The sequence below is a fragment of the Hydrogenophilus thiooxidans genome, from assembly GCF_019049855.1.
Lineage (GTDB): Bacteria > Pseudomonadota > Gammaproteobacteria > Burkholderiales > Rhodocyclaceae > Hydrogenophilus > Hydrogenophilus thiooxidans.
This window is the reverse complement of sequence record NZ_JAHLSY010000005.1, coordinates 53,299-109,744: the sequence shown is the minus strand read 5'-3', so window position 1 is coordinate 109,744 and position 56,446 is coordinate 53,299. Positions and strand designations below refer to the sequence as shown.

Annotated in this window: 57 protein-coding genes, 1 tRNA gene and 1 pseudogene (2 of these 59 running past the window's edge); 32 read left to right on the top strand and 27 right to left on the bottom strand. The window is 60.3% G+C overall.

Annotated features, from left to right (window positions below; translation table 11 throughout):
• From KUL93_RS11790 to KUL93_RS04010, 16 genes and pseudogenes are all read right to left on the bottom strand, one after another.
• Nucleotides 1-103: pseudogene (locus KUL93_RS11790) on the bottom strand (hypothetical protein); its annotated part reaches 155 nt to the left of the window's first position; the annotation flags it as partial.
• Between the two features lie 326 nt (nt 104-429).
• Nucleotides 430-1,491, bottom strand: a complete 1,062-nt coding sequence (locus KUL93_RS04080) for an alpha-hydroxy acid oxidase (protein WP_170141247.1) — start codon at nt 1,489-1,491, stop codon at nt 430-432.
• On the bottom strand, nt 1,488-1,928 hold the full coding sequence (locus tag KUL93_RS11685; RefSeq protein ID WP_346731640.1) for a Fe2+-dependent dioxygenase: 441 nt from the start codon (nt 1,926-1,928) through the stop codon (nt 1,488-1,490). Before KUL93_RS11685 ends, KUL93_RS04080 begins: the two co-directional genes overlap by 4 nt.
• A gap of 289 nt (nt 1,929-2,217) precedes the next feature.
• On the bottom strand, nt 2,218-4,467 hold the full coding sequence (locus tag KUL93_RS04070; protein ID WP_217125821.1) for a TonB-dependent receptor: 2,250 nt from the start codon (nt 4,465-4,467) through the stop codon (nt 2,218-2,220).
• Between the two features lie 68 nt (nt 4,468-4,535).
• On the bottom strand, nt 4,536-4,949 hold the full coding sequence (locus KUL93_RS04065) for an ExbD/TolR family protein (protein ID WP_217125820.1): 414 nt from the start codon (nt 4,947-4,949) through the stop codon (nt 4,536-4,538).
• A gap of 62 nt (nt 4,950-5,011) precedes the next feature.
• Entirely contained in the window at nt 5,012-5,707 is a 696-nt protein-coding gene (locus tag KUL93_RS04060; RefSeq protein ID WP_119336037.1) for a MotA/TolQ/ExbB proton channel family protein, read from the bottom strand.
• A gap of 23 nt (nt 5,708-5,730) precedes the next feature.
• Nucleotides 5,731-6,594: an energy transducer TonB gene (locus tag KUL93_RS04055; RefSeq protein WP_217125819.1), complete on the bottom strand. Its 864-nt coding sequence runs from the start codon at nt 6,592-6,594 to the stop codon at nt 5,731-5,733.
• Between the two features lie 765 nt (nt 6,595-7,359).
• Complete coding sequence (locus KUL93_RS04050; RefSeq protein WP_217125818.1) at nt 7,360-7,749, bottom strand: MerR family transcriptional regulator; 390 nt, start codon at nt 7,747-7,749, stop codon at nt 7,360-7,362.
• Complete coding sequence (locus tag KUL93_RS04045) at nt 7,730-8,062, bottom strand: integration host factor subunit alpha (protein WP_217125817.1); 333 nt, start codon at nt 8,060-8,062, stop codon at nt 7,730-7,732. Before KUL93_RS04045 ends, KUL93_RS04050 begins: the two co-directional genes overlap by 20 nt.
• A 31-nt stretch (nt 8,063-8,093) precedes the next feature.
• The gene (gene pheT, locus KUL93_RS04040; RefSeq protein ID WP_217125816.1) at nt 8,094-10,565 is read right to left on the bottom strand and encodes a phenylalanine--tRNA ligase subunit beta; all 2,472 of its coding nucleotides are present in this window, start codon (nt 10,563-10,565) and stop codon (nt 8,094-8,096) included.
• A 10-nt stretch (nt 10,566-10,575) separates the two neighbouring features.
• Nucleotides 10,576-11,592, bottom strand: a complete 1,017-nt coding sequence (pheS, locus tag KUL93_RS04035) for a phenylalanine--tRNA ligase subunit alpha (RefSeq protein WP_217125815.1) — start codon at nt 11,590-11,592, stop codon at nt 10,576-10,578.
• 102 nt (nt 11,593-11,694) lie between these two features.
• On the bottom strand, nt 11,695-12,054 hold the full coding sequence (gene rplT / locus KUL93_RS04030; protein WP_119334580.1) for a 50S ribosomal protein L20: 360 nt from the start codon (nt 12,052-12,054) through the stop codon (nt 11,695-11,697).
• A 12-nt stretch (nt 12,055-12,066) separates the two neighbouring features.
• The gene (rpmI, locus tag KUL93_RS04025) at nt 12,067-12,264 is read right to left on the bottom strand and encodes a 50S ribosomal protein L35 (RefSeq protein ID WP_119334579.1); all 198 of its coding nucleotides are present in this window, start codon (nt 12,262-12,264) and stop codon (nt 12,067-12,069) included.
• Nucleotides 12,265-12,372: 108 nt separating this feature from the next.
• Nucleotides 12,373-12,900, bottom strand: coding sequence for a translation initiation factor IF-3 (gene infC / locus KUL93_RS04020; protein ID WP_119334578.1), 528 nt, complete (start codon nt 12,898-12,900; stop codon nt 12,373-12,375).
• 24 nt (nt 12,901-12,924) lie between these two features.
• The gene (gene thrS, locus KUL93_RS04015) at nt 12,925-14,844 is read right to left on the bottom strand and encodes a threonine--tRNA ligase (RefSeq protein ID WP_346731639.1); all 1,920 of its coding nucleotides are present in this window, start codon (nt 14,842-14,844) and stop codon (nt 12,925-12,927) included.
• Between the two features lie 51 nt (nt 14,845-14,895).
• Nucleotides 14,896-14,972: transfer RNA gene (locus KUL93_RS04010), tRNA-Val, on the bottom strand.
• Nucleotides 14,973-15,110: 138 nt separating this feature from the next.
• Here KUL93_RS04010 and acnA point away from each other — a divergent pair.
• Together acnA and KUL93_RS04000 are read left to right on the top strand one after the other, a co-directional pair.
• Nucleotides 15,111-17,873, top strand: coding sequence for an aconitate hydratase AcnA (acnA, locus tag KUL93_RS04005; RefSeq protein WP_217125813.1), 2,763 nt, complete (start codon nt 15,111-15,113; stop codon nt 17,871-17,873).
• Nucleotides 17,874-17,876: 3 nt separating this feature from the next.
• Nucleotides 17,877-18,236 (top strand): VanZ family protein, encoded by a 360-nt coding sequence (locus KUL93_RS04000; protein ID WP_217125812.1) that lies wholly within the window; start codon nt 17,877-17,879, stop codon nt 18,234-18,236.
• Here the strand turns inward: KUL93_RS04000 and KUL93_RS03995 are convergent.
• From KUL93_RS03995 to trmB, 3 genes are read right to left on the bottom strand one after another with little or no spacing between them, the layout of a single operon-like run.
• Nucleotides 18,211-18,648, bottom strand: a complete 438-nt coding sequence (locus KUL93_RS03995) for a YkgJ family cysteine cluster protein (RefSeq protein WP_217125811.1) — start codon at nt 18,646-18,648, stop codon at nt 18,211-18,213. The two genes, KUL93_RS04000 and KUL93_RS03995, sit on opposite strands and share 26 nt — an antisense overlap.
• The gene (locus KUL93_RS03990; RefSeq protein WP_217125810.1) at nt 18,645-19,019 is read right to left on the bottom strand and encodes a YkgJ family cysteine cluster protein; all 375 of its coding nucleotides are present in this window, start codon (nt 19,017-19,019) and stop codon (nt 18,645-18,647) included. Before KUL93_RS03990 ends, KUL93_RS03995 begins: the two co-directional genes overlap by 4 nt.
• Nucleotides 19,016-19,744, bottom strand: a complete 729-nt coding sequence (gene trmB, locus KUL93_RS03985; RefSeq protein WP_217125809.1) for a tRNA (guanine(46)-N(7))-methyltransferase TrmB — start codon at nt 19,742-19,744, stop codon at nt 19,016-19,018. The genes KUL93_RS03990 and trmB overlap by 4 nt, the downstream gene beginning before the upstream one ends.
• 104 nt (nt 19,745-19,848) lie before the next feature.
• Between trmB and rpmE the strand changes: the two genes are divergently transcribed.
• The 3 genes from rpmE (at nt 19,849) to pgi (ending at nt 23,559) form a co-directional block, all read left to right on the top strand.
• A complete protein-coding gene (rpmE, locus tag KUL93_RS03980) occupies nt 19,849-20,061 on the top strand; it encodes a 50S ribosomal protein L31 (protein WP_217125808.1) in 213 nt (70 codons plus the stop codon).
• A gap of 65 nt (nt 20,062-20,126) precedes the next feature.
• Nucleotides 20,127-21,842: a hypothetical protein gene (locus tag KUL93_RS03975; protein ID WP_217125807.1), complete on the top strand. Its 1,716-nt coding sequence runs from the start codon at nt 20,127-20,129 to the stop codon at nt 21,840-21,842.
• A gap of 22 nt (nt 21,843-21,864) precedes the next feature.
• Nucleotides 21,865-23,559 carry a glucose-6-phosphate isomerase gene (gene pgi / locus KUL93_RS03970; protein ID WP_217125806.1) on the top strand — a complete coding sequence of 565 codons (1,695 nt, stop codon included), beginning with the start codon at nt 21,865-21,867 and terminating at the stop codon, nt 23,557-23,559.
• Here pgi and orn read toward each other — a convergent pair.
• Nucleotides 23,523-24,086 carry an oligoribonuclease gene (orn, locus tag KUL93_RS03965; RefSeq protein ID WP_217125805.1) on the bottom strand — a complete coding sequence of 188 codons (564 nt, stop codon included), beginning with the start codon at nt 24,084-24,086 and terminating at the stop codon, nt 23,523-23,525. The two genes, pgi and orn, sit on opposite strands and share 37 nt — an antisense overlap.
• Before the next feature lie 172 nt (nt 24,087-24,258).
• Here orn and KUL93_RS03960 point away from each other — a divergent pair, with 172 nt between their 5' ends.
• Together KUL93_RS03960 and rsgA are read left to right on the top strand one after the other, a co-directional pair.
• Nucleotides 24,259-24,597 (top strand): cytochrome c, encoded by a 339-nt coding sequence (locus tag KUL93_RS03960; RefSeq protein ID WP_217125804.1) that lies wholly within the window; start codon nt 24,259-24,261, stop codon nt 24,595-24,597.
• 14 nt (nt 24,598-24,611) lie between these two features.
• Entirely contained in the window at nt 24,612-25,508 is an 897-nt protein-coding gene (rsgA, locus tag KUL93_RS03955) for a ribosome small subunit-dependent GTPase A (protein WP_217125803.1), read from the top strand.
• Here the strand turns inward: rsgA and KUL93_RS03950 are convergent.
• On the bottom strand, nt 25,483-26,664 hold the full coding sequence (locus KUL93_RS03950) for an acetyl-CoA C-acyltransferase family protein (RefSeq protein WP_217125802.1): 1,182 nt from the start codon (nt 26,662-26,664) through the stop codon (nt 25,483-25,485). The two genes, rsgA and KUL93_RS03950, sit on opposite strands and share 26 nt — an antisense overlap.
• Nucleotides 26,665-26,702: 38 nt before the next feature.
• On the bottom strand, nt 26,703-27,554 hold the full coding sequence (locus KUL93_RS03945; RefSeq protein WP_217125801.1) for an IclR family transcriptional regulator: 852 nt from the start codon (nt 27,552-27,554) through the stop codon (nt 26,703-26,705).
• A gap of 109 nt (nt 27,555-27,663) precedes the next feature.
• Here KUL93_RS03945 and KUL93_RS03940 point away from each other — a divergent pair, with 109 nt between their 5' ends.
• The 8 genes from KUL93_RS03940 to KUL93_RS03905 all read left to right on the top strand — a co-directional run bounded on the left by KUL93_RS03940 (nt 27,664) and on the right by KUL93_RS03905 (nt 35,098).
• Complete coding sequence (locus KUL93_RS03940; protein ID WP_217125800.1) at nt 27,664-28,629, top strand: MBL fold metallo-hydrolase; 966 nt, start codon at nt 27,664-27,666, stop codon at nt 28,627-28,629.
• 72 nt (nt 28,630-28,701) lie between these two features.
• Entirely contained in the window at nt 28,702-30,387 is a 1,686-nt protein-coding gene (locus KUL93_RS03935) for an FAD-dependent oxidoreductase (RefSeq protein WP_217125799.1), read from the top strand.
• Nucleotides 30,388-30,416: 29 nt separating this feature from the next.
• Nucleotides 30,417-30,641 carry a DUF2783 domain-containing protein gene (locus KUL93_RS03930; RefSeq protein ID WP_217125798.1) on the top strand — a complete coding sequence of 75 codons (225 nt, stop codon included), beginning with the start codon at nt 30,417-30,419 and terminating at the stop codon, nt 30,639-30,641.
• 28 nt (nt 30,642-30,669) lie between these two features.
• Nucleotides 30,670-31,224: a VOC family protein gene (locus tag KUL93_RS03925; RefSeq protein WP_217125797.1), complete on the top strand. Its 555-nt coding sequence runs from the start codon at nt 30,670-30,672 to the stop codon at nt 31,222-31,224.
• A gap of 14 nt (nt 31,225-31,238) precedes the next feature.
• Nucleotides 31,239-32,255 carry a fumarylacetoacetate hydrolase family protein gene (locus tag KUL93_RS03920; RefSeq protein WP_217125796.1) on the top strand — a complete coding sequence of 339 codons (1,017 nt, stop codon included), beginning with the start codon at nt 31,239-31,241 and terminating at the stop codon, nt 32,253-32,255.
• The gene (gene maiA / locus KUL93_RS03915; protein ID WP_217125795.1) at nt 32,255-32,917 is read left to right on the top strand and encodes a maleylacetoacetate isomerase; all 663 of its coding nucleotides are present in this window, start codon (nt 32,255-32,257) and stop codon (nt 32,915-32,917) included. Before KUL93_RS03920 ends, maiA begins: the two co-directional genes overlap by 1 nt.
• A 155-nt stretch (nt 32,918-33,072) precedes the next feature.
• Entirely contained in the window at nt 33,073-34,611 is a 1,539-nt protein-coding gene (locus KUL93_RS03910; RefSeq protein ID WP_217125794.1) for a PhnD/SsuA/transferrin family substrate-binding protein, read from the top strand.
• Nucleotides 34,601-35,098, top strand: coding sequence for a GGDEF domain-containing protein (locus tag KUL93_RS03905; RefSeq protein WP_217125793.1), 498 nt, complete (start codon nt 34,601-34,603; stop codon nt 35,096-35,098). The genes KUL93_RS03910 and KUL93_RS03905 overlap by 11 nt, the downstream gene beginning before the upstream one ends.
• Here KUL93_RS03905 and KUL93_RS03900 read toward each other — a convergent pair.
• The 4 genes from KUL93_RS03900 to paaN form a co-directional block, all read right to left on the bottom strand.
• Nucleotides 35,007-35,930 carry a cobalamin-binding protein gene (locus KUL93_RS03900; protein WP_217125792.1) on the bottom strand — a complete coding sequence of 308 codons (924 nt, stop codon included), beginning with the start codon at nt 35,928-35,930 and terminating at the stop codon, nt 35,007-35,009. The two genes, KUL93_RS03905 and KUL93_RS03900, sit on opposite strands and share 92 nt — an antisense overlap.
• The gene (locus KUL93_RS03895; protein WP_217125791.1) at nt 35,887-36,405 is read right to left on the bottom strand and encodes a c-type cytochrome; all 519 of its coding nucleotides are present in this window, start codon (nt 36,403-36,405) and stop codon (nt 35,887-35,889) included. The genes KUL93_RS03900 and KUL93_RS03895 overlap by 44 nt, the downstream gene beginning before the upstream one ends.
• A 125-nt stretch (nt 36,406-36,530) precedes the next feature.
• Nucleotides 36,531-37,139, bottom strand: a complete 609-nt coding sequence (gene paaY, locus KUL93_RS03890) for a phenylacetic acid degradation protein PaaY (RefSeq protein ID WP_217125790.1) — start codon at nt 37,137-37,139, stop codon at nt 36,531-36,533.
• A 4-nt stretch (nt 37,140-37,143) separates the two neighbouring features.
• Nucleotides 37,144-38,820 (bottom strand): phenylacetic acid degradation protein PaaN, encoded by a 1,677-nt coding sequence (gene paaN, locus KUL93_RS03885; protein ID WP_217125789.1) that lies wholly within the window; start codon nt 38,818-38,820, stop codon nt 37,144-37,146.
• A 165-nt stretch (nt 38,821-38,985) separates the two neighbouring features.
• Between paaN and paaG the strand changes: the two genes are divergently transcribed.
• The 16 genes from paaG (at nt 38,986) to KUL93_RS03805 (ending at nt 54,741) form a co-directional block, all read left to right on the top strand.
• Nucleotides 38,986-39,792, top strand: a complete 807-nt coding sequence (gene paaG / locus KUL93_RS03880) for a 2-(1,2-epoxy-1,2-dihydrophenyl)acetyl-CoA isomerase PaaG (protein ID WP_217125788.1) — start codon at nt 38,986-38,988, stop codon at nt 39,790-39,792.
• 24 nt (nt 39,793-39,816) lie between these two features.
• Nucleotides 39,817-41,385: a 3-hydroxyacyl-CoA dehydrogenase gene (locus KUL93_RS03875; protein WP_217125787.1), complete on the top strand. Its 1,569-nt coding sequence runs from the start codon at nt 39,817-39,819 to the stop codon at nt 41,383-41,385.
• Nucleotides 41,386-41,391: 6 nt separating this feature from the next.
• Nucleotides 41,392-41,877: a hydroxyphenylacetyl-CoA thioesterase PaaI gene (gene paaI, locus KUL93_RS03870; protein WP_217125786.1), complete on the top strand. Its 486-nt coding sequence runs from the start codon at nt 41,392-41,394 to the stop codon at nt 41,875-41,877.
• 13 nt (nt 41,878-41,890) lie between these two features.
• A complete protein-coding gene (paaK, locus tag KUL93_RS03865; RefSeq protein WP_217125785.1) occupies nt 41,891-43,213 on the top strand; it encodes a phenylacetate--CoA ligase PaaK in 1,323 nt (440 codons plus the stop codon).
• 70 nt (nt 43,214-43,283) lie between these two features.
• Nucleotides 43,284-44,300, top strand: a complete 1,017-nt coding sequence (gene paaA / locus KUL93_RS03860; protein ID WP_217125784.1) for a 1,2-phenylacetyl-CoA epoxidase subunit PaaA — start codon at nt 43,284-43,286, stop codon at nt 44,298-44,300.
• Nucleotides 44,301-44,323: 23 nt separating this feature from the next.
• Nucleotides 44,324-44,635 (top strand): 1,2-phenylacetyl-CoA epoxidase subunit PaaB, encoded by a 312-nt coding sequence (paaB, locus tag KUL93_RS03855; RefSeq protein WP_119334552.1) that lies wholly within the window; start codon nt 44,324-44,326, stop codon nt 44,633-44,635.
• Between the two features lie 10 nt (nt 44,636-44,645).
• Nucleotides 44,646-45,479: a 1,2-phenylacetyl-CoA epoxidase subunit PaaC gene (gene paaC / locus KUL93_RS03850; RefSeq protein WP_217125783.1), complete on the top strand. Its 834-nt coding sequence runs from the start codon at nt 44,646-44,648 to the stop codon at nt 45,477-45,479.
• Nucleotides 45,473-45,982: a 1,2-phenylacetyl-CoA epoxidase subunit PaaD gene (gene paaD / locus KUL93_RS03845; RefSeq protein ID WP_217125782.1), complete on the top strand. Its 510-nt coding sequence runs from the start codon at nt 45,473-45,475 to the stop codon at nt 45,980-45,982. Before paaC ends, paaD begins: the two co-directional genes overlap by 7 nt.
• A 7-nt stretch (nt 45,983-45,989) precedes the next feature.
• A complete protein-coding gene (gene paaE, locus KUL93_RS03840) occupies nt 45,990-47,057 on the top strand; it encodes a 1,2-phenylacetyl-CoA epoxidase subunit PaaE (RefSeq protein ID WP_217125781.1) in 1,068 nt (355 codons plus the stop codon).
• A gap of 22 nt (nt 47,058-47,079) precedes the next feature.
• A complete protein-coding gene (locus KUL93_RS03835; RefSeq protein ID WP_217125780.1) occupies nt 47,080-47,835 on the top strand; it encodes a TetR/AcrR family transcriptional regulator in 756 nt (251 codons plus the stop codon).
• A complete protein-coding gene (gene pcaF / locus KUL93_RS03830) occupies nt 47,832-49,043 on the top strand; it encodes a 3-oxoadipyl-CoA thiolase (RefSeq protein ID WP_217125779.1) in 1,212 nt (403 codons plus the stop codon). Before KUL93_RS03835 ends, pcaF begins: the two co-directional genes overlap by 4 nt.
• Before the next feature lie 99 nt (nt 49,044-49,142).
• The gene (locus KUL93_RS03825; RefSeq protein WP_217125778.1) at nt 49,143-50,297 is read left to right on the top strand and encodes an ABC transporter substrate-binding protein; all 1,155 of its coding nucleotides are present in this window, start codon (nt 49,143-49,145) and stop codon (nt 50,295-50,297) included.
• Between the two features lie 99 nt (nt 50,298-50,396).
• On the top strand, nt 50,397-51,428 hold the full coding sequence (locus KUL93_RS03820) for a branched-chain amino acid ABC transporter permease (protein WP_217125777.1): 1,032 nt from the start codon (nt 50,397-50,399) through the stop codon (nt 51,426-51,428).
• Complete coding sequence (locus KUL93_RS03815; RefSeq protein WP_217125776.1) at nt 51,428-53,281, top strand: branched-chain amino acid ABC transporter ATP-binding protein/permease; 1,854 nt, start codon at nt 51,428-51,430, stop codon at nt 53,279-53,281. The genes KUL93_RS03820 and KUL93_RS03815 overlap by 1 nt, the downstream gene beginning before the upstream one ends.
• A gap of 10 nt (nt 53,282-53,291) precedes the next feature.
• The gene (locus tag KUL93_RS03810; RefSeq protein WP_217125775.1) at nt 53,292-54,047 is read left to right on the top strand and encodes an ABC transporter ATP-binding protein; all 756 of its coding nucleotides are present in this window, start codon (nt 53,292-53,294) and stop codon (nt 54,045-54,047) included.
• Nucleotides 54,048-54,057: 10 nt separating this feature from the next.
• Entirely contained in the window at nt 54,058-54,741 is a 684-nt protein-coding gene (locus tag KUL93_RS03805) for a hemerythrin domain-containing protein (RefSeq protein ID WP_217125774.1), read from the top strand.
• Here KUL93_RS03805 and KUL93_RS03800 read toward each other — a convergent pair.
• On the bottom strand, nt 54,678-55,379 hold the full coding sequence (locus KUL93_RS03800; RefSeq protein ID WP_217125773.1) for an NUDIX hydrolase: 702 nt from the start codon (nt 55,377-55,379) through the stop codon (nt 54,678-54,680). The two genes, KUL93_RS03805 and KUL93_RS03800, sit on opposite strands and share 64 nt — an antisense overlap.
• A gap of 213 nt (nt 55,380-55,592) precedes the next feature.
• On the opposite strand from KUL93_RS03800, the gene KUL93_RS03795 reads away from it, so the two are divergent.
• Nucleotides 55,593-56,446, top strand: partial view of a hypothetical protein gene (locus tag KUL93_RS03795; protein WP_217125772.1) — the 5' portion only. The gene runs 172 nt beyond the window's last position; 854 of the gene's 1,026 nt are visible here — the first part of the coding sequence; it begins with the start codon at nt 55,593-55,595; its stop codon lies beyond the right edge, outside the window.

The following is a 56,446-nucleotide window of genomic DNA, read 5'->3' as shown; positions in this document are numbered from 1 at the left end:
CTTGGCTAACCAGGCCGTGGGTGTGGGTTACTTGTCTCCGGGCATGATGCAGCAGCCGATCGAGAATGGCCGTGGCCACCACTTGATCGGCAAAGCTCTCGTCCCAGTCGGCAAACCATTAGGGTCGAGTTTGCAGGGACGAACCCCGCTTCACCGTCGCGGAGGTGGCCCACCGCGCCACAGCGCACGACGCACGGTTCGCTGCAAGCATCCCACCTCTTCGGCAATCTCACGGAGATAAGACCCCTTTTGTCGCGTTTCGCGTATCATGAGGCAGTCCGCTCGGTTGAGTATGACGCACTCCTTGCGTCTTGACACAACACACGGTGCCCCAGCTTTGTAGGGAGGACGTCTCAAGCCGGTGTTTTTCTGTCATTTACAAGCTGAGCTGACACAAATCAATTTCATTATCCTCGCAATCTAATCAAGTCAAATTAAATGCTCTTTGGGCCACCTAATATCGATATTTAGTTTGAAATCAGAAATAGTGGAAAAACCGCAGACAGCCATAATAGCAGAAAGCTCATCTCGCCAGCGGGAAAAGAGATGGGCAACACCTTGGGCACCGCCTTCAGCAAGCGCTGCAACAACAGGCCGTCCAATCAAAACCGCATCTGCACCCAACGCCAGTGCAACCGCAACATCGTGAGCACTGCGAATACCGCTATCCACCAAAACTTTCACACGATTAGCCACAGATGCGACAATCTCTTTCAGTACATATGCAGTTGGAATCACTCGATCGATGACACGTCCACCATGATTCGACACAATAATTGCATCACACAATGATTCATCGCAGAGACGAGAGGCATCTTCAGGATTGAGAACCCCTTTTATGACAATGGGCAGCGAACATTTTTCACGCAACCACTTGAGATCATTCCATGAAAATGCCTGTTTCAGAACATCAGTAAGAGACCCCCGAGGCGGAACACCGGAAAGATTAGGCTGCGGGCAGTTTGCCGGAACGGAAAAACCAGCATCAATAGCCGCTTTAGGTGTCCACTTGACCGGTGCATCGACAGTAACGACCAGAGCCTCATAGCCAGCTCGCTGAACTCGCGAGATCAAAGACAGCCACTCTGCGTGAGATCCATAAGGGTAAAACTGAAACCAAAGAGGGCCTCTAAGTTCTTCGCGTAAAAAATGACTAGAAATAAGTTCTAGCGGAGTGGTTGCATGACAAGAGAGTATAAAACCGAATTGCTGTGCAGCAGAAGCCAATGCAACCCCAAGGTCACCATGTTCATGGACCATGCCAAGATATGCCATTGGAGCAACCAAAAAAGGGGATGGCCACTTTTTTTCAAAAAAATCGATCTCCAGTGAGACCGATCTTGGCGATGACATCACTCGAGGTACAATCTGAAACCTTTTCCATGACAGCTCATTTTCTCTCAAAGTAACAGAATCGTCCGCACCAGAAAAAAAATATTCATAAATTCCTGATGAAAGAATATCTTTTAAATTTTGATACGTTGTGCTCATAGAGTATCTCCCCATAGGCGGAGAAGATTATGATAAATTCCTGTGAGTGCAACCGTTTGCTCGCACTCACCCATAGCACTTCTGAGACTCAAAATATTCTTATCCAGCTCAAACAAGATCTTGCGCTGCTCAACATTTCTTACCATGCTTTCAATCCAAAAAAAGCTTGCCAACCTCACCCCTCTAACAACAGGTGAAACAGAATGAAGAGATCCACCTGGGTAAAGAATGGCATCGCCAGCCGGTAGCTTTAATCGATTTATACCAGAAACGTCATGAACAATAAGTTCACCGCCATCATACTCGTCAGGATCAGACAAAAACAAAGTACACGAAATATCTCCCCTAACCCAAAAACTATCATCATGGGAATACAAGATTGCCCCATCGATATGTGGGCCATATGTGGGTGCCTCAGGGCGATATCTATTGAACATTGGATTGAAGATTTTTTTAGGCAAAGCAGCTGCAAAAAAATTGGATTTCTCTTTAACGCATCAAGAACTATTTTCCGCAAACGTTTTGCCTGTTCGCTCCCAGACTGAAGTTGTTCATTGTTCTTCACCAATTGAGCCTGGGTGCCAGCAGTTTTTTTGCCTTCGATCCAGGGCGTGCCGGGCGACTCGAGGATAGTGCGCATCGACTGGAGTTCGTCCTTGCTAATCACTTCTTTCAGGTGAATAATCATCTGGCATTCCTCATTACGCCCGACACAACATCTACGGATCAGAAAACGGAATTGATGCTCAAATATACCCTACGCGGCTCCCCAGGGCTGTAAAATCCACGGTATAGGGCATCGGCGTAGAGCTCATCAGTCAAGTTCGTCACTGTCAACTTGAGCGCCATATTCGGATGAAGTTGATATTCAACCATCGCATCCCAAGTGGTGAAGGACGAGGCAACCACGCTTCTGTTCCCAACCGGACTTTGTTCGCTTCGGTGGGTCATACCCAGACCGACGCGCCATTTGTTGTCGATGCGATAGGTCGTCCATGCACTGGCACTATTTCGGGGAGTCAGCCCCGGACGGTCGCCTTCCCTCTGAGCATTGCCGGTGCAAGTGGATTCATTGCATTCATCGATTTCAGCATCTGGAATCCAGGTATGATTGTAGAAAAACTCCCATCGCGGCGTAATCTGGCCCGCAAAGCTTAGCTCGACTCCAGTTGCATGCCGTTTACCAGAGAGCAGCATTTGAGTGGCTGCAGTATCAGGATCGGTATTGCGCTCGTTGTACTTCTCACTCCTAAATAAGGCTAAACCAACAAGCGCTCTCTGATTGAATAGTTCCCACTTTCCGCCAACTTCGAAGTTACGGCTTTTTTCTGGGGGAGTGTTTGCAGCTTTTTCATTGTTGCTACCGGGAGCAAAATTCCCAAGAGAAAACTGATAGGTATCTCCAGAAGTATTATAAGACTCACCATAAGAGACATAATAAGAAGAAGACGTGTTCGGCTCGAAAATTAAGCCAAACCGAGGACTAAAAAGATTATCGGCACGCGACCCACTGTTGGTGGACACATAATCGTAATAATCCGCATTGAATCGATCAAAACGTACGCCCGCTACAACTTTCCATTGTTTAGAGAGCGAAACGATATCTTGTAGATAAACACCAATCGATTGGGACTCGAATTCATTATAGATCCACGTCCGAGTATCAGCACGATAAGCTCCATCGTTTGGATTACCAACGGTGGTTGTCGCCAAAGGATCACTTAAGGCCAACGATCCGCCACTATTATTATTGTTTCTTTTTGCATTTTCATGTGTGATATCGACACCCGCCATTAGATGATGTTTGAACCCACCTAACTCGAATTTGTTGCTATAATCACTTTGCAATTGAAAGATATCACTAATACCTCTTCTCCCCTTGAAGCTATTCCTAGTCAAAACCGTTGCGTCGGTTGGCATATTATCCAAACTTACTGCTTTTCCATCTGGTTGTAACGACGCATTAGCAAAATGGACTACCGATGCCCACAAGTCACGTTCGTATTTACCATATCGTAACGTGGTTTTCAGTTCCTCATCGACTGAAAATTTTACAGTGTGGCCAACGGTGACAACGGTTTGTTCGGTCTGATTGTAATCGCTTCTGAATCCATAAAAATTCTTCGAGTCGAGAACAGGAACAATTTTCCTATTGAGTTCTCCATTGTTGCCCGTGAGCAGCCATGGATGGTTGTAGATTGGACGTTGATCGGTTTTTAGATGGTACAAATCGACCATCAATTCGTGACCGTTACCGAGCAAGTTTCGCCAATTCAAAGCTACACCATTTCTGTTGTCTTTTGAACCCCATTGATCCGCACTTTGGGTCATCAAATTCAAACGTACCGCACCATTTTTTCCAAAATCTTTGTTCAAGTCAGCCTGCAACCGGCCAAAACGTCCATCACCAATCTTAACCTCCAACTGATAGTAATCAGCAAAAAAGGCTCTTTTACTAACTTGGTTCACAACACCACCAGTCGACCCTTTCCCGAACAGCATCGATGCAGATCCCTTGATCACCTCAACTCGATCCGTTGCAAACGTATCTCTCGTGATCAGAGAGGCCTCCCTCATTCCATCTCGTAAAATATCTCCTGCTTGCCCAAGAGAAAAACCCCTCATCAGAACATCTTCTTCTCCAGTTTCGCCTGCTTGGAATGTAACACCTGACGTAAACTTGAGCACATCTCGAAAATCGTCCAACTCCCGATCGTTAAGAAGCTTTTCGGTCATAACTGTAACATTTTGCGGAATATCACGGATTGCTTGCACCCCTTTTCCTATTCTAGTAGTATCGACCTTAAGAGAATTTTTTGACTCAATCTCTTCAGGAATCGAGTCAGCAATGACATTGACTGTTCCCAATACTGCTTCAGTATCGACAATACCTTCCTGAGCAATTGAGTATGTATTTGTTGCAAACAAAATTGACCCTAAAAGAAATTTCGGAGACACTTTCTTCTCAGATTTCATCTCTGGCTCTCCTTTATTTAATAAAAAATTTTTTAACAACAACAAATGAGAAAACATATTTCAAGATATCATTTCGCCTCCGGTTCGGTTACCAACCCCACAGATTGAATTCCACTTCTAGAAACTAGCGCCAATAGCTGAACAACCTTTTCGTACGATACAGATCTATCTCCCAGCACTTGAACTCCAGGAATATCAGACTTACTCGAGATGTCTTCCAGACGCGCTTCCAGCTCTTGAAGGTCGACCACCTCGTTATTCCAAAAATACGTTCCATCACTAGCCACTACAATTTTTACAGGCTCTTCAGTCTTATCAGCATCCATCGTCGCCTTGGGCAATGAAACGGATATAGAATGCTTGATAACAGGTATCGTTACGATGAATACGATCAACAAAACCAGCATAACATCGATAAGCGGAATCATATTAATTTCTGAGTTAAGATCACCCCCGTTTTCATCTATTATCCCGTGCGACATATTTAATCCCCCATTCACTTTTTACCTATTGCTACCTCTATCATCACATGCATTGCGTTATATCACTTTTTCCAACGCATACCGGATAAATAATAGGAATGAATTTCATGCGCAAAGCGGTTTATCATATGGACCGCGATTTTTTGCCCGCGAACTATTGCGTTATACCCCAAAGCCGCTGGTATTGCTACAGCCAAACCTAGAGCGGTCATGATCAAAGCCTCACCAATTGGGCCCGCAACTTGGTCGAGAGATGCCGATCCATTAGTACTTATGTTCATCAATGCGTGATAGATACTCCAAACAGTTCCAAACAACCCAACGAATGGAGCCGTCGATGCCACCGATGCCAATATCCACAAGCCAGATTGCAACTTGAATACAGATCTATCTATTGCTTGGTTTATTGCTCGCCCAATCCATTCACTTGGGTCTAGTTTGTCATGAAGTTGGGTTTTTTTATTATCGGCACTATTATCACCCTGCAAATGATTAGCGGCTATATGTGCATTTCGCGCAATCATTGCAAACGGGTTGTCATTTTCGTTGCCTAGCTTTTCTATTCCTTCAATAACATCTTCAGAGTGCCAAAAAACATCTACACGCCTATTTTGTAATTTTACTCTACCAATTTCTATCAATTTTATTAGAATAACGATCCAGCTTGCAATGGACATCAGCAGCAAGACAATGGCTATGCCTCGAATGATTTCGTCACCTTGCCACCAAAGATGTTCGATTCCAAATTTGCTAACCATACCTTCCAACTTTTTCTCCCCAATCATTTGAGCTCAAACTTAATAGGTATCAGATGCCACATGGCGACAGGAATTCCATTTTTCTTCCCAGGCTTAAACTTCCATTTCTTTACTGCCTCCTCTGCTGCACGATCTAATCGTAAGTAACCACTCGATTTTTCTACCTGAACAATCGATGCGTGCCCATCCTCTTCGATTAACGCCCGAATGATCACAGTCCCCTCCTCACCCAGACGACGTGAGGCTGTTGGATAATCTGGCGGTGGATTATTGAGATAAGATGCGTAAGCCGACGGTTGCTCCACTATTGGCATTGCATTTTCTGCCTGTTCTACCATGAACTCTTTTTTAATTTCGTTGACTTCGCTACCATTTACTTTACTTTCGGAATTAGATTCGTTTTGACTTGAAACATTATCTTCAATTTTTTTATTCATTTTATTCAACACGTTTTTTTTCTCGGTTCTTTTCTTATTCGTCTGTTTTTCGATCTTTCTTTCCTTTTTCTTTACCTGATCTTTACTGGTATTATCTATTTTTACATCTTTTTCATTACTGATTAAGCTATTATCATTTAATTCTGCTACCTCTGCCTTTTTTTCAACATCATTATGTTTTGCAACACTCATCAATGTTACGTTCACAATTTTTGGCGATTTTTCAACATTATTTGCTATCGCCACTGTTGTCTTCGACATCATAAAAAGTATCGCCGCTACATGTACTGCAGTTACTACAATTCCAATAATCCAGTTCATTGTCATTTTTTTATTCCATATTCGATGGCGTTGCCATTTTTTCGCGCTTTCGACCTGCTCATGCAAACGCAGTTGCCTATCTTCCAAACCGTTATCTCCTTTGCACACAAAGTGTTCACTAGCAACCATTCACAATTGAGCCATTCGCTCATTGAAGAACTGCCCACAGGAGAAGTCGCACGTTTCTGCCCAAGGAGCTTCTGCTGCATCGACTGCACTCCAACGCACGATTCAACGGCACGATCCTGCACCTCCGTTCCAGCTTCGATCCAGCGATCATCTACTGTTCGGCGCCCCCTGATCCACTGTGCCGCATCATGATGGCATACTCTTTATTCTTAATGTCAATATTATAGATAATGAGAATCGTTATTGTCAACACCAAAAAGAAAGGGGTTTTGTCTTCTCTTTTGTTTCCACACAACAGCACCGCAAGCAACCGCGCCAACTGCCAAACTTCCACCAGAATACTGACATCTACCCAAAGCGGATCAGTCTCCTGGTGTATGCGCTTTCATTAAGGAATAGCGTCACTTCGCGAAGTATGGCTGCCAATTCAACTACGACTTCATTGCGAAGACGCGGCCACAACGAGTCATGGTCAAAGCCGTTTTGCCGCGCGTACCGGTACCGTTCGTCCGCCTGAGAGAGCGAACTGTTCTTCTCGAGCATCTTCCCCCTTGGCCGACCATGTACGTTCCGATCACTTTGAGCTGTTGGGCAGCAGCGTTTGCATCCACGAGCGGCATCGCTCATCAGTACGATTTACCACCATATCCGTGCTTGTACCAAAAATTACATTACGAATGAGATCGATTGTATTTTACACATTTTCTGTGACGCAGCATCATTCCCCAGCACGCCGGGAACAGGTGAAGTCGAGTTCACCAAGGATCAAGGTTGTTGAGTCGGGGTTTTTTCCAGCACGGCATTTAGATACCGAACCACCGCCGCAAGCGCATGCTCGACTTCGGCAAGCGCTCCGCACCAGCTCGCCAGTTGCTCACTCACCGCCTCATCCGCCAGTGCGCTGAGCCCGAGCAATTGTCGCACCTCGTCATGCGACCTGCCCTCCCCCAAAAGCAGCCGCCGGATGCGCCGCAACAAGAGGATTTCGCTGCGGCGAAAAAAACGCCGCGTCCGCCCGCGCGGGTGGCCCACTGCAAACTCCCGTTCCCACTGCCGTAAGAGCCGCTCCGGTACGCCGACGAGCTCGACTGCCTCTTGCCGCGTGAAAAACGGTTTGGCGGGCACTTCCGGCAAATCAAACCACTGCGGGTTCACGTTCCGGGTTTCGTTCGACGAGGTCATGGTGGGCGACTGCCTCTTTGAGTTTGTTGCTGGCGTGAAAGGTTACCACACGCCTCGGTTCGATCGGAACGACCTCTCCCGTTCGCGGGTTACGCCCCGGGCGCTGCGGCTTGTCCCGAACCTCGAAAACGCCAAACCCGGAAAGTTTCACCGTTTCCCCGGCAACCAGCCGTTCGGTGATCGTCTCGAAAAAACACTCGACCAATTGTTTGGCCTCGGCACGGGGAATCCCCACCTGCTCGACCAGTGCCTCGGTCATTTCTGCTTTCGTCAATTCTGCTGCCATCGTATCCTCTGTCGCTCCAACGCATTCGCGATCACTGACGCAGGGTTGCGGCACATTGGGCGGCAAGCGCGTCGACGATCTGCACCACCGCTTCGTCGATCTCGGCGTCGGTAAGTGTTCGCTCCGGATGCTGCCAGCGGAATCGCAACGCCACGCTCTTCATCCCTTCCGGCAACCCTTTTCCTTGGTAGACGTCAAACACCCAGACCGATTGCAGCGCTTGCGGCGCAGCGGCACGCGCCACGGCGATCAGTTCGGCGGCAGAGCGCCCTTCGGGCACCAAGAACGCCAGATCGCGTGTCACCATCGGTTGCTTCGAGAGCGGTTGGTATTCGGGTTTGCGGCGCGCGAGCGCCCATTCCAGCTCGATCTCGAAAACCACCGGCGCCGGTTTCAGCTCCCAGTGGCGTGCCCATTTCGGGTGGAGCTCTCCGATCACCCCGATCTGGGTTCGCTCCTTGCCCTGAACCAACCAAACCGACGCCGAACGCCCCGGATGGAGCGCCGGGTGTTCGACCCGTTCGAACGCGAGCGTTTCCGGTGTGAAGAGCGCTTCGAGATCCCCTTTGAGATCGAAGAAGTCGACCGCACGGTGGCCCGCTTCCGTCCACCCCGGTTCCGCGGTTCCCCAAGCGATCGCCGCCAGTTTCAGCGGTTGCTGGTGGGCCAGCGCGGCATCGAGCGCGTCTTGGGTCACCGCAGTAATCGGCTCTGCCGAAAGAAAGCAGCGTCCGATTTCGAAGAGCCGCACGCTTTCGACTTGCCGTTTGCGGTTTGCCGCCACTGCATCCACCAAGCCGGGTATGAGAGAGGAGCGCATCACCGCAAGCGGCGCAGCGATGGGGTTCGCCAACGCGATCGGCTGTGCGTTGCCCAGCACCTCGGTCTCCCAACGCTTCTCGACGAACGCGTAGGTGATCGCTTCACTGTAGCCACGCGTGCACAAGAAATGGCGGACCGCATGGCGCGCACGGCAGGTTTCGGGCGATTGCCCCATCACTGCGGAGATCTCCGGCATTTGCGCTGGGATCGCGTCATAGCCGATCAACCGCGCCACCTCTTCGGCCAAATCTTCCGGAATCGCCAGATCGAAGCGCCAGCTTGGTGGCACCGCGGTGATCGTCTCACCGACCACCTGAGTGGCCACCCCTTCGCGTTCGAGCCACCGCGCGGCATCGTCTGCGTTCACGGGAACCCCCAAGTGGGCGGCAAGCCGCGACGCGGTGACGGTGATCGCCGACCGCACCGGTAAATGAGCGGGCGATTCGGCAACGACCACTTCGCTCGCTTCGCCCCCAGCAATCTCAAGGATCAACGCGGTTGCTCGTTCCAGCGCACGGCGGCACCCTTCTGGATCGACACCGCGCTCAAAACGGTGCGCCGCGTCCGAATTCAGCCCGTAACGTCGGGCGCGCCCAGCGATTGCGCTGGGAGTGAAATGGGCACTTTCCAGAAAAATCTCGGTCGTCGTCGTGCGCACGCCACTTTCGAGCCCGCCCATCAGACCGGCCAACGCCACCGGGCCTTGGGCGTCGGCGATCACGAGGGTCGCGGCGTCGAGCGTCACCTCGTCACCGGTCAGCACCGTCAGTCGCTCGCCGTCTCGAGCCCAGCGCACGGTGATGTCGCCTGCCAACTGCTGCGCGTCGAACGCGTGCAGTGGCTGGCCCAATTCGAGCATTACGTAGTTGGTGACATCGACCAGAAAATGGATTGGGCGCAAACCCGCAGCGCGCAGACGCCGTTCGATCCATTCGGGCGTTGGCCGCGTGGGGTCGACGCCGCGGATCCAGCGCCCGAGATAACGGGGACACGCTTCTGGCGCGTCGAGACGCACCGCTCGCCCGGCGGTAAAGCCTGCAGACGGCACGAGTGGTGCTTGCGGCGACAAGGGATGGTCGCGCTCGGTTACCGCGCCCGGCGCCCACGGCGGGGTCACAGACGTATTCGTAAGTGCCGCCACTTCGCGCGCAACGCCCAAGACACTGAGGCAATCGGCGCGGTTTGGGGTCATCTTGAGCTCGATTACCGCATCGTCGAGTTGCAGGTAGCGGCGAATATCGGCACCAACCGGCGCGTCGGCAGGGAGTTCCATCAACCCGGCGTGGTCGTCGGAAATGCCCAACTCCCGCGCCGAGCAGAGCATCCCGAACGACGCCACCCCGCGCAATTTGGCTTGGCGAATGGTCAAGCCGCCCGGCAGCTGCGCACCGACGAGCGCGCACGGCGCTTTGAGCCCCACGCGAGCGTTCGGTGCGCCGCAAACGATCGCAAGCGGCTCGCCTTGCCCGACATCGACCGTACAGAGACGCAGCTTGTCCGCGTTGGGATGCGGCGCCACTTCGACAATCTCGCCGACGACCACGCCAGTGAAGGGCGGTGCAACCGGCTCGACACTTTCTACTTCGAGCCCTGCCATCGTCAACCGCTCCGCAAGCGTCGCCACGTCGAGCGGCGCGGCGTCCTTCACCCACGATTCCAGCCAACTCACCAGAATTTTCATCGTCGATTCCCTACGCGAACTGCGCCAAGAAGCGCACGTCGTTCTCGAAGAAGAGCCTGAGGTCGTTGATCCCGTACTGCAACATCGCCAGCCGGTCGAGGCCGAAACCGAACGCAAAACCGCGGACCTGTTCGGGATCGAAGCCACCGTTGGCAAGCACCGTGGGGTGAACCATGCCGCAGCCAGCGATCTCCAACCACTTCCCTTTGAGCGCGCCGCTCATGAACCGGACGTCGATCTCTGCCGACGGTTCGGTGAAAGGGAAGAACGAAGGGCGAAAACGGACTTCGAGCGCGTCGGTTTCGAAAAAGGCGTGCAGAAACGCCTGCACGACCCCTTTGAGGTGGGTGAAGGCGATGGTTGGACCCACCCAAAGCCCTTCCAACTGATGGAACATCGGCGAATGGGTCGCGTCCGAATCGACGCGATAGACCCGCCCCGGCGCGATGATACGCAACTCCGACGCGGCACCGTGCGCGGCGACATGGGCGCGCATCGCCCGGATCTGAACGGGACTGGTATGCGTGCGGAGCACCACGTCCGAGCGCCCTTCGAGGTAAAACGTGTCGTGCATCGAGCGCGCGGGGTGATCTTCCGGCGTATTGAGCGCGGTGAAATTGTGCCAGTCGTCTTCGATTTCAGGACCGTCGGCCACCGAAAACCCCAACGACGCAAACAAAGCCTCGACCCGCTCGAGCGTGCGCCAAACCGGGTGGGGCGCACCGACCGAACGGTGGCGTCCCGGCAACGTGACGTCGATTGCTTGCGCGGCAAGTGACCGTGCCAACTGCTCCGCTTCCAGACGCGCCCGCGCGGCTTCGAGCAACGCTTCGATGCGCGCTTTGGCCGCGTTGATTGCCGCCCCTTGCGCTTTGCGCTCCTCTGGCGGGAGCTTACCCAAGCCTTTCAACGCATTCGTGATGACGCCGTTTTTCCCTAGAAAACGCGCTTTGGCGTCTTCCAGCGCCGCGACTGTCGTCGCCGCAGCAAATGCGGCTTCTGCCTCCCGAACCCATTCGCTACCCATCTTCGTTCCTCACCAACAAAAAAAGGGAGGCGCGCCTCCCTTTTTCGTTTCGCGCCACCGCAGTCGCTAGCGACTTGCGCGTCCTCCGATGGCGCAACACAATCAAGCAGTCAGGTGCGCGCGCGCTTTTTCCACCAACGCACCAAACGCGGGTTTGTCGAAGACGGCAAGATCGGCCAACACTTTACGGTCGACGTCCACTTGCGCTTTCTTCAAACCGTTGATGAATTCGCTGTAGGTCATGCCGTGTTCGCGCGCAGCCGCGTTGATCCGAGTGATCCAGAGCGCACGGAACTGGCGTTTGCGCTGACGGCGGTCACGGTAGGCGTATTGCAACGCCTTCATCACCGCCTGTTTGGCTACCCGATAGACGTTCTTGCGGCGACCGCGGTACCCTTTCGCGAGCTTCAGAACTTTTTTGTGGCGAGCGCGCGCCGTTACCCCACGTTTTACCCGAGGCATCTTGCTTCTCCCTTATGCGTACGGCAACATCTGTTTGACCAAGCCCATGTCACTGGGATGAACCTCGACCATCCCACGCAACCGCCGCTTGCGGTCCGGACTTTTCTTGGTCAGGATGTGGCGCTTGAACGCTTGGGAACGCTTGATGCTACCGCTACCCCGCACTTTGAAGCGCTTCGCGGCTCCTTTTTTCGTCTTCATTTTGGGCATTGTTTCTGCTCCTTTCCGATGTGGCACCAGGCGCATCGCAGCGGATGCTTGAGAGCCCGACGGCCACTTGTTCAACGAATCGCTTGCCCGCGCAAGGGGCAAGACTCGCTATTTTACCTTTTTTTTGATCGGTGCGATCACCATCACCATTTGCCGGCCTTCGAGCTTGGGCATCTGTTCGACGACGCCGATATCCGCCAAATCTTGTTGGATTCGCTCCAACTGGCGTAGCCCAAGCTCTTGGTGGGCCATCTCCCGTCCGCGGAACCGCAAGGTCACCTTGGCTTTGTCCCCGTCGGTCAAAAAACGGCGCAAATTGCGCAATTTGATTTGGTAGTCGTTTTCGTCGGTACCCGGACGGATTTTGATCTCTTTGACCTGGATCTGTTTTTGTTTGGCGCGCGCTTCCTGCGCCTTTTTCTGTTCCTGGTATTTGTATTTTCCGTAATCCATGATTTTGCAGACCGGCGGATTGGCCATTGGCGCGATCTCCACCAGATCCAACCCCGCTTCGTCCGCTGCAGCAAACGCTTCGCGCAACGAAACGATCCCGACCTGCTGCCCATCCGGGCCGATCAATCGTACCTGCGGCGCGTCGATCTCGTCATTGACGCGCACCTTCTTTTCCTGAGCGATGGCTGTCTTCTCCCTATGAAAACCTCAACATTCGGTGCTGCGACTGGCTATCCGTTCCTGGGCGCGCGCTAGGAACGCCGCCACCGGCATCGCTCCGAGGTCGACACCGCCGCGGGCACGCACCGCAACCTGGCCACTGGCTGCTTCTTGGTCCCCCACTACCAACAGGTAAGGGACCTTTTGCAGACTGTGCTCGCGAATTTTATAGGTAATTTTTTCATTGCGCAAATCGGTTTCGCACCAAAGCCCTGCGGCACGCAGCTGCTTCTGCACGGAGACGGCGTATTCGGCATGCCGTTCGCTGATCGGCAACACCACCGCTTGCACGGGGGCGAGCCAGAGCGGCAACGCCCCGGCATGGTGTTCGATGAGAATTCCCAGGAAGCGCTCGAGCGAACCAAAGAGCGCCCGGTGCAGCATCACCGGACGGCGACGCGAATTGTCTTCGGCGACGTACTCGATATCGAAGCGCTCCGGCAGGTTCATATCGACTTGCAGGGTTCCGCACTGCCAGTCCCGACCGATCGCATCGCGCAGGACAAACTCGAGCTTGGGTCCGTAGAACGCCCCTTCTCCTGGGAAGAGCTCGTATTCCAGTCCGAGCCCGGTCACCGCGTCGGCAAGCGCCGCTTCGAGTTGATCCCAGACCGCATCGCTGCCGATCCGGTTTTCCGGGCGTGTCGAGAGCTTGATGCGCACCTGCTCGAATCCGAATTCACGATAAATGTCGAGGATCAACCGCACGACTTTGGCACATTCGGCCGTCATCTGCTCCGGCGTGCAGAAGATATGCGCGTCGTCCTGCGTAAAGTGGCGCACCCGCAATAGGCCGTGCAACGCCCCCGAAGGTTCGTACCGATGCACCTTGCCGAACTCGGCGACGCGAAGCGGCAAATCCCGATAGCTGTGCAACCCATGTTTGTACCAGGTGCACGCACCGGGGCAGTTCATCGGTTTCAATGCAAAGACCCGCTCGTCTTCGGTTTGGGTCACGAACATGTGGTCGTGGTAGTTCTGCCAATGGCCAGAACGTTCCCACAGCGTTCGGTCCATCACGTCCGGCGTGTTGATCTCGATATAGCCCGCTTCGAGCTGCCGCTCGCGCATGTAGTTGATGAGCTTTTGGAAGATGCGCCACCCTTTCGGATGCCAGAAGACCGAACCGGGCGCCACGTCCTCGAAATGGAAGAGGTCGAGCTGAACCCCCAAGCGGCGATGATCGCGCTTTTCTGCCTCTTCCAATTGCTTGAGGTACGCGTTGAGCGCCTTTTTGTCGGGCCACGCCGTTCCATAGATGCGCTGCAACTGTTCGTTGCGTGCATCGCCACGCCAATACGCTCCAGCTACCTTGGTCAATTTGAACGCTTTGAGTTTTCCGGTATCGGGAACGTGCGGCCCGCGGCACAAATCGATGAAATTGCCTTGCCGGTAGAGGGAGATGGTCTCCCCTTCCGGGATCGACGCGATGATTTCCGCCTTGTAGTATTCGCCTTGATCACGGAAAAAGCGAATCGCCTCGTCTCGATCCCACTCTTCGCGCACGACTGGGATCTGTTGCGCCGCGAGCGCCTTCATCCGCTCCTCGATGCGTTCCAGATCCTCGGGCGTAAATGGGCGCGGAAAGGCAAAGTCGTAATAGAACCCGTTCTCGATCACGGGGCCGATGGTCACCTGCGCTTCCGGGTAGAGCTCCTTCACGGCGTGCGCCAATAGGTGCGCGGTCGAATGGCGGATTACCTCCAGCCCTTCCGGGTCGCGCTCGGTGACGATCGCGACGTTGGCATCTTCGGTGATCGGATAGGTCAGATCGACCAAACGGCCATTGACCTTCGCGGCCACCGCGGCTTTTGCCAAACCCGGGCCAATCGCTTCTGCGACTTGAAGCGGGGTGACCACCCCTTCGAACGCTTTCACCGAGCCGTCCGGCAACGTCACTGCAACCATCATACCCCCCAAACAAAAAATGCGGCCCATGGGCCGCATTTTATCGAATCCTGGTAGGCGCGATTGGACTCGAACCAACGACCCCCACCATGTCAAGGTGGTGCTCTAACCAACTGAGCTACGCGCCTGTGGAGTGCGAATTATACGAAATTCTACGCTGCAAGGCAATACCCTTTTGCACAAAAAAAGTGCGATGACGTGCTTTGCTCGCGTTTGATACGCTTTTGCGCTATATTGGACGGGATCCCCAGCACAAGGAGCCGGCAATGGACCCCAAACGACTCGCACAACGCGAGCTCACCTTGCCCTCTGGCAAACGGTTTCGTATTTTCGACCTCGCGGCACTGGAACGGGCGGGCATCGGCCCGATCAGCCAACTGCCCGTCTCGATCCGCGTGGTTCTGGAAGCACTGGTGCGCCATTGCGACGGCGTGCGCATCACCCCAGAGCAGGTCGCGGCGCTTGCCAATTGGCAGCCCAACGCGGAACGCACCAGCGAGATCCCGTTCGTCGTTGCGCGGGTCGTCCTGCAGGATTTCACCGGCGTACCGCTTCTGTGCGATTTGGCCGCGATGCGCAGCGCCGCAGCTCGGTTACAGAAATCGCCCCAAGCGATCGAACCGATCGTGCCGGTCGATCTGGTCGTCGACCATTCGGTGCAGGTCGATACCTTCGGCAGTCCAGCGGCTCTGCGTAAAAACATGGAGCTGGAATTCGCGCGCAACCGTGAGCGCTACCAGTTCATCAAGTGGGGGATGCAAGCGTTTGAGACGTTCGGCGTCGTCCCGCCCGGCATCGGGATCGTCCACCAAGTCAATCTGGAGTACCTGTTCCGCGGCGTGCGCCGGGGTCAAGACACGGATGGCACTCCTACGCTCTTTCCCGATACGCTGGTGGGAACCGACAGCCACACGACGATGATCAATGGAGTCGGCGTTGTGGGTTGGGGTGTCGGTGGCATCGAAGCGGAAGCAGCGATGCTCGGACAACCGGTCTATCTCCTCACCCCCGACGTGATCGGCGTCGAACTCACGGGGCAGTTGCCCGAAGGGGTCACCGCAACCGATTTGGTGCTCACGATCACCGAGATGCTGCGCCGGGAAAAGGTGGTCGGCAAATTCGTCGAATTTTTCGGCGATGGGGCAGCCACGCTCTCGGTTCCCGACCGGGCGACCATCGCCAATATGGCACCCGAATACGGCGCAACGATGGGGTACTTCCCCGTCGACGACAAGACGGTCGAATACCTGGCGCGCACCGGGCGCACCGCCGAGGAGGTCGAAGCGTTCGCCGAATATTTCAAAGCGCAAGGGCTCTTCGGCATGCCACGTGCGGGCGAAATCGCCTATACCCGCACACTCCAGCTCGACTTGCGCACGGTCGAGCCGTCGCTTGCCGGTCCAAAACGGCCGCAAGACCGGATCGCGCTCAAGGCGATGAAAGCGCAGTTCGAATCGCTCCTTGCGGCGCCCCGCGAGCAAAACGGGTATGGTCTCGATGCCGAAGCTCGAGCCAAACGTGTGCCTGTGACGCTGTCGCTTGCGCATGCCGGACGACTCGAAGGCGACGCCCCGAGCGACAAAACCCTTGAAACCACGGTCGGTCACGGGGATGTGCTGATCGCCGCGATCACCTCCTGCACCAACACCAGCAACCCCGCCGTTTTGATCGCTGCGGGCCTGGTCGCGAAGAAAGCAGTCGAACGGGGCTTGACCGTGTCGCCCAAGGTCAAAACGTCGCTTGCGCCCGGTTCGCGTGTCGTCACCGAATACCTGGAGAAAGCGGGACTTCTGGCGCCGCTTGCGCAACTTGGGTTCGCGGTGGTGGGTTACGGTTGCACCACCTGTATCGGGAACGCAGGAGACTTGGCCCCGGAACTCAACGCAGCGATCCAGAAAGAAAACTTGGTGGTCGCTGCGGTGCTCTCTGGCAACCGCAATTTCGAAGCGCGCATCCACCCCAACATTCGGGCCAACTTCCTCGCCTCGCCCCCTCTTGTGGTCGCGTTTGCGCTTGCCGGGCGCGTTGACATCGACCTCACCAGCGAGCCGATTGGCACGGATCGCGCCGGGCAACCGGTCTTTCTGCGCGACCTCTGGCCGACGAGCGAAGAGATCCACGCAGCGCTTCCCTTCGCGCTCGACCCCGAGGTCTTCCAACGCCTCTACCAAGATTTCACCGCGCACCACGACCTTTGGAACGCCGTCGAAGCGGCGAGCGGCGACGTCTACGACTGGCCACCATCGACGTACATTGCCGAACCGCCGTTCTTCAGTAATTTCTCCCTCACCCCGGCGCCGGTGCCTCCGATCACGAACGCTCGGGCGCTGCTCCTCTTGGGCGATTCGGTCACGACCGACCACATCTCACCCGCTGGGTCGATCCCCGAGTCGTCTCCGGCCGGGCAGTGGCTCCTTGCGCACGGCGTCCCAAAAGCGGAGTTCAACAGCTACGGCGCGCGGCGCGGTCATCATGAGGTGATGATCCGTGGCACCTTTGCCAACGTTCGCCTCAAGAACTTGATGATCCCGCCTCGCCCGGACGGAAGTCGCGTCGAAGGGGGGTACACCCTCCTGAACGGTGACATCGTCCCCGTTTACGACGCGGCGATGCATTACCAGCGCCAAGGGATCCCCACCCTGGTTTTCGCGGGCGAAGAGTACGGCACCGGCTCGTCGCGCGACTGGGCAGCCAAAGGAACGGCGCTCCTTGGGGTACGCGCGGTGGTGGCGCGCAGTTTCGAACGGATCCATCGTGCCAACCTCGTCGGAATGGGCGTCTTGCCGCTGCAGTTCCTCGGTGACGATTCATGGGAAAAACTGGGGATTACCGGCGACGAAACCTTCACGATCGAAGGGATGGAGACGATTGCGCCGCAGCAACCGCTGACTCTGGCGATCACCCGCGCAAACGGCGAGGTGGTCCGCGTACCGGTACGCTCGCGGATCGACACCGCGATCGAGGTCGCGTACTATCGCCACGGCGGGATTCTTCCCTACGTGCTGCGGCAAATCCTCGCAAAGGTCTAATAGATGGCGCGCGTCGGTTTACCGGTCTGGCGCGCCCTTTTTTGGGGCGCGCTCATCGCGGTTTTCGGTCTGGCACTCCTGCCGCTTGCCGAACTCCCTCCGCTTGCCTTTTCGCTCTCAGATAAAGCCCAACATGCGCTTGTCTTCACCGCACTTTGGTGTCTGGGCGCGACGGCGTACCCCGACACTCGGGGGCTGCTTGCAGTGGCGCTTTTGGGGTACGGCGGCGCGATCGAAACGGCACAAGCGCTGACCCCCACGCGCCAAGCGGAGTGGGCCGACTGGCTCGCCGACGCAATCGGCATTGCCGCGGGGTGGTGGGCGACAACCTGGGCGGTCAGGCTGCGGCGGGCGGTTCCGTAGGCGGTTCGGTTGGCAGCCCCTCGATATCGTTTGCTGGCAGAAGCGGCGATTCCGGTAACGGTGGCAACCCCACCCGGGCACGCAGTTCGTTGCATTTGGGATTCGGACGCCCGTCTTCGAGATAGACCGGAAATTCGCGACAGGGTGATGGGCGCTGTGAATAGATCGCGCAGCGCACCGCTTGCCCCACCGTTCCGGTGAGTGCAATGCAACGGCGCGTTTTTCCGTTCGTCCCTTTCATGCAACGCAGCCACGGATTGAGCGGTTCGGTGAGCGACGCAGGAACCCAGCCGTTTGGTGCATCGTCGGCCTCTGCCCAGTAGAAAGAGATGCGAAAATGGGTACAACAGACACCGCACCGAATACAGGGATTGTTGGCGTCCGTGGCAAATTCGAGGATTGGGCTGCTCATGGTTTCTGTCTCATCGTCGTCAAAGGGGGTAATCCGTGACGGCGGCGCGCACGCGCGCATGCCTCGTCGCCGATGCCTAGCGGCGCAAGCGGTGCGAATTCTCGACACGGCGACGGGCGGTTCTCGTACACGGCGCACCGCACTGCGGTGCCAATTTCGCCGATGAGCGCGGCGCATCGCGGGGGTGATGCATCGGTACCGCGCATCCGGACGAGCCGCTTCGTCACCGGCACGACCCAATCGCTCAGCGCTAGCGCTTCGCTCTCGTGGAAATCGACACGAAACGCGGCGCAGCAGGCGCCACACCGGGTGCAGGCGTTATCCTCCTTTGCTGGTGGGGTTTGTCCTTGCAGCGCCTCTTCGGGGGTCATACGCCGCTTTCGGATGGGTTTTGCGCCAGTTCGCGACAGACAGGGGGCGGCTTCCAACCTTTGAGGTCAGCCGTGACCCGGTAGAGCGTTTGCCCAGAGTCGTGATATTTGCGCTCGAATGGGGTCATCGGCTCGCCGTCTGGCACCCAGACGCTTTTCTGCGCCGCGATGCCGCTGCGTGCGAACGCAACGACCAGCTCTTCGGCGAAAATCGACCAGTTGGTTCGGCATTCGAAGCGCCCGCCAAGCATAAGCACCGTTGGCCAAACGGGGTGAGCGTACCAGCGTCGTTTCAAGTGACCGATCTTGGGCCACGGGTTGGGATAGAGCCACCAATGGGCTGCAACGCAAACGCCATGCGCCGCCATCAAGCGCCAGAAATCGATCACGTCGGCGCGCAGGAAGAGGAGGTTATCGGGCCAGAGCGCGGCTGGCAACGGTTTGCGACGCGCAAGGCGCGCTTCCGATTGATCGATGCCGACCACCAACGCCTCTGGGTGCGCTTGGGCAAGGCGCAGCGTCGACCATCCCACCCCACACCCCGAATCGAGGATCACCGGTTGCGCCCCGTCCCAACGGGCGCAAAACTGCGCGAAAGCCGCTTGGTTGTAAGGCGCGATGGGCTTTCGGAACGGGGATGCGAGATGGCGATCGACCACCGCGATTAAGTGCGCATGAACCCCCTGTTGGGCGCTCTGCGGAATGCGTGAGGTGCCATAACTCATGGGGCGCGATTTTATTGCTTTTTTTTCGTTTTTTGGTGATAATTCCAGCTTTCCATCATCTAACGGCGGCCACAATCGCCGTCGGCCTATTGCGAGGTAACCCCATGAAAGAAGGTATCCACCCGGACTATCACGAAGTCACCGTCACCTGCTCGTGCGGCAACACCTTTGTCACCCGTTCCACCTACGGGAAACCGACGCTGCACATCGAAGTCTGCTCAAACTGCCATCCGTTCTACACCGGCAAACAGAAAATCGTCGATACCGCCGGGCGCGTCGAACGGTTCCGTCAGAAATACGGGCAAATGGCACGGTAACCGTTTTTTCTGCACGTCGCGCGCTGGGCAGCTCTTCTTCGGCTGCCCAGTTGCTTTCTCCCCCCATGTTTTTCGACCCGCCCCCATCTCGCGAACCTGCGCTCTGGGAGCGGCACCTTTTCGGCACCGCCGGCATCGTCCTGCTCTTTTCGGTCTATCTGCTTTTGGGCCAATTCCATGCCCCGTGGCTTGGCGAAGATCTGCGCCATTTTCTCCCGGCCTGGAGGGTATTCCAAGGGCAAGTCATCCCAACGTCCCTTTCCCATCCCGACCTGACCCCTTGGGGTCCACTCTACGCCTGGAGCGCCGCGATACTGGGCAGTATCACCCAAGCGCTCGGCTTTCCGTTCCACGACGGCAGCCGTCTGGCCACGCCGCTGTGGTTGGCGCTTCAGACTGGATTACTCGCGAGCGCGGTGAAACGACTCCAAGGCAAACCGGGCGCGATCGTCGCCGCGATCGCTGCGCTTTCGCCTCTGGGTTGGTTGGTTTTCGCCCACGTCCACACCAGCGTTGTCGCCGCAAGCGCCTGCATCGCTCTGCTCCTTTGGGCCACTACCGTTTTCGCCACCCGGCGCGACCGCTTGATAGGCTGGTTCCTCGGGACGCTCTTACTGTTTTGGAGTAGCGGACTGCCTGGCGTCATTTTGGCGCTCGGCGCCCTGCCGCTTGTGTATTGGCGCAGCGCCACCTTCCCGCGCGCAAGCGCCTGGTCTTTCCTCTTCGCCCCACCCGACGTGGCGCCGAGCCACGCCGTGCCCCATTCCGCTCCCCTGGGCGTGTCGTTTCGCCTCTGGGCAGTTGCCGCACTCCTTGCTGGAATCGCCACCGTTGGGTTCGTTCTAGGGGATCCCTCGGTCCAGGCGTGGGCACGAACCACGCTCCTGCCATTTTCCACCACGCCCGAATTCGAGGGGCTCTTGAGCCGAGGCGGTTGGACGCTATGGCCCTTGTGGCTGGTAGCGTTTTGGCCCATTCGCTGCTACGAATTGTGGCGCGTCCCCGAAATTCGTCCAGTCTTCCTCTGGCTCCTCTGGATGATTGCGGGAACGCTCACCTGCTTTCCAGTGAGCGAAAGCACGTACCTCATCCTGTCTCCGCTGCTGGCGTACGTAGCGGCGTTGCGCCTGGTGCGCTTTGGACCGAGCACCACCGCCGCGTTTGCGTGGTTCTCGCTTGCGATGACCGTCGTGCTCGTTGTGCTGGTCGCAGCGATGCTCTGCGCCCAACTCTTCTCTTGGCCGCCCGGATTGGCGCGCCACATCGCCCGTGCCACGCCCGAATTCGCTCTCGACGCGGCGCCGGTGCGCCTCGCAACTGCCGCAATTGGCCTTCTTCTCTGGGCTTTGCTCGTCTGGCGACTTCCGCGCCAAGCCGTACGCGCCGCCGCGCATTGGCTGTTGAGCGTCGTGCTTCTGTGGTGGCTCACCGTTTCGCTCCTCTACCCGTGGCTCGACGCCGCCCGCAACCTGGAGCCGACCGTGCGAGCCCTCTGGCACAACCCGGTGGTTGCCGCGCACCGCTGTCTGGCACCCGGACCGCACGGCGGCGCCGATCTCATCGCCGCACTCCAATACACGGCTCCGCCCACGGCAACGGTAGCGTCGGACTGTCCGTTGGTTGCGCTGCGCTTGCGGGTACGAGACCGCACCCCGCAGGCGTTGGCCGAATGGCGGCGGTGGGTGGTTGCGGATGCAACGCGCGGGCGCGGTAAACTCGCCGAATGGTGGGTAGTGGTACCGCGCGGCGCCCCACCTTTGACCACCCTGGGTGATGAATGAATAAAGGAAGGAGAAGCGCACCATGGCGAAACAACCCACCCAATCAGTACCGCTTGCTTTGGGTTGGCAACCGCTCGAGCGGACTGCGGCGCACGGCGCGTTGCGCGAACAGGCAACCCTTTGGCGAACGTTTCCGATCCGCGAACGACTGGAACGCGACCCGCAGCGCGTCTCAGCGTTGACCTGGCACGTCGGCGACTGGTATCTCGATCTCAGCAAGCAGGCATGGGACTCTTCCGTTTTGCACGCATTACTGGATTTGGCACGCACCACCGCGCTTTCCCCAGCGATCGCCGCACTTTTTGCAGGGGAGCCTGTGAACCTCACCGAACGGCGCGCCGCACTGCACATGGCGTACCGGGGCAGCGCGCAACCCCCAGCCGCGCAGCGCGACCGTTTTGTCACCGAAGAAGAGCGCCTGGCTGCTTTCGTTGCGGCGTACCGCATTGGTGCGCTCAAAGGGTTCAGCCGCGCCCCGCTCGACACCGTGGTCAATATCGGCATTGGCGGCTCCGACCTCGGACCGCGCCTGGTCTGTGACGCGTTCGCCCATTGGGGCATTGCGCGCCACGGTACGGTGCGCTTCGTCGCAAACCTCGACCCGAGCGATTTCCTCACCACCACCTTAGACCTCGACCCAGCGCGCACCCTCTTTCTGGTCACCTCGAAAAGCTTTTCCACCGCAGAGACCTTGTCAAACGCGCGTCTGGCGCGATCGTGGCTTGCGCGCCATTTCGGCGTCACACCAGACGATCCCCGCCTCAACTGCCACTTCGTCGCGGTAACGAACGCGGTTGAGAAAGCCGAAGCACACGGGTTCGATTCCAACCAGATTTTTTGGCTCCCCGAATGGGTTGGCGGGCGCTACTCACTCTGGTCCGCGGTGGGGTTGCCGATTGCGCTCGCCTACGGGTGGAAAGCTTTTGCAGCTCTGCGTGCGGGCGCAGCCGAGATCGACCGCCATTTTCAGTGCGCGCCGCTTGAAGCGAACATCCCGGTGATCCTCGGGCTCTTGAGCGTCTGGTTTGCCACCTATTTGGCGCAGCAACAGACGGCATTGCTGCCCTATGCTCAAGGGCTCCAACTGCTTCCCGCGTGGTATCAGCAACTCGAAATGGAGAGCAACGGCAAACGGGTGCGGTTCGACGGCTCGCCCGCCCCCTACCCCACCGCGATGGCCGTGTGGGGAATGGCTGGCACCATGGGCCAGCACGCTTTCCATCAATGGTTCTACCAGGGCACGCAACCCATTGCGATCGAGTTCGTCGCGTTTGCGCCCGAACCCGCTGCGGCAGACGACGATCCGTTGCTGCGCGCGCGCGCCGATGCCGCAGCGGCACTGGCGGCCAACGCCGTTGCGCAAGCCGAAGCGCTGTTGCTGGGCCGCAGCGAAGCCGAAGCGTTCGCACAATTGCGCGCTCAGGGATGGGCGGAAGCCGACGCGCGTGCGCTTGCCCCCTTTCTGGCGATCCCGGGCAACCGCCCCAGCTCCTTTCTTCTGGCCACCGCGCAGCGGCCCGAGACGCTCGGGCAGCTGCTTGCGCTCTATGAGCACGCAACCTTTGTCCGCGGATGGCTGTGGGGCGTCAACCCGTTCGATCAGTTCGGTGTCGAATTGGGCAAACAGATGGCGCGCCAACTCGAAACCGAGAGCGACGCGCCACACGATCCCTCTACCGCTCAGCTCCTCACCTGGCTGAAAAAGGCGGCGCGGTAGCGGCGCAGTTCTTCGATCGACTCCATGATGTCGGCCAGCGCCGTGTGCGCACTCTCTTTCTCGTACCCTTCGAGCACCGCTGGCGCCCACCGCTTGGCCAACTCTTTGAGCGTCGAAACATCGAGGTTGCGGTAGTGAAAATAGCGTTCGGCTTTTGGCATGTAGCGGTAAAGGAAGCGGCGGTCTTGGCAGATCGAGTTGCCGCACATCGGGCTTTGCCGTGGTGCGACGTACTGCGCCATGAACGCGACGAGCTGCGCTTCGGCCTCTGCTTCGGTGACGGTCGAGGCGCGCACTCGGTCAATCAACCCTGAGGCGCCGTGGGTTTTCTGGCACCAGGCATCCATCGCCGCCAGCACCGCGTCGGGCTGATGCACTGCGATCGGCTCCAACACGCCCACGACGTTCAACTCGTTGTCGGTGGCCACCAGCGCCACTTCCAAGATTCGGTCTTTGTCGGGGTCGAGCCCCGTCATCTCCATGTCGATCCAGATGAGGTAGGGACTTACCGTTTCCTGCGAAGCCATGGGTGCTCCTGTCGGTCAAAAGGTAACGCGAGTGTACCGCGCTTTTCAAAACGTGCGGCGCTGCCGCCCGGCAACCCTCTGAGTAAGCGCACGACACACCTCCCCAGTTCCCTTGCGTTGCTGTACGGAATCGTCTAAGCTAATAGCGCCCCAACTCGAAGAGGAGAGACCCATGTTTCGTTTCCGGCTCTTTTCGTGCCTCTCTGTTGCCGCGCTGGTTGCGGTTATTGCGCCCAGCATCGGCCGCGCGAACCCCTTTCCCGATGCCAACGTGGCGCAAGGCAAAGCCTACCATGAAGAGCTCTGCGTCGAATGCCACACCCGTCGTTTCGGCGGGGAAGAGGGCTCTGGCGCCTATCTGCGTGAAAACCGTCGCGTCAAAACGCCGGAAGCGCTCACCCAGATGCTCACCGCTTGCACCACCGCACTGAAGCTCGAGCTCTTTCCCGAGGATGAGTACCACATCGCTGGCTACCTCAACCAACGTTTCTACCGTTTTGGTCTGAAATAACGGTGGGGCAGAGTTTGCCTACGCGAGAAAGCGGCACGATCGTGGCGGCGCACGGCCGCCACTTTTTGCTTCAACCGGATTCCTGTTTCGCACACCCGTTGCTTCGGGCTGTTACCCGGGGCAAACGCAACGATTACGCATGCGGCGATCGGGTTGCCTTTCGGCGCGTCTCAGCCGAAGAGGCGGTGATCGAGATGCTGACGCCACGCACGACGCTCCTTTATCGCGCCGATACGGTACGGGAAAAGCTCATCGCCGCGAACGTCGATCTGACAGTGATCGTGACCGCACCCCAACCGAGCTTTTCTCCCGAAGTGCTCACCCGCTGTCTGGTGGCCGCCGAATCGCAAGGGATCGACGCCCTCATCGTACTCAACAAATGGGACCTGCCGGAGCGCGACGACGCCCTGGCGCGACTCATGCCGTTCGCGCGGGCCGGTTATCCGGTGATTACCTTGACCGCGCACGAATCGGTCGCTCCCCTTGCCGAACGTTTGACAGCACGCCATTCGGTGCTGGTTGGGCAATCGGGCATGGGCAAATCGACGATCGTGAACGCCCTGGTGCCCGAAGCGCAGGCGCGAACTGGGGCAATTTCCCGCGCTTTGAATTCCGGTCGCCACACCACCACCTTTACCCGCCTCTATCCGCTGCGCGACGGCTGGATCATCGACAGCCCAGGGTTACAGCGCTTTGGATTGGCGCACGTTGCGGAAACGGCGCTCGCTACCTATTTCCCGGAATTTCGGCCCTTCCTGGGGCAATGCCGCTTTCGCGACTGCACGCACGACGAAAAAACGCCCGGCTGCGCGATCGCCGCGGCGGTAGCCGACGGAGCGATCGCTGCCGAGCGTTGGCAGCACTATCGAACGATCCGGTTGGAACTCAGAGCCGTTCGAAAATGGCGGTAATCCCTTGCCCACCACCGATACACATCGTCACCAGTCCATAGCGCCCCTGGATGCGATGGAGCTCATAGATGAGTTTGGTAGCGAGAATCGCGCCGGTCGCCCCCACCGGGTGACCCAACGCGATCGCGCCGCCATTCGGGTTGGTCTTCTCAGGGTCGAAGCCACACTGCTTGAGCACGGTCAGCGCCTGCACCGCGAACGCTTCGTTCGACTCGATCACGTCGATGTCGTCGAGCGTCAATCCCGCCTTCTTCAGCGCCACTTGGGTCGCCGGAATGGGGCCCTCCCCCATCACGTCGTTCGGCACCCCGGCCACCGCATAGGCGACAAGCCGAGCGAGCGGTTTGGCGCCCGCTTTCTCTGCCTGTTTGGCATCGGCCAACACCAGGAACGACGCCGCGTCGTTGATCCCAGAAGCGTTCCCCGCGGTCACCGTACCGTCTTTCTTGAACACGGGCTTGAGTTTCGCCAAACTCTCCATCGTCGTGTTCGGTTTGGGGTGTTCGTCGGTATCGAAGACGATCTCCCCTTTGCGGGTCTGGATCGTCACCGGGACGATCTGCTCCTTGAAGCGCCCTTCGGCGATCGCGCGGGCCGCGCGCCGTTGCGATTCGAGCGCAAACGCATCCTGCTCTTCGCGGGTGATGCCCCACTTCGCCGCAAGGTTTTCTGCGGTCACACCCATATGCCCCACGCCGAACGGGTCGGTGAGCACCGCAACCATCGCGTCGATCGCTTGGGTATCACCCATTCGGGCACCGTTACGCAGCGCAGGTAACAGATACGCGCCACGCGACATCACCTCGACCCCGCCGCCGATCGCAAGGTCGACGTCACCCAAGAGGATCTGTTGCGCCGAGGTGACGATCGCTTGCAACCCGGAACCGCACAAGCGGTTGACCTGCATCGCCACCGAATTCATCGAACAACCCGCTTGAATCGACGCCACCCGCGGCGTGTAGGCATAACGCGATTCGGTGGGGATACAGTTGCCGACGGTGATGTATTCGATCGCCTGGGGGTCGACCTGCGCGCGTTCGATCGCCGCTTTCATCACGATTCCGCCAAGCTCGGCCGGCTCCATCACCGACAGCGTCCCACCGAACGTCCCGATCGCCGAACGGACCGCACTCAAAACCACGACTTCTCGAGCCATCTTTTCCCTCCCTTTTTCAAAGAAATGTACGTGCCAATTTACCACAAAACGATCGGATCAGAGGCACTCGCTTCGGCAGATGTCGCCGCTTTCCGTTCGCTCGGCAGCAACTTTTTCGGGTCCCCACCGACCCGTTCCGTGACCGTTTGCGCCGCACGACGCACCGCTTGCGCCATCGGCCCATCCCAATCCGGATCGAAACTGTCCTCCGGCCCCAGCACCGTGAGCGCCAACGCCAAATGGCCGTTGTGGTCGAACACCGGCGCGGAAAAGGCGTTGATTCCGGGGATCGGCTGCCCGACTACCCGCGCCATCGCGTGGCGTCGCACCTCTGCCACCTGCTCCTCGACGAAACGGCGCGAAATGCGCAAACGCTGACTGCCCGCCGCGAGCCGCTGCAACTCGCGTTCGATCAGCGGCTCGATGAGCCGCGGCGGCAGGTACGCCGCGAAGACCCGCCCCGTTGCAGTGGTCAAGAGCCCCATAACCGTGCCCGGGCGCATATTGACATGGATTGCGCGTTGGCACTCTTCGACATCGACGACCGTCGCTCCTAGGTTTCCCCACACCGCGATCGCGACGTTCTGCCCCACTTCGTCGGCAAGCTGCGCCGCCACTTCGTTTGCGACCCGCACCGGATTGAGCGCATGCAACGCCGCAAGCCCCATGCGCAACGCAAACGCGCCTAACTTGTATCGGCCGGTCAAAGGGTCTTGCTCCACCAACCCCAATTTACCGAAGCTGACGAGATAGGGGTGCGCTTTCGCCGGCGTCATTCCCGCTGCCGCCGCGAGCTCTTTCAACATCATCGGCACGCCCGCATCGGCAAGCGCCCGCAGCAGTTGCCCACCCACCTCGACCGATTGAATGCCCCGCCGTTCTCCAGACATGGTCCCCTCAACGCTCAATGCAGCGATAATTCGATAATAACAAATCTATTGACAATGGTTGAATCGCGCGCTAAGCTGTTTCTCATGCTCTGCATGAAAGGATCGAATCATGACACAAAAAGCCTTTGCTTCCGTTGCCGATCTGGAAGAGAAAGCGGTCTCGTTCGTGCAACTCTCGGAACATGCCTGGGCCTTCACTGCGGAAGGGGACCCCAACACCGGCGTGGTGATCGGTGACGACGCCGTGATGATCATCGACGCCACCGCAACCCCCGTGATGGCGCAGCAGGTGATCGGCAAGGTGCGCGAAGTGACCAATAAGCCGATCAAATACGTCACCCTCACCCACTACCACGCCGTTCGGGTCCTTGGCGCGTCGGGCTACAAAGGGGAGGGACTCGAGCAGATCATCGCCAGCTACCCCACCTACGAATTGATCTGCGAACGTGGGGAAGCCGACATGAAATCGGAGATCGGCCGCTTTCCGCGTCTCTTTCGTGCGGTCGACAGCATTCCCGGTCTCACCTGGCCAACGCTGACCTTCAAAGAGGAGATCACCCTGTGGATGGGCGATCTCGAAGTCCGCATTTGGCACCCCGGACGCGGCCACACCAAAGGGGACACGGTGGTCTGGCTCCCGCAAGAAAAAGTGCTCTTTGCCGGTGACCTGCTCGAAGCCGAGGCGGCGTGCTATACCGGCGACGCCTACCTCAGCGACTGGCCGGAGACCCTCGCGCGGCTCGAAGCGCTGGGCGCGGAAAAAGTGGTTCCGGGGCGCGGACCGGCGCTGACCACACCGGAATCGATCCGCAACGCCTTCGCCTATACGCACGATTTCGTCACCACGCTGTTCGATTCGGCGAAAGCGGCGGTGGCGCAAGGGCTCGACCTCAAAGGGGCGATGCGCATCGCCCGCGAACGGATGGACCCGAAATTCGGTCACGTCTTCATCTACGAACACTGCTTGCCGTTCGACGTCACGCGCGCGTACGACGAAGCGAGCGGCATTCGCGATCCCCGCATCTGGACCGCGGAACGCGACCAGGAGATGTGGCACGCGCTCCAAGAAGTCTGACCCCACGAGAACCAAAAACCCAACCGCTACCGCGCGCCGCATCCCTTGACCCACCAAAAGGAGGTAATTCGTATGCTCAAAACGTACCAGTACCCGAAATATCCCTTTGTGCGCCCCGCCGAACTCGATCACCCCGATGAGACGCGCCACGTTCCGGTGGTGGTCGTCGGTGCTGGCCCCGTGGGGATGTGCGCAGCGCTCGACCTGGCGCAAAAAGGCAAACCGGTGTTGCTGCTCGACGACGATGACACGGTTTCGATCGGTTCGCGCGGCGTCTGCTACGCCAAACGGGCGCTCGAGATTCTCGACCGCTTGGGCGTAGGCGAACGGATCGTCCAAAAAGGGGTCTCCTGGAACGTCGGCCGCACCTTCTTCCGCAACGACGAAGTCTTTTCGTTCAACCTCGTCCCCGAACCCGACCACCATCGCCCTGGCATGGTCAATCTCCAGCAGTACTACCTGGAAGAGTATCTGGTCGATGCGTGCCGTGCCACCCCGGGGCTCGAAATGCGCTGGAAGAACAAGGTAATCGCTGTTACCCCAAGTGACGCGCACGTCGCGTTGCGGGTCGAAACGCCTGCGGGGGCCTATTCGCTCACCTGCGATTGGCTGATCGTCGCCGACGGCGCCAGGAGCCCGATCCGCCACATGCTTGGGCTCGACATCGAGGGCAAGATCTTCATGGATCGCTTCTTGATCGCCGACGTGGTGATGAAGGCCGACTTCCCCGCGGAGCGTTGGTTCTGGTTCGACCCGCCGTTCCACCCCGGCCAATCGGTGCTGCTCCACAAACAAGCCGACAACGTCTGGCGGATCGATTTTCAGCTCGGCTGGGACGCCGACCCGGAACTGGAGAAACAACCGGAACGGGTCATCCCCCGCATCAAAGCGATGCTTGGCGACGATCGCGAATTCGAACTCGAATGGGTAAGCGTCTACACCTTCCAATGCCGCCGGATGAACCGCTTCAATCACGGGCGCGTCCTCTTCGTCGGCGACGCGGCGCACCAGGTCTCCCCGTTTGGCGCCCGCGGCGCGAACTCCGGAATCCAGGATACCGACAACCTCATCTGGAAACTCAACCTGGTGCTGGAAGGGAAAGCCCCAGCGACGTTGCTGGACACCTACAGCGAGGAGCGCTGCTACGCGGCGGACGAAAACATCATGAATTCGACGCGCAGCACCGACTTCATCACCCCGAAGGGCAACGCGAGCAAAACGCTGCGCAAAGCCGTGTTGACGCTGGCGCGCCAACATCCCTTCGCGCGTAAGCTCGTGAACTCGGGGCGATTGTCGGTCCCGAGCTTCTACGTCGGCTCGTCGCTCAACACCCCAGACCGCGACGCGTTCAACGGCCGCATGGTGCCGGGCGCCCCAATGGACGACGCCCCCGTCACCACACCGGACGGCACGCCGAGTTGGCTACTCAACCATGTGGGCAACCGCTTCCAACTCCTCTATTACACCGAGGATGCCAGCACGATCGACGCCGCAACAGTGGCAACACTCACCCGCTGGGCGATTGCGCCAGTGCCGATCGAACCCCTCGTGATCGCCACTCGGGGCACCGCGCCAGATAACCTCGCCACCCTCCAGGACAGCAAAGGGCGCGTTCGAGAGCGCTATGACCTCTCCCCCGGCTCGGTCTATCTGCTGCGCCCGGATCAACACGTTGCGGCACGCTGGCGTGCGCTCGACCCAGACGCAATCGACGCCGCGCTTGCCCGCGCCACCTACCGCGACCGTTGGACGGACTGACCCAAGCGCCGTTCGGAAAGGAGCCAAACATGTCACTCAACACCCAACCCAACTTCCACAACCCGGACAAACGCTATTTCTACGACTACGCTCCCGGCGACGACTTCTACGCGATGCTGATCGAAGCGCACCGTGACCTGAGCGACGAACACAGTGCGCTCCTTAACGCGCGGCTGGTGCTGCTTCTTGCCAACCACATCGGTGATCTGCGCATCCTCGAAGAAGCGATCACCGCAGCAAAGGCCGACCTGTGACCGTCCCGTACCGAAGAGGAGACCCATCATGAGCCTCATCAAAAAGATCCACCACGTCGCGTACCGTTGCCACGACGCCTACGAGACGGCCCAATGGTACGAAAAGCACTTGGGGATGAAACTGATTCTCTCGATTGCCGAAGACGAAGTCCCATCGACCAAGGAACCAGACCCCTACATGCACATCTTTCTCGACGCCGGAAACGGCAACATCCTGGCATTCTTCGAACTCCCCACCCGTCCGCCGATGGGGCGTGACCCCAACACCCCGGCGTGGACGCAACACATCGCGTTCGAAGTGGAATCGGTGGACGTGCTTCTGGAAACCAAAGCGCGACTCGAAGCCGAAGGGATCGAAGTGGTCGGCCCCACCGACCACGCGCTCTTCCAATCGATCTACTTTTTCGACCCCAACGGCCACCGGATCGAACTCGCGGCGAACACCCTTCGCCCCGGCATGCTCGAAGCGCTGGACAAAGTGAAATGGGAGATGCTCGAAGAGTGGCGGCAGACGAAACGGGCCCCGCACCACGCCCGTTGGATGCACGACGGTCGTTATCAAACGATGTTCCCTGAACAATAAGGAGTGACCCTCCGATGAAGTTGGCCACCCTCAAAGCGGGTGGCCGGGACGGCACGCTGGTCGTCGTTTCTCGCGACCTCACCCGCTGCCAACCGGTCCCCGAAATCGCTTCCACCCTACAAAAAGCGTTGGACGACTGGGCGAACGTCGCCCCGCAACTCGCCGCGGTCTATGAGGCCCTCAACGCAGGCGCTGCCCGCCACGCCCAACCGTTCGATCCGCCCGCCTGCGCCTCACCCCTACCCCGAGCGTACCAATGGGCGGACGGTTCCGCGTACCTCAACCACGTCGAATTGGTGCGAAAAGCGCGCGGCGCCGAAATGCCCCCCGCTTTTTACGACGACCCCCTGATCTACCAAGGGGGGTCGGACAGCTTCATCGGCCCATACGACCCCATTCACGCCAAAGTGGCGTGGGGCATCGACTTCGAAGCGGAAGTTGCCGTCGTCACCACCGACGTCCCGATGGGGATCGACCCCGTTGCCGCACGCCACCACATCGCGCTGGTGATGCTGGTCAATGACGTCAGTCTTCGGAACCTGATCCCAGGCGAACTCGCGAAAGGGTTTGGCTTCTTCCAATCGAAACCGGCCAGCAGCTTCTCACCGGTGGCGGTGACGCCGGATGAGCTGGGCGATGCGTGGCGCGACGGCAAAGTCCATCTGCCGCTGCGGGTGAACCTCAACGGCAAGCCCTTCGGTTTTCCCAACGCCGGGGTCGACATGCAGTTCGATTTTGGCCGCCTCATTGCCCACGCAGCGACGACCCGCGAACTCGAAGCCGGCTCGATCATCGGTTCTGGGACGGTTTCGAACAAACAAGGCGGGCTCTACGGTTCGAAAGTGGAAAATGGCGGTGTGGGCTACTGCTGCATCGCCGAGGTGCGAATGCTCGAAATCATCGAGACCGGCAAACCGCAAACCCCGTTCCTGCAGGATGGCGATACGGTCACCATCTGGATGACCGACGCCGCCGGCAACGACATCTTTGGGCGGATCGAAAACCGGGTCGAAGCGCTGCCGGAGGGGTGATGCAGTACCGTCTCTACAGTTATTTCCGTAGCTCCGCTGCGTACCGTGTGCGGATCGCGCTCGAACTCAAAGGGATTCCCTACGAAATCGTGCCGGTGAACCTCCTTCAGGGCGAACAGAGGCACGAAGCGCATAAAGCGCGCCACCCTGCCGGACTCGTTCCGGTCCTGGAGGTACGCACAGCAGACGGCCGCACGCAGCGGCTCACCCAGTCGCTTGCGATCATCGAATACCTGGACGAGACCCACCCCACGCCACCGCTCCTTCCCGCGGACCCGTTCGCGCGGGCCCAGGTGCGCGCGCTTGCGCAGCTGGTTGCGTGCGAAATCCACCCGGTGAACAATTTGCGGGTGCTCAACTATCTCACCGGCACGCTCGGGGTGGACGACGCGCACAAACTGGCGTGGTATCGCCACTGGATCGCCGAAGGGCTTGCGGCGCTCGAAGCGATGGTCACCGCGGCGGAAAACCCAGGCGGCCTTTTTGCTTGGGGCGATTCGCCAACCCTTGCCGACTGCTGCATCGTGCCACAGCTCTTCAACGCGCGGCGGTTTGAGTGCGATCTCTCCCCTTATCCGCGGCTCACCGCAATCGACGCGGCGTGTCAGAGACTCCCGGCGTTTCAGAAAGCGGCTCCCGATGCGCAACCCGACGCGCGGTGATCCGCGCGCACCAAGCGCTTGCCGCACAGCGTCGGCTTTCTCAGCCCCGCACCGCGCTGGCCCACCAGCAACACACGCGCGGTGCGCTTTGACGCCGAAGGTCTCCTATGCTATTGTTATTAATTTAAATGCATAAATGACAGCCCAACCCGCGCATGGCCCGCCCCCTCTTGGCACGATTGCTGACACTCCTCAGCAGCACGGTGCTCCTTCTTTTTGGCTGCATTCCTGCCTTGCGGGCGGAGGATTCGCCGTTTCGGATCGGCATCTTTGCCTATCAGAAACCCGAAATCGTTGCCGAACAATTTGCGCCGCTCGTGCGTGCGATCGGCGCGATCCTCTCTCGTCCGGTCGAGGTAGCCTATCTGCAACCCGATCCACTCGAAGCTCGGGTTGCTGCAGAAACACTGGACCTACTCATCACCAATCCCACCCATTTCATCGAACTGCAAGAACGCTACCCATTGTCGGCTCCAGTGCTCACCCTCACCCGCTTCGCTGAGGGCCACTTCGTGCGCCAGTTGGGTAGCACGCTACTGCGCCGCCAAGATGCTCCCCCGGTCGATTCCCTCCAGGCGCTCGAAGGGCAAACGATCCTCATCCCGAGTAAGCGCCATCTTGGTGGTTACCAAGCGTTTGCGTTCGAACTCTTCCTTGCCGGCGTCGATGTCGCCACCATCACCTGGCAAGAGGTTGGCACGCACGAAGCGGTGGTCGAAGCGCTTGCCCGCGGTGCCGCCCGCTACGGCGTCGTCCGCTCCAGCATCTGGGAGCACACCGCGCAGCGGGCGCCCGAAGCGATCGCCCACCTGGCCGTTGCCTTTGACCAGACTCCGCCCGGCTACCCGTTTCGCGTGAGCACCCGCCTCTACCCCGAATGGCCGGTGGCACTCCTGCCGCACGTCGACGACGCCACTGCCTCTGCGCTCATCAGTGGCCTGCTGGCGTTGCAATTGCAGCTCGACCGCACGCTCCCGCCTGAGTGGATCCAGAGCGGCATTGGCTGTTGCGTGCGCGGCGGCGACTACACATCGATCCGCCGCCTGGCGCTGGCGATGCGCGAACCCCCCTTTACCGAAGTGCCGGTTACCTGGCGCGATATCTGGCGCCAATACCGCCTGGCGCTTCTGGCCGCAACAGCAGCGTTTGCCCTCGCCCTAACGCTGGCGCTCGTAGGAATGCGCACGCGCGCCCTCTACCGCCAAGTCGACCATCAGAAGACCCTGCTTACCAACCAGATAGCGGAAACCAACACGATCCTCGAGGCGCTCAACGAAGGGGTGATCGTTCAAAATGCAGCGGACGATGTGATCACCTACTGCAACCCTGCCGCTGCAGCGCTTCTCGGCTACACTCCCGACGAGCTGATCGGCAAACCGAGCCATGCGACACTTCACTACGCCCACGCCGACGGCACCCCTTTTCCAAGGACGGAATGCCCCATCTTCCAAACGATGCGCGATGGAAAACCGCGGCGCGTCGATACGGTGCTCTGGCACAAAAACGGCATACCCATCGCGGTCCATATCGCGGTTGCGGCGATCCGTGACCATCGGAACGCGATCGTGCGCGCCGTCACAGCCGTTCACGACATCCGCGAGCAGCAGCGGTTGCTCGAGCAGATCATCCACCTAGCCTACCACGACCCCCTTACCGGGCTTCTCAACCGCGAAGGGTTCGCACATGCCCTTTAAACGGGAAACGGCGCGGCTAGAGCGCAACCGTTCGGTTGCGGCGGCAGTCCTGATCGACCTCGACCACTTCAAAGCGATCAACGACCGCTACGGCCACGAAATGGGGGACGCCGTCTTGAAGCGGCTGGGGGCGTTTTTGACCCACAGGCTGCGCCCCACCGATCTGGTCGCGCGCTGGGGCGGCGAGGAGATCCTCGTTTTCTTGCCGGACACCGATCTTGCCACCGCCGTTGCGATCGTCGAACGGCTCCGCACCAGCTGGAAGGAAGAGGTGTGGCCAGATGCCGAGCACCCGGTGCTGCGCGGGGTCACCTTCTCCGCAGGCATCGCGCAATGGAACGGCAACACGCCCTTCGAGGCGGTCTTGCGCGCCGCCGACCAAGCGCTCTACCGCGCTAAGCGTTCCGGCCGGAATCGGGTCGAGGTGGCGCAGCTGCCCACGCCGCCTGTTCAATCGCCTGCGCCAGCGCCTGCAACCCATCGGTGAGCGCCGCTGGCCCCGGTTGCAGGATGAGCGGCGACTTGATTTCGACGAGCTGCCCGCGCGCCACCGCGGGGATCGCGCCCCACCCCGGGCGCGCCGCCACCTGCTCCGGGCGAAACTTCTTGCCACACCACGAACCGATGATCAGGTCGGGCGCGGCACGCACCACCTCCGCCGGGTCGGCGATGATCCGGTCACGCGCCAACGGCGCCTGCGCACGCTCTGGAAAGAGTGGCTCGCCACCCGCCAATGCGATCAGCTCATGCACCCAGAGGATGCCGCTGATCATCGGCTCGTCCCACTCTTCGAAATAGACCTTGGGCCGAGCGGGAAGGCGGCTTGCGGCTTCGGCAACGGCCTGCAACCCCGCGGTCAGTTGCGCAACGAGCGCCTCCGCCCGCTCAGACGCGCCAACCCACACCCCCAGCCGCCGAATGTAGGCGAGAATCCCCGCAACCGAGCGGTGGTTGCTCACCCAGACCTCGACCCCGGCACGAATCAGGGTTGCCGCAATCTCCGCTTGCATATCGGAAAAACCGATCACGAGGTCGGGTTCGAGCTTGAGGATCTCGTCGATTTTGGCGCTCGTAAACGCCGAAACTTTCGGTTTTTCTTTGCGCGCCTGCGGTGGCCGGACGGTAAAACCCGAAATGCCGACGATGCGTCGCTGCTCGCCCAAGAGATAGAGCGTCTCGACGCTCTCTTCGGTCAAGCAGACGATCCGCTGCGGCCACGGGTCATGTGCGATCCCCTGCGCCCATGCGGCACGTTCCGAAGCGGTTTGCGCGGAATCACTTTTTGCGGTAGTCACGATGGCAGTCTTGGCACGTGTCATAGACCCGGTCGTAGGCCGCTTTGAGCGCGGCGCGCGCCTGCGTTTCCGCCGTTGCGCTCCCCTGCGGCGCAAGCGTGCCCAACTCCTTCTGCACCGCCGTGTTGAGTCCGGCAACCGCCTCCATGAACGCGTCTGTGCGCCGCTTCAAGCCAGCAAGGTCCGTACAGGTCTGCGGCTGGACCTTCGCGGGTGGGTAGCAGGTATCCTCGCGGAAATGGGGCCAGGGCTTTTCGCTCAAATCGAGGAAACGGCGGAAATGCCCTTCGAAACGCGCAGCGTCAAAGGGTCCGTCGCGCAACATCACCCCCATCGGCTCGAATTCGCGCAGCATCGCTTTGAACAGCTTCTGCCGCGTCGCGACGGGTTGCCCCGGTTTGGTGTCTTGCGGCTCTGGCTGACAGGCGGAAAGGAGCAACGCCGCGACCGCAGCGCAAAACATCCCCAAAACACGAGAAGGCGGTTGTCGGTTCATCATGAAAAAATTATAGCGTACGCCAACTGATCACGTAACCAGACACACGTATGCTGACCAACGCAACACGGCTGAGGCGTACCATCTCCCACGCCATAGTGCCCCCATGCGTGGTACAAACCCGCGCTTCAGCTCCCTTCCCGCCGCTTCGCCACCAACGGAACCACCCCCGGCATCTCGAAGCGCTTCCGCCCCGGTTCGGCTTGGGTCAGAGGTGAACACGGGCGCAGCGTCGCGAGGGAACGGCGCGTCAAATCTTGGTAGGTGCGCGTCCCCTCCTGCTTCCACGCCAATTCTTCATCGGTGACCTGGCGCACGATCTTCGCTGGCGCCCCGACGACGAGCGAACGGGGCGGTGCGACGAACCCGGCTTTGACGAACGCGTGCGCAGCGACGATCGACCCCGCACCGATTTCGGCCTCGTCCATCACCACCGCGTTCATGCCCACCAGGGCGTCTTCACCGATTCGGCAGCCGTGGAGAATCGCGCCGTGCCCGATGTGGCCATTGACCCCGACCACCGTGTCGCAGCCGGGAAAGCCGTGCAGCACGCAGCAATCCTGGACGTTACTCCCGGCTTCGAGGATGATGCGGCCGAAATCACCACGCAAACTCGCGAGCGGCGCCACGTAACACCCTTCGCCGATAAACACGTCCCCGATCACCACCGCGTTTGGATGGACGAACGCGTTGGGATGGACCACGGGCTTGAGCCCATCGATCTCGTAAAAGGGCACAGCGTTACTCCTTCACATGCCAACGGCGCTGCACGACCGCGAAACGGCGCGCGACGAACGCTGCGTCACAGTAGCTGGCGTTCGCCGCCGGGTTGAGACCGGTACCGTGGTAGTCGGAAAACGCTGCCGACTGGTTCACGTAGACGCCGTCGGTCAAATTGAACGAAAGCGCGACACCGGCACGCAGGCTCGCATCGACCATCCGCTCCTGGTACGCGGGATCGATCGAGTAGCACCCCAACGTCAATGCGCCGTGTTCGCGTACGATCCGCTCGGCGCGCGCCAGCGCCGCGTCGCGGTCGGCGCAACGCACGACGAACGCGATCGGCCCGAAACGCTCCTCCAGATAGGCCGCTTCGTCGTTTTCGTCACAGGTGACGAGCACCGGCGTTTGCACACGGGCATTGGGATACTCGGGGTGGGTGAGCGCTTTGCTCGCCAGCGCCACGGCACTGAAATCGCCCCGGTTCGCCGCATCGATGCGCGCCATCGTCTCGTCGGACTGCACCGCCCCCAGCACCGCGAACGCCACCCGCGGATCGGACAAGAACGCGTCGATTGCCGCGGCCAGGTCGGCAACCACGGTCTCGTACGGCTTCACGCCGTCGGGTGTCTGTACCCCTTGCGCGGGAACCAAAATCGCCTGCGTCGTGGTGCACATCTGACCGGAATAGAGGGACAGCGTAAACGCCAGGTTTTTCAACAGGCCAGCGTAGTCGTCCGTCGATTCGATCACGACGGTATTGACCCCGGCCAGTTCTGCATAGACCTGCGCCTGGCGGCAGTTGTCGATGAGCCATTGCCCGAACGCGCAGCCGCCGGTGAAATCGATCGACTTCACCGCCGGGTGCTGGACGAGCTGCTGGGTAGCCTGGCGATCGTCGAACACCGCCAATTGCACCACGTTCGGGTCGCACCCGGCCTCGGTCAATACGTCGCGCAGCACCCGTACCGTGATCGCCGCAGGCAACACTGCGTTGCTGTGGGGTTTGACGATCACCGGGTTGCCAGTTGCCAACGCCGCAAAGAGCCCCGGATAGGTATTCCACGTGGGGAAGGTTCCGCAACCGATCACCACGCCGACGCCGCGGCCGACGATCTCATAGCGCTTCTCCATCTTGATCGGGGGATTTTTGCCCTGGGGTTTTTCCCAGACCGCCGCTTTGGGGATCCGGCTCATCTCGTCCCACGCATACGCAACCGCCTCGAGCCCACGGTCCTGCGCGTGCGGCCCCCCCGCTTGGAACGCCATCATCCACCCTTGGCCGGTGGTGAACATCACTGCGTGGGCCATCTCCATACTGCGCCGGTTCAAACGGACCAACGCTTCGAGCAGCACGCCCACCCGCCCTTCGGGCCCGAGACGCTGCCACGCGGGCATCGCGTTTTCTGCCTGGCGGACCAGGGTTTCGACCGCAAAGACCGGGTACTTCGGCGTCAATTCCACTCCGTAAGGCGACCGCTCGGTTGCGACCCACCGCTCGGGCGTACCTTGATCCTGCAAAGGGAATTCGCGGTCGTGGTAGGCAAGCGCTGCCGCTTTGCCTTCGGCCATCGCGTTTTCCCCATAGATTTTCGGGCTGGGCATTTCGGGAAACGGGGTCCAGTAGCCACGCGTGTGAATCGCACGCACGGCCTCATCGAGCAGCGCTTGATGGCGCGCAAACCATTCTTCAGACACGGTATCTCCTCCTTCAGGATATGTGGCAACAAACTTTAACATAGACAAACCGGTTAGAAAATATCGAAAAAAGCGGTTGACTTTGACGCAGGTCAAGTATAGTATTTATCGAACGGTCGGTCAAACAAGCGCACAACCCACACGAAAGGACGGAGGAGACATCAGATGGAGACGGCCTGGCGCACCATTCAGTATCGTGAAACAAACGGCGTGGCATGGTTGACCCTGAACCGCCCAGAGCGCCTCAACAGCTTCACGACCGAAATGCACGCCGAAGTGCGCGAAGCCTTGGCACGCGTTGCGGCACAAAGGGAAGCCGGCACGGTGCGCGCGCTGGTACTCACCGGCGCGGGGCGCGGCTTTTGCGCGGGTCAAGACCTCAACGATCGCGCGGTGGCGCCGGGCGAAGCCGCACCCGATCTGGGTGAATCGATCGAAAAGAATTACAAACCGCTCGTCCTCACGTTGCGACAGCTCGATTTGCCCGTGATCGCCGCAGTCAATGGCGTCGCTGCGGGAGCAGGCGCCAATCTGGCGCTGGCGTGTGACCTGGTCTTTGCGGCACGCTCAGCGAGCTTCATTCAGTCGTTCGCGAAGCTTGGTCTTGTTCCCGATACCGGCGGCAGCTGGACGCTGCCCCGGCTGGTGGGTCCGGCACGGGCGCTCGGGCTGGCGCTGTTGGGCGAGAAACTCTCGGCGGAAGCGGCCGAACGGTGGGGGCTAATCTGGAAATGCGTCGACGATGATGCCCTCATCCCCACGGTCACAGCGGTTGCCGAACAGCTTGCCGCGGGCCCCACGTACGGCTACGCCCAAACCAAAAAACTCATCTGGAGCAGTTTCGAATACGCCCTGACACAGCAGCTCGACCGCGAACGCGACGCGATGCGCGCCTGCGGGCAGACGCACGACTATCAAGAGGGCGTTCGCGCCTTCTTGGAAAAACGCCCACCCCGTTACCTTGGTCGCTGAACGCACCGCGCAGGGAGTTGCCCGATGACCCAAGCCACCGAAACCCCGTCCCAAGCCCTTCCGCCCAACGCGCCGGTACTGATCATCGGCGCAGGCGCGATGGGCCGCGGGATTGCCCAGGTTGCCGCCACGGCGGGCCACCCCGTCACCCTCTACGACCTCAACGCCGCGCAACTCGACGCCGCGAAAGCGGCGATCGAGCGGGACCTCGCCAGCGGCGTCGCGAAAGGAAAGATCCCCGCTGAAGCAGCCGGATCAACGCAGGCGCGACTGACGTACACCCAAGACTTTCGCGAAACGGCACCGCTGGCTGCGCTGGTAATCGAAGCGATCGTCGAAAACCTGGAGGTCAAGCAGACCCTTTTTCGCGACCTCGAAGCGCTCGTTGCGCCGCACACGATCCTGGCCAGCAACACGTCGTCGCTTTCGATCACTGCGATCGCCGCACCGCTCACCCACCCCGAACGGGTGGTCGGGATGCACTTCTTCAACCCCGCCACCCACATGAAATTGGTCGAAGTGGTGAGCGGCCTACAAACCGACCCTGCGGTTGCGGAAACCGTCCAAGCCACCGCGCGCGCGTGGGGCAAGATTGCGGTGCGCGCGAAATCGACACCTGGCTTCATCGTCAATCGCGTCGCCCGCCCCTTCTACGGCGAGGCGCTGCGGCTACTCCTCGAGCAGGCGAGCGACACCGCCACCATCGACGCGATCCTGCGCGACGCCGGTAACTTCCGTATGGGGCCGTTCGAATTGATGGACCTCATCGGCCACGACGTCAATGCCGCGGTGACCCGCTCGGTCTGGGAAGCCTACGGTTACGACCCCCGTTTCCAACCCAGTCTCATCCAAGAGGAATTGGTGCGTGCGGGACACTTCGGCCGCAAAAGCGGGCGGGGTTTTTACGACTACCGTGAAGGAGCGCACAACCCGGCACCACAAGAAGCCGAACCGCACCCGCTCGCCGACCCGAACGCTTCGCTCATCGGCGACCATCCCGCGCTCGACGCCATGGCTACCCGGTTACACAACGGCGGCGTTGCGGTCAAACGGGCAACCGTCCCGTCTGAACCCTGCATCGAAACCCACAGCGTGCGGATCGTCCTGACCGACGGTCGCCCTGCAACGCTCCGCGCGTTGGCAGAACAAAACCCGTCGCTTGCCGTTCTCGATTGGGTTCGCGACTGGAAGAGCGCAACCCGCATCGCGGTGGCGTTTGCCGAAACCACACCGGACGCGGCGCGTGCGCAGGCGATCGCCCTCCTGCAAGCAGCCGGGTTGCGGGTTGCGGTGATCGCTGACGCCGCAGGGCTCGTTTTTGCCCGCACGCAGGCGATGCTCGCCAACGAAGCAGCGGACGCCGTCCATCAAGGCGTAGCCAGTGCCGAAGAGATCGATCTGGCGATGCGCTACGGCACCAACTACCCCGAAGGGCCTCTGTCGTGGGCGGAACGAGTGGGCGTCATCCAAGTCACCCAACTGCTGCGCCATCTCCACCAGTTCACCGGGGACGCGCGCTACCGCGTCTCCCCCTACCTCCAGCTGCGCGCGGCAGAGGCGGCCCTGAACCGTGCTCCGCGCCACTTGGGATGAGCCACGATGAACACGAACACGCCTCACAGCTCGACCCCGTCCGCGCCCGACCCACAAACCGTCGCCAATGCGGTCGGGGAAGCGATGTACGCGCGCGACTATTGCGCCCAGCACCTGGGCATCACACTCGAGGCGATCGCCCCCAACTACGCGCGCATGACGATGACCGTGCGCCGCGAGATGTTGAACGGTTTTGCGATCCTGCACGGCGGCATCCTCACCACGCTGGCCGACACCGCGTTTGCTTACGCCTGCAACAGCGGCAACGAAATGACCGTTGCGGCAGGCATCGCCACCGAATTCTTGGCGCCCGCGCACGAAGGCGATCAGCTCACCGCCGAATGTCGCGTCGTTGGCGAAGCGGGACGTACCGGCGTTTATGATGTCACGGTCACCAATCAGCACGGCAAACTGATCGCGGTGATGCGCGGCAAATCGTACCGCCGCAAGGGTCACCCGATCTGTCCCGTCGAATCGAAACCACACCCATGAGGAGGAAACCACCATGCCCGTGAAAAAACCGCAACCCGGTGATCTCGAACCGATCGAAACCGCGAGCATCGATGAGCTGCGCGCGCTCCAACTCGAACGCCTCAAATGGAGCGTTCGCCACGCGTATGAGAACGTCGCCCCCTACCGTGCGAAATGTGAAGCGCAGGGCGTGCACCCCGACGACCTCAAGACGCTCGAAGATCTGGCGAAATTCCCGTTCACCACGAAACAAGACCTGCGCGACCATTACCCGTTCGGACTCTTTGCGGTCCCACGGGAAAAAATCGTGCGGATCCACGCTTCGAGCGGCACCACCGGCAAACCCACCGTCGTCGGCTATACCGCCAAAGACATCGACACCTGGGCGAATCTGGTGGCCCGTTCGATCCGTGCCGCGGGCGGCCGTCCCGGTGACATGGTCCACGTCGCGTACGGCTATGGTCTCTTCACCGGCGGGCTGGGCGCCCATTACGGTGCCGAACGGCTCGGGTGCACGGTCGTCCCGATGTCGGGCGGGCAAACCGAGAAACAGATCCAACTGATTCTCGACTTCAAACCCGACATCATCATGGTCACCCCCTCCTACTTCCTCACCCTGCTCGACGAAATGGCGCGCCAGGGAATCGACACCCATTCGATCTCTCTAAAAGTCGGGATTTTCGGTGCCGAACCCTGGACTGAGGCGATTCGCCGGAACATCGAATCGCGCACCAATATGGACGCGGTCGATATCTACGGCCTTTCGGAAATCATGGGGCCTGGCGTCGCGAACGAATGCATCGAAACGAAAGACGGCCCGACGATCTGGGAAGACCACTTCTACCCCGAAATCATCGACCCGATCACCGGCCAACCCCTCCCAGACGGCGAAGAGGGCGAACTGGTCTTCACCACCCTCACCAAAGAGGGGCTGCCGATGATCCGCTACCGCACCCGTGACCTCACGCGCCTCCTGCCGCCTACCGCCCGCAGCATGCGCCGCATGGCGAAGATCACCGGCCGCACCGATGATATGTTGATCATCCGCGGCGTCAACGTCTTCCCTACCCAGATCGAAGAGCTCATCCTGCGGGTGCCGCAACTGGCGCCGCACTACGTGCTGGTGGTCGAAAAAGAGGGGCACCTCGACAAACTCACCGTCAAAGTCGAACTCAACCCCGAAGCGGGCGTCGGTCGCAAGGAGCACCTCCGCGAAGAGGCGGCCAAAGCGCTTGCCCACCTCATCAAGACTTTTGTTGGCATCTCAGCGAAGGTCGAAGTGGGCGATCCGTTTGCGATCGAACGGGTCACCGTCGGGAAAGCGCGCCGGGTGATCGACAAGCGACCCAAAGAATAAACACGAGGATTACCAACGCTGGAACAGGCGAATCTCTGTTCGCCTAACCTGCAGAGACAAGGAGCCCACGATGTACACCCAAGCGATGGACCTGATCGCGAAAGAGGCGGGAAATACGACTCCCGCCACGGCAGAGCCGGAAGCCTACCAACGTGAATTCGACGCGAAGATCGACCGCGGCGACTTCATCGAACCGAAAGACTGGATGCCGGAAGGCTACCGTAAGACGCTCATTCGCCAGATCAGCCAACACGCCCACTCCGAAGTAGTCGGCATGCTCCCCGAAGGGAACTGGATCACCCGCGCTCCGACGCTCAAACGCAAAGCGATCCTGCTTGCGAAAGTCCAAGACGAAGGGGGGCACGGTCTCTACCTCTACGCAGCGGCAGAGACCTTGGGGGTCAGCCGCACCGAACTCATCGAAGCGCTCCTATCCGGGAAAGCGAAGTACTCCTCGATCTTCAACTACCCAACGCTCACCTGGGCCGACGTCGGCGTGATCGGCTGGCTGGTAGACGGCGCAGCGATCATGAACCAGATTCCGCTCTGCAAATGTAGCTACGGCCCCTACGCGCGCGCGATGGTACGCATCTGCAAAGAGGAGTCGTTCCACCAACGCCAGGGATACGAATCGCTCCTGGTGATGATGCGCGAAGGGACGCCGGAACAGAAAGCGATGGTCCAAGACGCGGTGAACCGCTGGTGGTGGCCCGCTCTGATGATGTTCGGCCCCCCCGACAGCGAAAGCGTGCACAGCCCCCAATCGATGCGCTGGGGCATCAAACGGGTCTCGAACGACGAATTGCGACAGAAATTCGTCGATGCCACCGTGCCACAAGCGGAAGTGCTGGGGGTGACGCTTCCCGACCCCCACCTCAAATGGAACCCGGAGCGTGGCCATTACGACTTTGGCCCGATCAACTGGAAAGCGTTCTGGGACGTGATCAACGGCCACGGACCGTGCAACCGCGACCGAATGGCCGCACGCCGCCGCGCTTGGGAAGAAGGCGCATGGGTGCGTGAAGCCGCCGAAGCGTATGCCGAAAAAGCAAAGCGGCGGGCTACCACCCACCCCACCGCTGCCTGAACGATACAAAAGGAGTCGTTCCGATGACACAAACTCCAACCGACACCCCACGTCGCGACGAATGGCCGCTGTGGGAAGTCTTCGTCCGCGCCAAGAACGGGCTCGAACACAAACACTGCGGCAGCGTCCATGCGGTCGACGCCCGCATGGCGCTCGAACTCGCACGGGACCTCTACACCCGACGGCAAGAGGGCGTCTCGATCTGGGTGGTGCGCTCCGACCAGATCGTCGCCTCCGACCCGGACGCCAAACCCGAACTCTTCGACCCAAGCGCCGACAAGATCTATCGCCACCCCACCTTCTATCGGCTCCCAGCCGAAGTCGACCACATGTGAGGGGTTAGCGATGTTCGTCACCGAACTGCTGCAAACCACACCAGATCCTGCTGCGGAAACCGCGCTCACGCTTCCGGACTATGATCCCGAAACGCAAGCGGCGCTCTTTCGCTACCTCCTTCGGCTCGGCGACAGCGTGTTGATCCTGGGGCAACGCACCAGCGAATGGTGCGGCCACGCGCCGGTACTCGAAGAAGAGATGGCGCTTGCCAATTTCGGACTCGACCTGATCGGCCAAGCGCGGATGCTGCTGACCTACGCCGGTGCCCTTGAAGGGAAAGGGCGCGACGAAGATACGCTCGCGTTCCTGCGCTATGAGCACGAATACCGCAACGTCACCATGACCGAACTTCCCAACGGCGACTTTGCCCGAACCATGGTGCGCCATTTCCTCTTCGCCAGCTGGATGGTGCTCCTCTGGGCGCGGCTCCAATCGAGCGCCGACCCGCACCTCGCGGCGATCGCTGGCAAAGCGGTCAAAGAGGCGCGTTACCACCAGCGCCACGCCGGCGGGTGGGTCGTACGTTTGGGCGACGGCACCGCGCTTTCCCACGACAAAACCCAGGCGGCACTCGACGACCTCTGGCCGTACACCGCCGAGTGGTTCGAAAGCGACGAAGACGACGCCCGCTTGGCGCAAGCTGGCATCGCCCCTCATCCGGGCGAACTCGCCGCGCCTTGGCGCGAAACGGTGACTCCGACCCTTGCCGAAGCGCAACTGCGCATGCCGCCAGAGAGCCCCTTTCGCAGCCACGGCCGTTGGGGGCGGCACAGCGAACACATGGGCCACCTGCTACCTGAAATGCAATACCTGCAGCGCGCCTATCCTGGAGGCAAATGGTGACCGCACCAGACGCGATCCACGCGGTGCTCGCCACCGTCCCCGATCCGGAAATCCCGAACCTGTCGATCGTCGACCTCGGGATGGTCCATCGCGTCACCGTTGCCGAAAACGGCGCACCGCTCGTCGAGCTGCTCCCCACCTATTCGGGCTGCCCCGCAACCGAAGCGATCGCGGCAGCAACCCGCCGCGCCCTCGCCCAAGCGGGGTATCCCGACGCGGTGGTCCGCTTCGTGCTCACCCCCGCCTGGTCGAGCGACCGAATCACCGCCGAAGGCCGCGCCAAACTCGAAGCGGCGGGCATCGCGCCGCCGGCTTGCTGTGGCACCCCCTCAGATGCAGCGCGTGCAACGGCTGCGCCGCTCACCTATCATCCCACGATCCCGTGTCCCCGCTGCGGCAGCCGCAACACGGAACCACTGAGCGAATTCAGCAGCACTGCCTGCAAAGCACTCCTGCGCTGCCGCGCCTGTGGCGAACCCTTCGAATACTTCAAACCGATTTGAGCCCACCATGGAATCCTTCGTCCCCCTCACCGTCAAACAGATCGAACGCCTGGCTCCTGACGCAGTAGCGGTCGAATTCGACGTACCGGAACCCCTACGGTCCGCGTTTGCCTTCACCGCCGGGCAACACCTGATCCTGCGCCACACCTTCGACGGCGAAGAAGTGCGGCGAAGCTACTCGCTGGCGAGCACCCCGGGCAGCGGTCGCTGGATCGTCGGGATCCGCAAAATCCCCAATGGCCGCTTCTCCACCTGGGCGAATCAGCAACTTGCCCCCGGGATGACGATCGAAGCGCTCCCGCCGCAAGGGCGGTTCCAGTTCCGCCCCCAGCCGAACGCACAACGCCACCTCGTTGCGTTTGCCGCTGGCAGCGGCATTACCCCGATCCTTTCGATCGTCGCGACAGCGCTTGCGGAAGAGCCGATGAGCCGCGTCACCCTCTGTTACGGCAACCGCACCCGCACTAGCGCAATGTTCCTGGAAACGATCGAGGATCTCAAAAACCGCTACCCCGATCGTTTCCTGTTCCTACCGCTCTTTTCCCGCGAGCCGCAAGAGGTTCCCCTATTCGAAGGTCGGCTCGACGAAGCCAAAACCCGCACGCTCCTCTCCGCCCTTTTCCCGGAGCCCGATGCGATCGACTGCGTCTATCTCTGTGGCCCCAATGCGATGATCGACGGCGTCGAAGCGGCGCTCCTCGCGCACGGGGTCGCGCAGGATCGCATCCACCATGAGCGTTTCGGTGCGCCCGAAAGTGCGCCGCCACCCCACGCCGAAGCGCACGATGCCGCAGCCGCCACGATCCGCGTGATCATGGACGGCATCACCCGCGAATTTCCCTATCCGGGCGGCGCCACCCCGATCCTCGACGCCGCGTTGGCCGCAGGCATCGCGCTCCCCTATTCGTGCAAAAATGGGGTCTGCTGCGCCTGTCGCGCCAAGGTGGTAGCAGGACGGGTACGCATGGACAAAAACTACTCGCTGGAGCGCGAAGACCTCGAAGCGGGGTTCGTCCTCACCTGCCAGGCGCACCCGCTCACCGAGCAGGTGGCGCTCAGCTTCGACGAACGCTAAACGAAGGAGGCAGACCCGCGCCATGGCCCGCACGCGCAGCCCCAACTTCGAAGAGCAGCGAGAAGCGATCCTCGAAAAAGCCGCGATGCTCTTTGCCCGCATGGGCTTTCACGCGGCGTCGATGGCGACGCTCGCCAAAGCGTGTGGGGTTTCCAAAGCGCTCCTCTACCACTACTACCGTGACAAAGAGCACATTCTCTTTGACGTTGCCGACGCCCACGTCGAACGGCTGTGCGCGATCGTGCGCGAGACATTGGCCAAGCAACCGCTCACCACTCCCCAAGAGGCCGAAGCGGCGCTTGCTCTCCTCATCACCGCGTTTCTCGACGAGTACGCCCATGCGCAGCACCGCCACATCGTGCTCGTGCAAGATGTCAAACATCTGCCGCCCGAACTCGCGGCGACGATCCGCGCCAAACAGCGTCAGGTGGTGCGCGGTTTCGAACGGGTGATCGCTGCGCTCGCTCCGCGTGACACCCCGCCGCACATCGTTTCGGCACTCACCATGACCCTTTTTGGGATGATCAACTGGACCTTCACCTGGCTGCGCCCGGACGGGCCGCTCACCCACCGGGATCTGGCCCCGCTCGTCACCGCGCTCTTTCTCCGCGGCCTCTCTGCGGCAGCAGCGCTGCCTCCGCATGGGCCGCTCGCCGCTGCGGCCACGCACACAGCCCCTTTCCCCGCAGCGGAAGCGCCCCTGGCTACACTGCCGGAAGCGCCGCCGCTCAACCGCGCGTCCGATTCTGTCCCGCAACCGTTTGGAGACCCACAATGAAGGAACCTGTCTATCTTGTTGACGGCGTACGAACCCCATTCGGGCGCTACGGCGGCGCGTTGGCACATGTGCGCCCTGACGACATGGCCGCGCACGTCATCCGGGCACTCGTTGCCCGTCACCCCCAAATCGATTGGGCCACGCTTGACGACGTCACTTTCGGTTGTGCCAACCAAGCGGGTGAAGACAACCGCAACGTCGCCCGCATGGCTGCGCTTTTGGCCGGGTTGCCGGTCGAGGTGCCGGGCAGCACGATCAACCGCCTCTGCGGCTCGGGGCTCGATGCAATCGGCACCGCGGCCCGCGCGATCGTTGCCGGCGATGCCGAGCTCATGATCGCAGGCGGCGTCGAAAGCATGACTCGCGCCCCGTTCGTGATGGGGAAAGCCACGAGCGCTTTTTCCCGCACCGCGAAGATCGAGGACACCACCATTGGCTGGCGCTTCATCAACCCCCAGATGGCCGCGCGCTACGGCACCGACTCGATGCCCGAAACCGCCGAGAACGTCGCAGCGGAATTCGGCATCGCCCGCGCCGACCAAGACGCGTTCGCCTACCGCAGCCAGCAGCGAACCGCCGCGGCGCAACAGGCAGGCTTTTTCGCGGGCGAAATCGTTCCGATCGACGCACCAACCGGCAACAAGAACGAAACGCAGATCGTTGCGATCGACGAACATCCCCGCCCCGACACGACACTGGAAGCGCTGGCGAAACTCAAAGGGGTGGTACGCCCCGACGGCACGGTGACCGCCGGAAATGCCTCCGGCGTCAATGACGGCGCGGTCGCGTGCCTGATTGCCAGCGCCACCGCGGTGGAGCGGTACGGCTTGCAGCCGCTTGCCCGCATCCACGCGATGGCGACCGCGGGCGTTCCGCCGCGGATCATGGGCATCGGCCCGGCGCCAGCGACGCAAAAACTCCTGGAGCGTACCGGTAAACGAGTGAGCGAAATCGACGTGATCGAACTCAACGAAGCGTTCGCGGCGCAGGCGCTTGCGGTGTTGCGGCTCCTAGGGCTTCCAGACGACGCCGAACACGTCAACCCCCATGGCGGCGCGATCGCGCTCGGTCACCCGCTTGGTGCGTCAGGCGCGCGCCTCGCACTCACTGCAGCTCGGGCCCTGCACACCCGCAACGGCCGCTGGGCGGTGGCGACGATGTGCATCGGCGTCGGACAAGGGATCGCGATGTTGCTCGAAAAAGCCTGAATTAGATATTGTCAAACTTGTTTGATATGTGGTAACTTTATACCACCCTACCCCCGCCGGGTCAGTGCGGGCAAATTGGAGGAAATGAGGAGACGTGTCATGAAAAAACCGTTGCGCAAATCGCTGACCGTTGCATTGGGCGTTGCGTTCGCCGCAGGCGCTGCCTGGGCCGAAGTGAAAGTGGGGGTGAACGTTTCGGCCACTGGCCCCGCGGCTTCGCTCGGCATCCCGGAGAAAAACACCATCGAGCTGATGCCCAAAGAGATCGCGGGTGAAAAAATCACCTATATCGTACTCGACGACGCGTCGGACACCACCACCGCGGTGAAGAACACCCGCAAATTCATCACCGAAGACAAGGTCGACCTGGTGATGGGTTCGACCATCACCCCCAACTCGCTTGCGATGATCGACGTCGCTGCGGAAGCGAAAGTACCGATGATTTCGTTTGCCGCCAGCAACCGGATCGTCGAGCCGGTCGACGCCAAACGCTACTGGGTCTTCAAAACGCCGCAAAACGACTACCAGATGTCGACCGCGATCGTCGAACATATGGTCGACCAAGGCATAAAAACGGTCGGGTTCATCGGCTTTGCCGACGCCTACGGCGAAGGGTGGTACGAAAATTTCAGCAAAGTGGCGGAAGCGCGGGGTCTCAAGATCGTCGCGAATGAGCGCTACAACCGCAACGACACCTCGGTGACCGGTCAGGTGCTGAAGCTCGTTCAAGCCAACCCCGACGCGATCCTGATCGCGGGTTCAGGAACCCCCGCGGCGTTGCCGCAAAAAACGCTCAAGGAGCGCGGCTACCGCGGCAAGATCTACCAGACCCACGGGGTGGCGAACAACGAGTTTCTGCGCGTCTGTGGCAAAGATTGTGAAGGGACCTTCCTCCCCGCCGGGCCCGTGCTTGTCGCGGAACAACTCCCTGCCAATCACCCCGTGAAAGCCTCGGCGATGGAGTACGTTCAAGTCTACGAATCGAAGTACGGCAAAGGGTCGGTTTCGACCTTCGGTGGACACGCGTGGGACGCTGGGAAACTCCTCGCGGCCGCGTTGCCGGAAGCGCTCAAGAAGGCCAAGCCGGGCACACCGGAATTTCGCGCCGCGCTGCGTGACGCGATCGAAAACGTCAAAGAGGTCGCGGGCGCGCACGGGGTCTTCACCATGAGCAAAGAGGACCACCTGGGGCTCGACCAACGGGCGCGTGTGATGGTCCAGATCCAAAACGGCACCTGGAAATTCGTCAAATAAGGAGCGCGTCGACCGCTCGCTGATGGAATCGGTAATCGCCGCGTCGCCCCACGGGGCAACGCGGTGGTTGTCTGCGCTCGCTCAAGGAGAACCGCCGCGATGGACTGGTCAATCGCGCTCATCCTCACACAAGACGGTGTGGTCAATGCCGCAATCTACGCGCTCTTGGCGCTTGCGCTGGTGCTGGTCTTTGCAGTCACCCGCATCATCTTCATTCCCCAAGGCGAATACGTCTCGTACGGAGCTTTGACGCTCGCGATGCTCGAACTGGGCAAAACCCCGGCCACCGTCTGGCTGCTCGTCGCCGGCGGCGCCGCTGCGCTTGCGCTGGAGGCGTTCGCCCATTTTCGCGGACGGAGCGTTCCGTGGCGTGAAGCGCTCTTCTGGTATGCCGCGCTGCCACTCATCACCCTTCTCCTTACTTACGCGCTCGAGTGGCAGACGGCTCCGCAATGGGCACGAATGCTCCTCACCATCGCGCTGATTGCCGCGATGGGACCGATCACCTACCGTATCTTCTACCAGCCGATTGCCGAAGCGCCGGTACTGGTGCTTCTCATCGTCTCGGTCGCGGTCCATCTCGCGTTGGTCGGCTTGGGGCTTTTGCTCTTCGGCGCCGAAGGCTATCGGACCGAACCGCTCTGGGACGAACGCTTTTCGGTCGGTCCGTTGCTGATTCCTGGCCAGGCTTTTTGGGTGATCGGCGCGTCGCTTGCTTTGATCGCGCTCCTTGCGTGGTTCTTCAGCCGGACCCTCTACGGCAAGGCGCTTCGCGCCACCGCGGTCAATCGCAATGGCGCGCGCCTCATGGGGATTTCCCCCAACCTGGCGGGCCGACTCACGCTCCTTCTTTCCGCTGCGATCGGCGCGATCTCTGGCGTTTTGGTGAGCCCCATCACCACGCTTTACTATGATTCCGGTTTCCTCATTGGACTCAAAGGGTTCGTTGCTGCGATCATCGGTGGGCTGGCGAGCTACCCGATCGCGGCACTCGGTGCGCTCATCGTTGGGCTCATCGAAGCCTTCGGTTCCTTCTGGGCCAGCGCCTATAAAGAGGTGATCGTCTTCACCCTGATCATTCCCGTACTCTTCTGGCGCTCGCTCACCACCCACCACGTGGAGGAAGAGTGATGTCTGCGCCCAACTCGCTCTCCGCACAACCTTCGGAGAAGCCCTTGCGCACGCCTGAAGGGGCGATCCCCGCGCGTGCGGTCCTGATCGCGTTCCTCGTGCTCGTAGCCGCCGCGCCGTTCCTACTGGGAACCTATCACGTCACTTTGATGAACTACATCGCGCTCTACGCGATGGTGGCGCTCGGGCTCGTGTTGCTCACAGGTGTCGCGGGCCTCACGAGTTTTGGTCAAGCCGCGTTCGTCGGGCTCAGCGCCTACACCACCGCGGTGGTGAGCGCGGGGCAGCTCCCCGAATGGTTCGCGTGGCTCCCTCCTTCGCCCTGGACGGGGCTCGTCCTGGGCTTGCTCCTTACCGCTGCCGCGGCGCTGCTGATCGGCGCGATCACGCTGAAACTCTCCGGGCACTATCTGCCGCTGGGCACGATCGCTTGGGGTTTGAGCCTCTATTTCCTCTTCGGTAACTTGGAATTCCTGGGCGGTCACACCGGAATGCGGGCAATCCCGCCAATCACGCTCGGCCCCTGGACGCTTACCGAACCCGAAGCGATCTACCCGCTGATCTGGGCATTGCTACTCCTTGCGATGTGGGCAATCGCGAATCTGCTCGACTCCCGCCCCGGGCGCGCGATTCGCGCCCTCAAAGGGGGGGTGGTGATGGCCGAAGCGATGGGGGTCGACACCGCCCATTACAAACGGACCGCGTTCCTCCTTGCCGCACTGCTTGCGGCGCTCTCGGGGTGGCTCTATGCCCACATGCAGCGCTTCGTGAACCCCACTCCGTTTGGGCTCCACATCGGCATCGAATACCTCTTCATGGCGGTCGTCGGCGGCGCAGGTTACCTCTGGGGCGCGCTCCTTGGGGCGGTGCTCATCACGCTGACCAAACAGTGGCTCCAGGACATCCTGCCGCAGCTCCTGGGGCAGAGCGGCAACTTTGAACTCATCGTTTTTGGCCTGGTGATGGTGGTGGTGCTGCAGCAAGCGCGGGACGGCATCTGGCCGATCCTGCGGCGCTACGCCCCCGTGAAAGCGACGCCGCGCTGGATGCCTGAAACGGCCGAGGCGCTTCCCAGCCAAGCCAAACCGCAACGCGGCGAGGTATTGCTGGTAGCGGACCAGGTCACCCGCCGTTTCGGAGGGCTGGTAGCGAACGACAAGATGTCGCTGACCATCCATGCGGGAGAGATCCTCGCGCTCATCGGCCCGAACGGCGCAGGCAAATCGACCTTCTTCAACCAGATTTCGGGCGTCGATACCCCAACGGAAGGAAAGATCACCTTCCGCGGCGTCGACATCACCGGCAAACCGTCGCGTGAAATCGCCGCGCTGGGAATGAGCCGCACCTTCCAGCACGTTCGGCTGCTGCCCAACCTTTCGGTACTCGACAACGTCGCAATCGGCGCCCATCTGCGCACCCACGCGGGAGTCCTCCCCGCGATGCTCCATCTGGAACGGAGGGAAGAGGCGCGGATTCTCGCGGAAGCGCGGCGGCAGATCGAACGGGTCGGCTTAGGAGCGTACCTCCACACCGAAGCCGGCGCGTTGGCGCTTGGCCAACAGCGGATCGTCGAAATCGCCCGTGCGCTGATGAGCGACCCGTCGTTGCTGCTTCTCGACGAACCGGCTGCGGGGCTGCGCCATAAAGAAAAAGCGGCGCTGGCGGAGCTGCTGCGAGCGCTTCGGGCCGAAGGGATCGGCATTCTCTTGGTCGAACACGACATGGACTTCGTGATGCAGCTTGCCGACCGCGTCGTCGTGATGGAGTTCGGGCGCAAGATCGCCGAAGGGCTGCCGGACGAAGTGCAACAAGACCCCCGGGTGCTCGAAGCCTACTTGGGCGGCGTGCAGTAAGGAGTGCCTGATGAACGACACCATCCTCTCGGTTGAAAACCTTCACGTGCGCTATGGTAAGGTCGAAGCGCTGCACGGGGTCTCGATTGCCGTTCCGGCCGGCGCGATCGTCACCGTGATCGGTCCCAACGGTGCCGGGAAAACCACCCTGCTCTCGGCGATCATGGGGCTGCTGCCCAGCCAAGGCACGATCCATTTTGCGGGGGAAACGATCACCGTGCCCGACGTGGAATACTTGGTGCAGCGCGGCATGGCGCTCGTTCCCGAAAAACGCGAGCTCTTCGGTGAAATGAGTGTGGAAGACAACCTCATCTTGGGGGCGTTTCAACGCTACCGCAAAGGGGATCGCTCGATCAGCGAGACGCTCGACGAAGTCTATCAACTCTTTCCCCGCCTCAAGGAGCGGCGCACGCAAATGGCCGCGACCCTCTCCGGCGGAGAGCGGCAGATGCTCGCGGTGGGGCGTGCGCTCATGGGCAAACCCAAGCTGCTCATGCTCGACGAACCGTCGCTGGGGCTTGCGCCGCTCATCATCCGCGAAATCTTTCGCACCATCGCGCGGCTGCGCGAACAGGGGGTATCGATCCTCCTGGTCGAACAGAATGCGCGCGCTGCGCTGCAAGTGGCCGACATCGGCTACGTGCTCGAAACCGGTGAAGTGACCTTGGCGGGGCCAGCCGAGCGGTTGGCAAACAACCCGCAGGTGATCGAAACCTACCTAGGGATGAGCAAACGTCAAGAAAAACTGGCTGCGGTATCAGCTTAAGGATGTGGCGATGAACGAAAAAAACACTCCCCCCAACGCGCCCCAGCGCTTTCATGGCGCGTGGCGGCTCATCGAAGACGAGCACCAGGCGCTTGCTGCCGTCTTGCACGCGCTCCATTTCCTGCTCGACGAGATCGGCGCGGGCCGGATCGAACCCGACTTTCGCCTCCTGCGCGCGATGCTCTATTACCTCACCGAATACCCCGAACGGCGCCACCACCCCAACGAAGACCGCTACCTCTTTGCCCGCCTCAAAGCAAAAACCGACGAAGCAGACGCAGTGATCGCCCGGTTGGAACAGGAGCACGCTGCGGCGGAACAGCGCATCAGTGAACTCGAAGGGGCGCTCCACGCCTTTGCGCGCCGCGAACCGGGTGGTTTCGAGCGCTTTCGCGACGTTTTCGAGCGCTACGCCCACTTCTACCGTCAGCACATGATGACCGAAGAGCGCGAGATACTCCCCGTTGCCGAACGGCACTTCACGCCCGAAGACTGGGCATGGGTCGCCGAAGGGTGGCGCGAAGGGGGCAGCGACCCGATGGTGGGAACCACGACCCGCGACGAATGGCAGGCGATTTTCGACAAACTCGTTCGGCACGCCCCGCCGCCCATCGGTTTGGGCGCCGGTCCTTATCCAGAAGAGGCACCAGAAGCGCGCGCCGCTGCCGACGGATCCGACTCCACCGCGCGATAAGCGGCAAGCCGCAACGCCAGCTGACGCAACATCGCCGCCGTGGCGCCCCAAATGAAATAGTGGCGCCACGGAGCGGCCCAGTAGTAACGCGGTTGGCCCGCATAGGTGAGACTGAGCCGCAGATAGCGAGCAGGGTCTGCGAAATGGTCCAGCGGTGTGAAAAAGACTTCCGCCACTTCAAACGGATCGGGCGTAAGCAGCCCCACCGCTGGGCTCCACGCGATCAGTGGCGTCACCCGGTACCCGGTGACGGTGACGTAAGCCGGTAACGCCCCTAGGATCGTCACCCGTTCGGGCGCTAGCCCAACTTCCTCTTGCGCTTCGCGCAGTGCCGCCTGTTCGGGTGTTTCCCCCGCTTCCACTCGGCCGCCCGGAAAGCTGATCTGTCCGGGATGGTGGTAGAGATGGGGGGTGCGCCGCGTGAGCAACACCGAAACGCCCTGTTCCGGGTGTGGGGTCAGCACGGCCAGCACCGCCGCAGGCCACCGCACGACCCGCGCGCCATCGTCCCCATAGGGCCCCGGGAAGGTGTGCGGCAGATGCAAAGCGGCGCGGATCGCTTCGGGCGTCCACGCCGCTTCACGCTGCTTCGTCTCGTCGAACCCACCCCGTCCGGGTAGCTGCTCTGGTACGGCCATCGCACCCATGCGCCTGACAAATTTGGGTTTTCACAGTATAGCATTCTCGCTACGTCGCCGTTTTCGTTAATTTTTTGACCGACCGGTCGGATTATTTGCATGTTTTTTGATCTAGATCAAAGAAAAAAGAGTTGCATTCGCATAAAATTCAACACACGCAAATCAGTTTGCGATTTTTGAACCGGCACAACCCACACATAAGGAGGAAGCCAAATGGCACACAACGAAAAACTGGCATTGACCATGGAGTTTCCGCCGGAAACCCCGCAACCCAACGTCTATCCGCTCTCGTGGCACGCTCAGACGATGAAGCTCGAAGAGATCTGGGACGCCGCGCAGCGCGAAAACTGGGATCCGAAAAAATTGCCGTGGGATACCCTCGACGTCGATTCCTACAGTTGGGAAGAACGGGAAGCGATCGGGTACTGGTGGACGCTCCTTTCGGTCTTCGACGCGTCGGCACCCCCCGTCTTTGCGTCGGCGCTCATCAAGACCTACGAAGAGCATGAGGAAGACCCCGTCCGTCGCTGCTTCTTCTCGATCACCCGGGACGAACAGAACCACGAACAGATGTGCGGGTTGGCGATCAAGAAGTTCCTCGATCACCACGACCCGCTCACCTATCAACCGAAGACGGAACTGGGGAAGCGGCTGCAGAAAAACGCGAAGTGGCTCTACTACAACGGGGGTCGCTACTGGAACGGGTACAAGAACGCAGTACCGAAGTATTCGCTTGCGGTGCTCTTCTCTTCGTTCCTGATGGGCGAAATCGCCGCGGCGACCATCTTCAAGCAGATGCACGACAACAGCCGCGAACTGGTCTTCAAAGAGGCGTTCCGCAACATTGGCCGCGACGAAGGGCGCCACATGGCGATCTGCATGGCGCTGATGGAGCGCGACTACCCGAAACTCCCCATCGAGGACAAAGCGCTCGTCACCAAGCAGATCCGCGCCGGGTACCTGTTCCTTTCGGCAGTGCTCTTCGAACCGCCGATGGAGTTCTGGGATCTGCCCGAAGACTTCATCCCCAACCAGCGCGAAGCCGAGGAGGTCGCGCGCCAAGCCGG

Coding starts and splice junctions, on each gene's coding strand:
- KUL93_RS04080 (WP_170141247.1), bottom strand. CDS start 1,491: ATGAGCACAACGTATCAAAATTTAAAAGATATTCTTTCATCAGGAATT.
- KUL93_RS11685 (WP_346731640.1), bottom strand. CDS start 1,928: ATGTTCAATAGATATCGCCCTGAGGCACCCACATATGGCCCACATATC.
- KUL93_RS04070 (WP_217125821.1), bottom strand. CDS start 4,467: ATGAAATCTGAGAAGAAAGTGTCTCCGAAATTTCTTTTAGGGTCAATT.
- KUL93_RS04065 (WP_217125820.1), bottom strand. CDS start 4,949: ATGTCGCACGGGATAATAGATGAAAACGGGGGTGATCTTAACTCAGAA.
- KUL93_RS04060 (WP_119336037.1), bottom strand. CDS start 5,707: ATGGTTAGCAAATTTGGAATCGAACATCTTTGGTGGCAAGGTGACGAA.
- KUL93_RS04055 (WP_217125819.1), bottom strand. CDS start 6,594: ATGGTTGCTAGTGAACACTTTGTGTGCAAAGGAGATAACGGTTTGGAA.
- KUL93_RS04045 (WP_217125817.1), bottom strand. CDS start 8,062: ATGGCAGCAGAATTGACGAAAGCAGAAATGACCGAGGCACTGGTCGAG.
- pheT (WP_217125816.1), bottom strand. CDS start 10,565: ATGAAAATTCTGGTGAGTTGGCTGGAATCGTGGGTGAAGGACGCCGCG.
- pheS (WP_217125815.1), bottom strand. CDS start 11,592: ATGGGTAGCGAATGGGTTCGGGAGGCAGAAGCCGCATTTGCTGCGGCG.
- rplT (WP_119334580.1), bottom strand. CDS start 12,054: ATGCCTCGGGTAAAACGTGGGGTAACGGCGCGCGCTCGCCACAAAAAA.
- rpmI (WP_119334579.1), bottom strand. CDS start 12,264: ATGCCCAAAATGAAGACGAAAAAAGGAGCCGCGAAGCGCTTCAAAGTG.
- thrS (WP_346731639.1), bottom strand. CDS start 14,844: ATGGTTGCAGTGACGTTGCCGGACGGCTCGGTGAAAGCGTTCGAAGGG.
- acnA (WP_217125813.1), top strand. CDS start 15,111: ATGGACCCCAAACGACTCGCACAACGCGAGCTCACCTTGCCCTCTGGC.
- KUL93_RS04000 (WP_217125812.1), top strand. CDS start 17,877: ATGGCGCGCGTCGGTTTACCGGTCTGGCGCGCCCTTTTTTGGGGCGCG.
- KUL93_RS03995 (WP_217125811.1), bottom strand. CDS start 18,648: ATGAGCAGCCCAATCCTCGAATTTGCCACGGACGCCAACAATCCCTGT.
- KUL93_RS03990 (WP_217125810.1), bottom strand. CDS start 19,019: ATGACCCCCGAAGAGGCGCTGCAAGGACAAACCCCACCAGCAAAGGAG.
- trmB (WP_217125809.1), bottom strand. CDS start 19,744: ATGAGTTATGGCACCTCACGCATTCCGCAGAGCGCCCAACAGGGGGTT.
- rpmE (WP_217125808.1), top strand. CDS start 19,849: ATGAAAGAAGGTATCCACCCGGACTATCACGAAGTCACCGTCACCTGC.
- KUL93_RS03975 (WP_217125807.1), top strand. CDS start 20,127: ATGTTTTTCGACCCGCCCCCATCTCGCGAACCTGCGCTCTGGGAGCGG.
- pgi (WP_217125806.1), top strand. CDS start 21,865: ATGGCGAAACAACCCACCCAATCAGTACCGCTTGCTTTGGGTTGGCAA.
- orn (WP_217125805.1), bottom strand. CDS start 24,086: ATGGCTTCGCAGGAAACGGTAAGTCCCTACCTCATCTGGATCGACATG.
- KUL93_RS03960 (WP_217125804.1), top strand. CDS start 24,259: ATGTTTCGTTTCCGGCTCTTTTCGTGCCTCTCTGTTGCCGCGCTGGTT.
- KUL93_RS03950 (WP_217125802.1), bottom strand. CDS start 26,664: ATGGCTCGAGAAGTCGTGGTTTTGAGTGCGGTCCGTTCGGCGATCGGG.
- KUL93_RS03945 (WP_217125801.1), bottom strand. CDS start 27,554: ATGTCTGGAGAACGGCGGGGCATTCAATCGGTCGAGGTGGGTGGGCAA.
- KUL93_RS03940 (WP_217125800.1), top strand. CDS start 27,664: ATGACACAAAAAGCCTTTGCTTCCGTTGCCGATCTGGAAGAGAAAGCG.
- KUL93_RS03935 (WP_217125799.1), top strand. CDS start 28,702: ATGCTCAAAACGTACCAGTACCCGAAATATCCCTTTGTGCGCCCCGCC.
- KUL93_RS03930 (WP_217125798.1), top strand. CDS start 30,417: ATGTCACTCAACACCCAACCCAACTTCCACAACCCGGACAAACGCTAT.
- KUL93_RS03925 (WP_217125797.1), top strand. CDS start 30,670: ATGAGCCTCATCAAAAAGATCCACCACGTCGCGTACCGTTGCCACGAC.
- KUL93_RS03920 (WP_217125796.1), top strand. CDS start 31,239: ATGAAGTTGGCCACCCTCAAAGCGGGTGGCCGGGACGGCACGCTGGTC.
- maiA (WP_217125795.1), top strand. CDS start 32,255: ATGCAGTACCGTCTCTACAGTTATTTCCGTAGCTCCGCTGCGTACCGT.
- KUL93_RS03910 (WP_217125794.1), top strand. CDS start 33,073: ATGGCCCGCCCCCTCTTGGCACGATTGCTGACACTCCTCAGCAGCACG.
- KUL93_RS03905 (WP_217125793.1), top strand. CDS start 34,601: ATGCCCTTTAAACGGGAAACGGCGCGGCTAGAGCGCAACCGTTCGGTT.
- KUL93_RS03900 (WP_217125792.1), bottom strand. CDS start 35,930: ATGACACGTGCCAAGACTGCCATCGTGACTACCGCAAAAAGTGATTCC.
- KUL93_RS03895 (WP_217125791.1), bottom strand. CDS start 36,405: ATGATGAACCGACAACCGCCTTCTCGTGTTTTGGGGATGTTTTGCGCT.
- paaG (WP_217125788.1), top strand. CDS start 38,986: ATGGAGACGGCCTGGCGCACCATTCAGTATCGTGAAACAAACGGCGTG.
- KUL93_RS03875 (WP_217125787.1), top strand. CDS start 39,817: ATGACCCAAGCCACCGAAACCCCGTCCCAAGCCCTTCCGCCCAACGCG.
- paaI (WP_217125786.1), top strand. CDS start 41,392: ATGAACACGAACACGCCTCACAGCTCGACCCCGTCCGCGCCCGACCCA.
- paaK (WP_217125785.1), top strand. CDS start 41,891: ATGCCCGTGAAAAAACCGCAACCCGGTGATCTCGAACCGATCGAAACC.
- paaA (WP_217125784.1), top strand. CDS start 43,284: ATGTACACCCAAGCGATGGACCTGATCGCGAAAGAGGCGGGAAATACG.
- paaB (WP_119334552.1), top strand. CDS start 44,324: ATGACACAAACTCCAACCGACACCCCACGTCGCGACGAATGGCCGCTG.
- paaC (WP_217125783.1), top strand. CDS start 44,646: ATGTTCGTCACCGAACTGCTGCAAACCACACCAGATCCTGCTGCGGAA.
- paaD (WP_217125782.1), top strand. CDS start 45,473: ATGGTGACCGCACCAGACGCGATCCACGCGGTGCTCGCCACCGTCCCC.
- paaE (WP_217125781.1), top strand. CDS start 45,990: ATGGAATCCTTCGTCCCCCTCACCGTCAAACAGATCGAACGCCTGGCT.
- KUL93_RS03835 (WP_217125780.1), top strand. CDS start 47,080: ATGGCCCGCACGCGCAGCCCCAACTTCGAAGAGCAGCGAGAAGCGATC.
- pcaF (WP_217125779.1), top strand. CDS start 47,832: ATGAAGGAACCTGTCTATCTTGTTGACGGCGTACGAACCCCATTCGGG.
- KUL93_RS03825 (WP_217125778.1), top strand. CDS start 49,143: ATGAAAAAACCGTTGCGCAAATCGCTGACCGTTGCATTGGGCGTTGCG.
- KUL93_RS03820 (WP_217125777.1), top strand. CDS start 50,397: ATGGACTGGTCAATCGCGCTCATCCTCACACAAGACGGTGTGGTCAAT.
- KUL93_RS03815 (WP_217125776.1), top strand. CDS start 51,428: ATGTCTGCGCCCAACTCGCTCTCCGCACAACCTTCGGAGAAGCCCTTG.
- KUL93_RS03810 (WP_217125775.1), top strand. CDS start 53,292: ATGAACGACACCATCCTCTCGGTTGAAAACCTTCACGTGCGCTATGGT.
- KUL93_RS03805 (WP_217125774.1), top strand. CDS start 54,058: ATGAACGAAAAAAACACTCCCCCCAACGCGCCCCAGCGCTTTCATGGC.
- KUL93_RS03800 (WP_217125773.1), bottom strand. CDS start 55,379: ATGGCCGTACCAGAGCAGCTACCCGGACGGGGTGGGTTCGACGAGACG.